Genomic DNA, 57671 nt, shown 5'->3' on the forward strand with positions numbered 1-57671 from the left:
ATGTTCGGAATGATAGGGCAGGTTCCACATGAAGAATCGCAGTAACCGGTTTGAAATCACCGTACGCGTGCGATTGAGAATGTTGCCCGTCATCTCGCAACCGGTGTGTTCGCTGGCCAAGTACAACGCCAAAAACGAATGGGCGACAAAGAGCGATATCAAGAGGTAGCCGAGTCGCGGCATCCAGTTGACGGCGCAGATGACGATCGCGATGTAGAGCACCAGAACAATACGCGATTCCCATGCGATTTGACGACGGGATCGGGGCCGAACGTGCGGTGCCAATCGTTGCCAAAGCGATTCGGGCAAACCGACCGCGGGAAGGCAAATCATCAACGTTCGCATTACCAGCAACAACAACCCGGATGCGAGGGCGAGGTATTCGTGAGTGCGGGCGGGCCAATTCGCGAACGACTCGCCACCCAGGGCGATTTCGGGATCGCGATTAGGATCGTGGGTATGGCGATGATGTTCAAAGTGAAATTCGCGGTAAGACGATGGTGTCCACAAGAGCGAAAATCCCGTCAACCAGGCGACGGCATGATTGAGCCGACGTGAACGAAACGCCGTCAAATGAATGCACTCGTGCAAAGGTCCAAACAAAGATGCCTGTACCAATCCGAGAACCACGGCCGCAACGATGTTCAGCCAATGCGTGTTGGGCTGTGAAAACAGGACGACAAACAGCAACGCGGCAATCAATGAAAACTGAACCGTCAACCGAACGATCGCGGGAACGTCAGTGCGCTCCTGGAGTTGTCTCAACGTTTCGCGAGAGACGCAATGTCGGTCGTCAAAGGAGGTTGTTTTCATGGCTGTTCGGTTTCAGCATGTTCGTCAAATGCGATCGTTTCTTGCGTCGTGACCGATATGCGAGGTTCACGCACGGTTGCGAGATCCCACGCTCAATGGGTTGTTTTGATGACGCCGCCCGTCACCGAAGGTTGCAAGGGTCTGTCTCAATATAGTTCCTGTTTTGCGGTAAAACGGCGATACTGCGAGGAATCAAGGCTGAGGCGCCGAACACAATCGTTTCAAACGCTGCAATCGGACGTGTTGTATTCTTGGGGGCGTGAGGTTACTACAATTCGGCGGGGCAACGGTTGAAACGTGAATGGTCACTGAGTTGCCTCGTCCGACGCGTGAGACAAACGCGTCGTCCTTGTGGTTCGATAGGAACGAGGCGTCTCGATGAGTTTGCAGATAAGGTGCCCCGGCTGTCAGTCGACGTTGCAGATCCCGGATTCGGCTCGTGGCAAACAAGTCCGATGCAGCAGTTGCCAGAAAGTTTTGAAGGTGCCGGCCGCGAACGCACCGGCAGCGTCACCGACAAGAGCGGCCGCGCCGCGTCCCGCGAGCCCAAGACCGAACGTTCCCAGTACGCCCGGGCCGAGTTCGGCTTCTTCGGGATCGTTGCAATTGAGATGTCCGGGGTGTCAATCGACGCTAAAAGTTCCGTCGTCCGCCGCGGGCAAAGTCGTGCGATGTAGTAGTTGCCAAACGCAACTGAAGGTGCCCACTGGAGGAGCGGTACGTCCTTCGGCGCCGGTTCCCGCGACGCCGCCGACTCAGCCCGCGTACGACCCGTTCGCCAATTTGCCATCGGCCGGTTCGATGCCGTCGCCTGGATCGGCGGGCGGCGGAATGCCGTTTGGATCACCCGGTGCCGGCGGTCCGGGACGTGCTCCTCAATCGGTCAATCCGTACAGCGTGCCGCGACGCTCGGCGGCCGCTCCGAGGGCTGGATCGGGGACGCTGCGGAGCGGCCGGTCCGCGGTGCTGTACAACATTCCGGCAATCATCATGATCATTTGGGGCTCGCTCGTCATTTGCATGGTGCTGTTTCAGCTAGGCTCGATCGTCCTGCTGATTGCGTCGGGAGCGGTGAAGATCCAGCAAATCGACATGCCCGTGTTGGCGGGGAAGGTCGCGGGGCAGTTGGTGATGTTGGCAATCCAAGGATCGGTTATTGCCGGAGGTGTCGCCATGGTTCAACGCACTCGGCTCCGTGCGGCACGCTCGGCGGCGGTGATTAGCACCATCCCTTGTTTCGGTTGCTTCATTTTCCCGATCGGAATATGGGCATGCGTGCTGTTGTTTAGCGAGCAAGCCGAGCGAGACTTCTCATGAGGAACACGCGTGTTTGGATGTCGGTGTAGGCTGCGGAGCTTGGTTTGATTCATTCGCCGTTGCTCGCGACAAGTGCATTTCCATTTTTGTGGTAGCGACCATCGCCCGATGGTGGACCACGTTCGGGCGAACGCAGCTACCTTTGGAAACGAACGTCATTTACGAAAACGCTCTAACTGTTTTCAGCGGGCTGTTGGACGGCGTTTTTGAATGGATTGCGTTGGGGAGGTTCCTCGTGGCTGACGTTTTTCAATAGTTGTTGAACGAACACGTTGACCAGCGGGACCCGGTGTCGGACCCAGATGTGTGTGTCGACGGGTTGGCAACCAATTCTCGATTTTGCGTCCAACGCGGTTCGGCCGAACGAAATGCGTTTGCAACGCCACGTGATTGCTTGCTCGACCACCGCGAGCAGGAGGCGGTGATAGATCGGCAGGTCACTGTTGGCGTCGTAGTCCAGTCCGAGATAATAGCCGATTGCAGTTTCGCCATCACGAACCACGATCACAAACCCGATGAGTTCGTTTTCGCAACGGATGCCAATTGCGATGAAGTCATCACCGAGAGCGCGGGCCATGCGGGGCAACGTTGATTTCTGCAGCGAAAACAGACAAACGTCGGCTCGTCGGGCGACGGATTGGTAGAGTTCGTAGATCCGATCGGATTCGGTGTCGAGGTCGTCGATCGGTCCAACGTGCAGGGTGTCGGCCGCGAAGGGCTTGAACACTTTGCGTGCGGCGGCGCGATAGCGTTTGGTTAAACTCGCGGTGTAGTCGTCGAAGGATTGCCAGTTCGGGTCTATCGAAAGAACCATGTTGGGTTCGGTTTCGAGCGAACGGTATCGGAACTCCGCCAATTCGGAGGCCGGTAATTTGTCGACGTCGAAAAGATCTTTGACGATTACGTAGTCGGTCTGACCATGCAGCCGATTGGCACGTCGGATCCGATAGAGACAATCGGCGACTCCCGGCCAGATCTTTTCGGGCGCGCGGCCGGGGGCGAACGCGACTCCATCGGGCCCCCAGGTATGAACGTTTCCGCACATGGTGACGCGGCGCTTAAGAAGTGCCAGGGATCGACGTCGCAGTTCGGCGGGCAATCGTGAAATCAGTTCGGTCTTGTTTCCCATCAACTGCTCGCCGCACACGTCGAATGACTGCGTGGCGACGGCGGCCAAAGGTGTGCCGGACTCGTAGACGATTGCAAAGTCGCGGACGATGCGGTCACCGAAATCGTCTTGGGCGTTTTGCAGGTACCGACGGCTCATGAAAATCGAACCGTCGCGGGTGACATGGTCCCAGTCGGCGGCGTTTAAAAAATCGATACGCCCAGCGATCGAAAACTGAAACTGGCTCGGACGCCGAGTGCAGCGTTCGGCGTTGATTCCGTTTGTCATGGAAAGACTTTCTCGGTGGGGGATGTGGCGTTAGGAAGATCTTACATGGTTGTGAGGGGGGAGGTTGCTAGATGCGAGAGTCAGGTTTGGGGGTTGGGGGGAAACGTTTTGGGGATCGGTGACGCACTTTAGGGGGCGCGGGCGTTATGATGAATGCTTGGTTGCGTGCGAACGGCGTCAGGATTCGGAGATGAAAATGGTATCGGAATCGACCGGGAGTGATGATGTGAGCGTGTCGGAAACTACCGGTTTGCAGTCGGCGGACTCAAATCGGGCTGCGTCGCGAGACGATGAGTTACCCCATCTGAATGCAACGAATCCATGCGGGAGTACGTTGCGACGCGTGGGAGACCTGGACATGACGCCGATGGTTGACGTCACGTTCCTGCTGTTGATCTTCTTTATGGTGACCGCGTCGTTCAGCATGCAGAAGTCGATTCAGATCCCACGGCAAACATCCGATGAGGCGAGTCACCGTCCCATTGACGATGTCCTGCCTGACTTACCGTCCGTCGAGGTTCAAATCAACAAAGACGGCGGCTTTCTCATTCTCGGGATGGCATGGCAGCGGGAAGTTCTAGGCAAGCAGAGTTTGCTCGCGACGCTCGGTGAGATCATGCAAAACGAATCGCAACCGATGAGATTGAATGTGAAGGTGCATGAAGCCGCAAAGCTTCAGTATCTCGTCGATTGTCTCGATGTCGGATCGATCGTCGGTTTTGCTGAAACGCAGATCACGGTTGAGGATGCGTTGGATTGAGCCACTCGCACGGTTTGGCTGGAGCGGATGATTGTAGATGACGCATGTCGCGATCGATCGGAATGCTGTGTTTGTGCGTGGACAGTGCGGTGCTTCTTCACCCTTCGTTGCATTTACGACGATTGGCGTTGCGGTAGACGTGGCGAGTGTTGTAGCGGGGGACAACACTAGGGGAATTTGAATGAAAAAGCTCGTTTACATTTTGATGCTGGCGTGTTTGGTCGCGGGCGGGTGTGCGGCCGTTCGCGACATGTTATCTGGCGGCAGCGACTTTGATCGTTCGCGCCAGTTTTGGGACCAAACGTCCGACAATCCGTTTCGGTAGCTCACTGAGCACGACGATTCGACGCGTTCGCGAGTCGTATTCGGCGTTCCCGACGTCCTGAGTTTTTGGCGTCTAGGGTGGATCGTATCCGCCGGGGTTCCAAGGGTGGCAGCGTGAGATGCGTTTGATCGCAGCCCAGGTGCCACGGATGGGGCCGTGTTTTCGGATCGCGCCGATTGCATAAGCACTGCACGTGGGCGTGAATCGGCAGTTAGGACCGAGCAGCGGGCTGATGAAAATTTGATAGCCGCGAATGACGCCGACGATCGCGAAAATGAACGCCGCGCTGATCCACCGCAGGGGTGCCCATCGGTGTGGTTTGTTATCATCTGGCTTTTCGTCACTATCCATCACGTAATCGTCTCATGAATCGATCCGAAATTGAACCCGAAGCGTCCGGAAATGCGGACGTCGCCGAAAAACGCGAACTCGTCATTGGCACAGAGACGGACACGTCCCTGGTCGACCCGTCCGCGTTTATCGCTCCCGGCGCGGTAGTCGTAGGCGAAGTCAAAATCGCGGCCGACGTGAGTATTTGGTACGGGGCGGTGATGCGTGGCGACGCGGAACGAATCGAAATCGGCCCGCGGACAAACGTTCAAGACCAATGTGTGCTGCACGGTGATCCTGGAATGCCTTGTGTCTTGGGAGCCGATGTGACGGTCGGGCATTCCGCAGTCGTGCACGGGGCGACGGTGGAAGATGGTGCGCTGATCGGAATCGGCGCCATCGTGCTCAACGGAGCCACGATCGGTCGGGGCGCGATTGTCGCGGCGGGAGCGTTGGTTACCGAAGGCACTGAGATTCCGGCCGGCATGTTGGCGGTCGGCAGTCCCGCGAAGCCGATCAAGCCGGTCTCCGAAGCATTCGCCAAACGGTGCCGCGATAACTGTCAGCACTACGTGCAGATGGCTGCGAAGTACAAAGTGAAATACGACGCAAAATAATGGGTGGCACGCTTTTGCGTTTTGCCGGACGGCTCGCGTCGTTGAGTTAAAAGAAGACAGGTCGGCTCGTTTAGCTCGCGTTTTCGGATCGGGGGAATGCGGCGGGTTGGCCGTACCAGGGTGGATGGTATCCGGAACGAACGGCCAGCAAGACCGCCTTGCCGTGTTGGTGCTCGGGGCCGTGGGTGTAGTCCCACTCGAGGCGTTCTTCGTAACGCAGGATTCTCAACTTTGCTTCGGCGGCGACAGCCATCGCGGCCAACTGGTTTGGGCGGAAGTAGTTGATAACGGCGCCCGCGGTTTCGCTGACCGGCGCCGAACTCGTGTTGCCGGGCGGGCAGCCGCTGCCGGGGTCTTCCGTCGTGTGGACTTGAACGTACAGAAAACCCGTTTCGCTGAGGCTATCGCACATCCGCTGCCAAACGGTCTCGGCGTCGTCCGATGGGATGTGGTCGAGCACCGTGGTGGCGATGACGGCATCGTAGGCACCGGCGGGGAAGTCGATTTTGCGGACGTCCGCGAGCCGCGTCGTGACGTGATCGGCGAGATCGCGATGGGCGGCCCGTTCGGCGATCCTGGTCAGCCCGCGTTCGCTCAGGTCGACCGATTCGACGTTGTATCCGGCCGCGGCGAGAGCAAGCGTGTCACGGCCCGCACCGGCTCCGAGGTCGATTGCGCGGCGTTTGGACGACCGCGGCAGTTTGACCTGCGAAAGATACGCAGCGAGGGCAGCGGACGGATCGAGCCCGTATGCGATATCATCACGGTTATAGGCGTCGTAAAAGAAGTCGGTTTCGGTCGAATCGGTTTGTGGGGAAGGACTCACGTCGGCTCACTCGGGTGATGAACGAAATTGCGATCGACTGTGAGTGCGACCACGAAAAAATTGGTTTGATTTGCAATATTGTTGGCAAGATACACGATCGGCGGTCGAATCACAGACATCGTTCACTGTTCTGAACCCGCTTGCACGAACGACGGTATGACCCGATGAACCACGACCAGGATCCGCCGACGACCGAAATCGACGCTGAACGTCCGCGGACGTTTCGTTCTCGGATGGCCGGTTTTGCTCGGTTCGGCTTCGCCGGATTCTGCTTGCTCAGTACGTTCGCGTTTCTGACGTCGGGGATGAGCACACCCCAGCCCGAACGGGAGGATTCCCGCGAGGAGTCGACGAGTGATTTTCCAGACTCGGCAAGTGTGTCTTTTTCGCGTGCCGAAAACGGGAAGGAGCGATTGGCCGTCCAGCAGACGATCGGGCGGTTGTGGCAAGAGCAGATCGATGCGGCATCGTTGCAGACCGCACCGCCCGCGGATTGGTTGACTGTATGTCGACGGCTATCGTTGGCGTTGGTGGGCACGGGGATGTCGCTCGAGGAGATTCGCGATCTCGAGTCGCATCCCGAGGACGAGCGGATTGAACGGCATCGTGAGGCATTGCTGATCGATCCGCGCTTTCATGATTACTGGGGTGAACGGTTTACCCGGTTTTACGTCGGCGCTGATGAAGGACCATTTCTGGTCTACCGCCGGCGGCGTTTTCGGACTTGGTTGTCCGATCAATTTGCCGCCCAGGTGCCCTATGATGTGCTGGTCCGGCGATTGATCACGGCCAAGGGACTATGGACGGATCGGCCGGAAGTCAACTTTTATACCGTGACGTTTGACAGCGGGAACGGGCAACCCGATCCCATCCGAATGGCCGCTCGCACGTGTCGTGCGTTTCTCGGGATTCGTATCGATTGTTTGCAATGCCATGATGATTTTCTCGGCAACGTGTCGATGGGGAATCCGGAATGGATGGGCGGCGATGGAGATTTCCGTGAAGGGACGCAAGAAGACTTTCATTCGTTGGCGGCGTTCTTTACCGCGGCAAAGAACGAAGGTTTGCAGGGACTTCGAAACCGCAAACCGAAGTACTTGTACCAGTACCTCGACGCGACGCAAGAGCAGGAAGTCGCACCGAACGTCCCGTTCCAACGCGAGTTGCTGGAGCCCGCGAGTGAACCAATTGATTCGGAAGAGACAAAGTCTGAACGGGATCAGGATGCGGCCGCCGCGACGTTGATATCAATCACAAACGAGGGAGATGGAAACGACGTTGCGGATGAGATGGAGGCCGCCGGTGCGTCGGAGCAGGAGCCGGTGACGGAACATTACGTTGATCAGCGGGCGAGGTTGGCTCGTTGGATCACGCATCCCGAAAACGTGCAGTTTTCACGTGCGTTCGTGACTCGCGTTTGGACGCTGATGTTCGGTAGCCCGCCGACGGGCGCAGTCGATGACTTGCCGCTCAACGAAGATCCGAATCCGATTCTATTAACGCTCTCGCACGCGTTCATCGAGTCGGGATATGACGTCAGGAATTTGATCCGGATGATCACGGACACGCCTGCTTTTCGTATCGATAGCCAGTCACCTGAAGGCGAGGGTGCGTTTGAAATTACCGCCCGGCACGAGCAAGCGATGGCGGTCTTTCCCATCGTTCGATTGCGGGCCGAACAGGTCGCGGGTGCGGCAATCCAGGCGAGTCGCGTGAAGACGCTCGATCGTGAGACGTCGATCCTGTTGCAGTTTCAACAGTATCAAGAAGGTCAGGATTTCTTGCGGCGGTACGGTGATCTCGGGGAAGACGAGTTTTCCAATGACACGGCAACGATTACTCAGCGTTTGGTGATGTTGAATGGAAAGTTGACGAGCGAGGTTTCGAAATGGAATCCAATTCTCAACACGTCATCGCACGTCGGGATGTTTGCGGCGGACAACACCAAATTGGTGGAATCACTGTACTTGGCGAATTTGAATCGCTATCCCTCACAGTCGGAGAGCGAACATTTCGTCAAACGGATCGAGGAAGGCAACAGCCGCAAAAATTCGATCGTTGATATCGTGTGGGTGCTGCTCAATAGCAGCGAATTTGCTTGGAACCATTGAAATGCTCAGGACTGACTTATTATGAAATTTTCATCGCCTACTGTGTGCAACCCGTTTGAGCATTTTTCACGGCGTCAGATTCTCGGTGCAGGCGGTGGTTTAATTTTGTCGGGGTTGGCCCGACGATTGGCGGTCGCCGCGGAACAGGCGACCGATCCTGGGAAACCTCCCATGAGCGTCATCCTGCTGTGGCTCGAAGGCGGCCCATCCCAGTTGGAAACGTTTGACCCGCATCCGGGCGTGGTGGCGGGTGGCGACGCGCAGGCGATTGCGACGAGCCTGAAGGGTTTGCAGATTGCGGACACGCTCGCTCAGACGGCCGAGCAAATGCACCTCGCGACGTTGGTGCGGAGTGTCGTTGGGAAAGAGGGCGATCACGAGCGAGCGGTCTACAACATCAAGACTGGATACCGGCCCGATCCGACGCTGATTCATCCATCGATCGGGGCGGTGTTGTGCGACGCGGATGATTCGGGTGCGGATATCCCACGGCACATTTCGATTCTTCCGGGCGGTTCGCCGGCGCGTGGCGGGTTTCTCGGTGCTCGGTTGGACGCGTTTAAAACGGGCGACCCGCGGTCACCAGTTCCGGACGTGAAGGCACGTGTCGAAGATGAACGGTACCATCGACGTCTCGCGGATTTGTCGGACGTGTTGGAGACTCAGTTTATGCGTCGTCGGTTGATCGACATGCAATCCAATCGCACGTTGCATATGGCCAGCACGGAGGCGGCTCGGCGGATGATGTCGAGCGACCAGTTGTCGGCTTTCGATGTAATGACGGAGCCGGCGGCGTCGTTGGTCGAGTTCGGCGACGACGCGTTCGGACGGGGATGCTTGGCCGCGGCACGATTGATCGAAGTCGGTGTGCGTTGTGTCGAGGTGACCTTGGGCGGATGGGACAGTCACGTGAATAACCATTCGTTGCAATCCTCAGCGGCCGGGCGGCTCGATCCGGCTCTCGCGTCGTTGATGAAGCGACTCGAAGAACGCGGTTTGCTCGAATCGACATTGGTCGTCTGCGGCGGGGAATTCGGACGCACGCCAAGAATCAATCCCGCCGGCGGCCGAGATCACTGGCCGCACGGGTTCAGCATGTTGTTGGCGGGGGGCAAGTTTCGCCGTGGCCATGTTCACGGAGCGACGTCGAAGTCGGTCGAGGCGAAAGACGCCGAAGGCCACGTCGGCGATCCCGTTACGATCGCCGATATCCACGCAACGATTCATGCCGCCTTGGGGCTCGATCCGAGCCACGAATACTCAACCCCAATCGGCCGCCCCATGGCCCGTTCGGAAGGACGTGTATTGAGCGAGTGCTTGCAGGGGTGAGTGGATGGGAACGCGAGGTTAGGGAGCGAGATATCCCGGAGGGATCGAAAGATAGTAGCCGGTGGCGAGCGAAGCGACTCCACCGGTCTTCAAACGAAACAAACACCCATCCCGAAGGGATTGAAGACTCTTCCGCAGCGAAGTCCAAAGGCATGTCCACCTTTCATAGCATCAATCTGCACGTCACCTTCTCCACAAAATACCGCAAGCCGTATATACGTGACGAATGGATCGAACGCTTGCACGGGTACCTTGGTGGCACCGTAAACCAATTCGGTGCGAAGCCAATCAAGATCGGTGGCGTTGCAGACCACGTGCATTTGTTACTCGGCGTGAAGCCCGTTCACCAACTCTCCGAGTTGATGCGTGAATTGAAAAAGTCATCGAGCAAGTGGGTTCATGAGTCGATAGGCTGCAAAGCGTTTGAGTGGCAGGAGGGATACGCTGGGTTTTCGGTCAGTCCACCCGCGTGTTCTTCGGTGTCGGCTTACATTGCCAATCAAAAGGAGCACCACCGCAAGCGATCGTTCCAGGACGAGTTGGTTTCGATGCTCGAGAACGCCAATATCGAATGTGATCCGAAGTATCTCAGGTGATTGTCTTTGAACCCATTCGGGGTCGATGATTGAGGGGGCCTGGTAACCGGAGGTGCGCTGCTTCGCCGCGACCTCCGGCTACTATCTGTAACCGCTTCGCGGTGTTTGGATTGACGTTAGCCGGCGGAGTCGAAGCGTCTTCGGGAATGATGTTGAGAATGATCGCGGGGGGATGCGCTGTTTACAGGTGTTGTATTTCGTTAGATTGGTTGCGTTGATTGGAATCTAGCTAGGCACGGAGTGCCGGTACAATCACTGCGGGGGTTGCCAAACCCCGGGACGATGTGACTACGAACTCAGGCGGGTTCGGTTGAGGTGGGTTTGTAGGAAGGTTTTGAGCTTGCTGCTCTGGGCGTGTTCGACTTCGGTGAGGCGTAGGGTAAGCGTGACTCGTTCGGCGTCGTTGAGGTTGACCGTGCCGCTGTCGTCTTGTGATTCGAGCCAATCGAGTGAGAGGAGCTGCTCGAGATCGATCGCGGTTTTGGGACCGTTGAGTTTGAGATGAACGCCGTCGGTTCGCTTGGTTTCGAGTTCCGCCCACAATGGCAGCGTGTCGTTTTCGTTGCCGGACTCGAGTTTGACGCCGACTCGATCGGGGGCGGGGTAGTCGAGTGATTTTTCGCCGGCGACTTTGGCGAGCAAATCCAACGCGGTATCGACGAGTTCGAGCGGCCAGGCGGGCGCCGAGTTGTCGGGGAACCCTTTGGCGAGCGTGTGCCAGCGGCGACCGAGTGCTTTCCACGGTTGGGCGATGGTGAATTCAGCAGGCGGTTGGGGCTGCAGTGGTTGGGCTGGTGTGGTTGGTGGGCTGGGAGCTGGCTTCGTTGGCGGTGTTGGTCGTGACGCCGTGGGGCGGGGCGGATTGTTGGGGGCAGACGCTTCGGTGGGAGACTTGGACGCCGGTGATGTTGTTGTTGCCGATGCGTGGGGCTGAGGTGTCGGACGCTCGGGGGGAGAGCCTGGTGGGATCGGTTTTGCGGTTCGTGTGCCGTGCAGTGAGTCGGCGAGGAACGCGGCGGTGACCGAAACGGGGCCAGTAATGTCTTTCGCGGTCGCGGTGGCGGCGAGCCCTTCGGGGGTGCCTTCGTACACGACACTGCCGCCATGGACGCCGGCACCCGGGCCCATGTCGATCACCCAATCGGCGCACTTGATCACATCGAGATTGTGTTCGATGACGATGACGGTGTTGCCGATTTCGACGAGTTGTTGCATCACGTGCAGCAGCTTTTCGATATCACCGAAATGCAAGCCGGTCGTCGGTTCGTCGAGCAGATAGAGGGTATGGCCGGTGGCGGGGCGGGCGAGTTCAGCGGCGAGTTTGACGCGTTGAGCTTCGCCACCGGAGAGCGTCGGCGCGGACTGGCCGAGGGTGACGTATTCGAGCCCGACGTCACACAGCGTTTGGATGACGCGGTGAATCCGAGGTTGGAACGCGAACATCTCCGCAGCTTCGCCGCACGGCATTTCGAGCACGTCGGCGATACTGCGGCCATGCAGTTTGACTTCGAGCACGTCTTCGTTGTATCGACGTGCGCCGCATTCTTCGCAGGGGATCCAAACGTCGGGAAGGAAGTGCATTTCGATCTTGCGTTGGCCGCTGCCCTCACACGTCTCGCACCGACCGCCGGACACGTTGAAACTGAATGTTCGCGGTGTGAAGCGTCGCTCGCGGGCGTCCGGCAGACTCGCGAATTCGCCACGGATGAGATCGAAGACGCCCGTGTAAGTCGCCGGGTTGCTGCTCGGTGAATTCCCGAGTGGTGATTGGTCGACCCGGATGACTTTGTTGATGTAGCGTAGGCCGCCGATCTCGTCGTGCCGGCCGGATTGAATTCGGGCACGATGAAGCCGTCGGGCCAAGACCGGGTAGACGATCCCGTTGATCAGCGAACTCTTGCCGCTGCCGCTGGGGCCCGTGATCGCGGTCATGACGCCCAGTGGGATGTCGATGTCGACGTTGTTGAGGTTGTTTTCCCGGGCTCCCTTTACGGAGAGGAAGTCGACCATCGGCTTGCCCGAATCCGCGAAAACAGGGCGGCGGACAGCAGGCAGTTCGATTTGTTTTTCGCCGGAGAGATACGGCGCGGTGACGGACGTTTCGCGAGGTTCGATCGCCAGGGGCGGGCCTTCGGCAACGATATTGCCGCCGTTCCGGCCAGCGCGGGGGCCGAAATCGCAGAGGTAATCGCTGCCCGCGATCACATCGTGGTCATGTTCCACGACTAGCAACGTGTTGCCCTGGTCCCGCAATCGATGAAGGGCCGAAAGCAGTCGTAGGTTGTCACGCGGGTGCAGCCCGATGGTGGGTTCGTCGAGCACGTAGAGGACACCACACAAACCGCTGCCGAGCTGCGCCGCGAGGCGAATCCGTTGGGCTTCACCACCAGATAATGTCGAGGCACCCCGGTGCAACGAAAGGTAATCCAACCCGACGTCCCGCAGGAAACTGACGCGGGATTCGATTTCACGAACCAGTTCGCCGGCGATCTTCTTTTCACGCTGATCGAGGTCCCAAGAGTCCACGTCACTGGCGAGGCGGTCGAGCGGCATGTGAACGAGGTCGCCGATCGTGTGCCCGCGGAATTTGACCGCGGCGGAGTCGTCTCGCAAACGCGAGCCGTTGCAGACGCTGCAGTCGATTTCGGCGACGAACGTTTCGAGTTTCGCACGCAGGCCGGGCGTGAGCCGTGAGGCTTCCTCGAGTGCCGGATAGAACCCTTTGAATTGATAGCGGAACAGGATGTCGCCGGGGTGACCTTTGGTGGCCGTTTCGCTCTCGCGGTCCGTTTCGGTCGCGTCACTCCGTCGGACTTCGATCCATCGCGGGCCGAGCCCGTGGAACAACATCCGTTTTTGAGAGAGGGTCAGCAATTCGATCGGTTGATCGATCGGGATGTTTGTCGAGCGCGAGAGGGCACGCAGCATCCACCGGCTGACCGCTTGATCGTTCTTCGGCCACAGCAACGCGCCGCCGTCGGCGAGTGTTTGTTGCGGGGTGCCCATCAGGGCCGCGGGGTTGGTACCCGTTTGAGTTCCGAGGCCTTGGCAACCCGGGCACCATCCGATCGTTGAGTTGAACGAGAAATGGTGTGGCGTGAGTTGGTTGAACGAGCGACCGCAGCATCCGCAGACGAGATGTTGGCTGTGCCGAATCGTTTCCCATTCGGGTTCGGGGCGGTCGGAGTCCGCGATCGCGATTTCGATCACGCCGACGCCGAGCGAGAGGGCTTGCTCGACACTGTCGCTGATCCGGGAGGCTTCTTCCGGGGTAATTTTGACTCGGTCGACAACCACCGCGACGCTCTGCACTCGGCGGGAGTCGAGCGGTTTCGCGTTGTCGAGGTCAACGGTTTCGCCATCGATTCGCACGCGTGCGTAGCCACTGGATTTCAGCGTTGCCCAGGTATCCATCGACGCTTCGCCGGCGGCGACTTCGATCGGCGCGAGTACCAAGGCACGCGTGCCTTCGGGCATTTGCAGGACCTTCTCGATGATTTGGTCCGACGTTTGGGTACCGATCGGCAGTTCACAATCGGGGCAGTGCATCGTCCCGAGTTTCGCGAATAGGATGCGCAGATAGTCGTAGACCTCGGTGACCGTGCCCACGGTGCTGCGAGGCGAGTGGCCGAGGTTCTTTTGTTCGAGAGCGACGGCCGGCGATAACCCCTCGATCCGTTCGGCTTTGGGTTTCTGGACCTGGCCGATGAATTGTCTCGCGTAACTGGACAGCGATTCGACGTATCGTCGTTGACCCTCGGCGTAGATCGTGTCCATCGCCAGTGAGCTTTTGCCGCTGCCGCTGGGACCGCAGAAAACGGTCATCGCGTCACGCGGCACCGCGACATTGACGTGCCGCAGGTTATGCTCGCACGCACCCTCGACGACGACGTGCGTGCGGGCTTTTGCGGGCGGTGCGACCACGTCGCGGATGGCTTTGGCGAGGCGATTGTGTTTGGTGCGTTTGACGCCGAGGACACCGGCGAGGGCTTCTCCGGTGTAACTGTCGGCAATCTTCGCGACGTCTTTGGGGCGTCCCTCCGCGACGATTTCACCGCCACCATGTCCGCCTTCGACGCCCATGTCGATGACCCAATCGGCGGTCTTGATCACGTCAAGATTGTGTTCGACGATCACGATCGAATTGCCGCGGTCGGCGAGTCGGTTGATCACACCGAGCAGCAGTTCGATGTCGGCGAAGTGCAGACCTGTGGTGGGTTCGTCGAGAACGTAGAGTGTGTTGCCGGTGTCGCGGCGGCTGAGTTCTTTGGCGAGTTTGATCCGTTGGGCTTCGCCTCCCGAGAGCGTTGGCGAGGGTTGGCCGAGTTTCAGGTATTCGAGGCCGACATCGACGAGTGTTTGCAGTTTCTCGGCGACCTTCGGGATGTTTTGGAACAGATCGAGGGCTTCGGAGATGTCCATATCGAGAACATCGGCGATCGATTTGCCTTTGAATTTCACCGCCAACGTTTCACGGTTGTAACGTTCACCGCCGCACACCGGGCAGGTCACCCAAATGTCGGCGAGGAAGTCCATCTCGAGTTTGTTGGCGCCGTTGCCGTCGCAGGCACTGCAACGCCCGCCTTCGACGTTAAAACTAAAGCGGCCGACGGTGTAGCCTCGCGTTTTCGCGTCAGGCAATTTGGCAAACAGGCTGCGAATCTCGTCGAAGACTTTGACGTACGTCGCCGGGTTACTCCGCGGGGTGCGTCCGATCGGCGATTGGTCGATCGCGATTGTTTTATCGAGGTGTTCGATGCCTTCGATCGAATCGTGATCACCGGGTTCGCATTCGGCGCCGTTGAGATCGCGGCGGAGTGCCGGTTCGAGAATGCCACCGATCAGCGAACTCTTTCCGCTGCCAGAAACACCGGTCACGCAAACGACGACACCGAGCGGGATGACCGCGTCGACGTTCTTCAGGTTGTGGAACGTCGCACCGCGGATCGTCAACGCTTTCGACTTGTCGATTTTGCGTGGTTCATCGGGCGGCAGGATCGAGCGGCGTCCCGAAAGGAACGCACCCGTGACGCTTTGTTCGGAACGGCAGACCTCGTCGATCGTTCCGCACGCGACGACGTGCCCGCCTTTGACTCCCGGGCCGGGACCGAAGTCGACGATCAAGTCCGACGCTCGCATCGTGTCTTCGTCGTGTTCGACGACAATCAGCGTGTTTCCAGCGTCACGCAACCGGGTCAGCGTTTCGATCAAACGGTCGTTGTCGCGTGAGTGCAACCCGATCGACGGTTCGTCGAGAATGTACAACACGCCAGCTAGGCCCGAGCCGATTTGACCGGCGAGGCGAATGCGTTGTGACTCACCTCCCGAAAGCGTCGGTGCGGTCCGCCCGAGTGTGAGGTAATCGAGACCGACGCCGAGTAGAAAGCCGATACGTCCGCGGATTTCCTTGAGAGCTTCCGACGCGATGCGTGCGTCGGTCGCCGACAGTTCGATGTCACGGAAGAAGTCCGCGAGTTGCTCGACCGACAGATCGCAGAGTTCCGGCAGAGTTTTGGAATCGGCCGGGATGTCTCCGGACGTTGTCGGCGTGTTGCCGTGAGCGGCGCCGTCGTTGTCTGTTTGCGGCGAAAATGATTTGCTGGTGATGCGGACCGCAGACGCCTGCGGGTTGAGCCGTCGGCCGTGGCAGTCAGGGCAATCAATCGTGCTCATGTGCTTTTCGAATTGCCGTAACTGCAATTTGTTGCGGCCGGCTCGATAGCGATCGAGTAGTTCGGGGATCAACCCTTCGAACTCGTGAACGTATTTCTTCGCCTTCTTGCCTGACACGAGCGAGGTGTCGAACGATTCGTCGACGCCCCACAACCAAACCTGTCTGGCTTTCTCGGGCAAGTCCGCCCAATTGCTCGAGAGCATCGTGCCGGATTCGAGTTCGAGTGCCTCGTCGATCGCGTCGGCGAAGCCCATGTAGATTTGTCGTCGATAACGGCCGACGTCGCCCCATTTGCCCAACAGCGTCACGGCCCCGCCGCGGACCGATTTCGACGTGTCCGGGATCAGCAAGTCGGGAACGAACGTGTACAAACGCCCGATGCCGTCGCACGACATGCACATCCCCTGCGGACTGTTGAAACTGAACAGTTGCGGGGTGGGGGCGCGGAAGCTCGTTCCACATTGGGGACAGGAATAACGTGACGAGAACAGATGATCGTGTTTGGCCGGTCCGACCTCATCGGTCAGCGTGTCCGTGACGGCGGCAATCAGCGTCGCGTCGCCGAGTTTCAACGCCAATTCGACCGCTTCGCTCGCGCGGGCTCGGTCGAGAGACGCGTCGATCGTCCGCGGCACGATGATCCGATCGACGACGACTTCCACGTCGTGCCGGACCGAACGATCCAGAGGTGGCGGGTCGGACAGCCGGATCGTGTCGCCGTCGACGCGGGCGCGGTTGAACCCCTGTTTGCGAAGGTCTTCAAACAGGTCTTTGAATTCGCCTTTTTGTCCGCGAACCAGCGGTGCCAGCACCCACAACGCGGCCTCGTTATCGTCGTCATTGAAGTCCGCATCTTCGACGCACCCGAGCATGCGGCTGAGGATTGCGTCGGCCGTTTGGGCTTGGATGGTCGTTTCGCAGTACGGGCAATAACCGGTACCGACACGCGCGAACAGCACGCGAAGGAAGTCATGAATTTCGGTGATCGTTCCGACGGTACTGCGCGGGTTGTTGCCCGTCGATTTCTGACTGATCGAGATCGAGGGGCTCAGGCCGGTGACGAGGTCGACGTCCGGTTTGGGCATCTGGCCCATGAACTGACGCGCCGAGTTGCTGAGACTCTCGACGTATCGCCGTTGGCCTTCGGCGTAGAGCGTGTCGAACGCCAGCGAGCTTTTCCCGCTGCCCGACACACCGGAGAAACAGATCAGTTGCCCGCGGGGCAGGGACAGGTCGATATCGCGAAGGTTATGTTCGCGGGCACCTTTGACGGTAATTTCACGCGAATTCGCATCGACGACACGCGGCGACACATCGCGACCGTTCGGCAATTCACCGTTGGTCGAAATAGCACAATCCTTTGGGGCACGGTCAGTCAAAGCAAGAAATCAAGCGAGTGAGGATCGACCACGAGGGCGGCGTTCCAGTTGCCGCGCGAAATTGTCCGGATGATCGGTGGGCAAGTTGATCGGTGAGCAATGCGGCATCAAACGGTTCAACGTGTCGATTATCTATTCTCCGACGTGCGAACACGTCCAGAGAGAGCAAACAGGCGAGACAATCGGGAATGGGAGTTCCCGACGGTGATGAGTTCGTTTTTAGTTGAGTTCGTCAGGAAGGGAACCGCTGTCACGAAGGTGTCGTTGCAGGTAGTTGGCACGTTCGATGTGCCGATCGCTGGTCGTCAGCATGCGTCCTTGCAATTTCTGTAAGTGAGCGGGTTGGGTGTGGATGAACAGTTTATTGATCGTGGCGACTTCGACGTCGTCGATCAGTCCCAGGTTCACGCCCATGCGGACTTTCGACAGGTAGTGCATCGTCTCTTCGCTGCTGATCTTCCTCGCCGTGCTGAGGATCCCGAGTGCGCGGCTGACATCGTCGAGCAAATCTTGCTCGCCTTTTTCCATCAGGAAGTCACGTGCTTTGCGTTCGTAATCGATGATCCGTGGTACCACCTCTTCGCCGACCATCGTCAACAGTTCGCGTTCGGTGTGTCCGAGCGTGACTTGGTTACTGACTTGGTAGAAATCGCCGGTGTACTGCGATCCTTCGCCGTAGAGTCCACGCACGGTCACGTTGATCCGCTGCATACTACGGAAGACTTTTTCGATCTGTTGTGTGATGACCAGACCCGGCAGATGCAACATCACGCTGACCCGGAGTCCGGTGCCGACGTTCGTCGGGCAGGCGGTCAAGTATCCGAATCGAGGATGGAACGCGTAGAGCAGTTCGCCTTCGATCGCATCGTCGAGTTTATCGATTTGTTCCCAGGCACTGACGAGGTCCAAACCGCTGTGCATGACCTGGATACGCAAATGATCTTCTTCGTTGATCATCACGGAGTATTGTTCGCAGGGGTCAATCGCGACGGCGCGGCTGCCTTCGGATTCAGCGATCTCGCGACTGATCAGTTGCCGTTCGACGAGGAATTGCCGGTCGACTTCGGACAACGAATCGATGTCGACGTATTGAATGTCGTCCCAGCCCGCGAGGGCCTCGAGACGCGTGCGAACTTGCCGCTCGATCTTTTTACGATCGTCTTCGCTGCATTTTTTAATGAACGGGAATCCCGCGAGATTGCGGGCCAAGCGGATCCGGCTGCTGATGACGATATCCGATTCGGGACCGGTACCCTTGAGCCATTCGCCGCTATTTTTCACCAGGACGGAGAGGTCGAAGGCTTGTTTCATTGCCCGCCTCCTTCCGATGCCGGCGTATCGCCGCCGGAACTTTGGCTGTCGGATTTCGGACCGTCATCGCCCGTGTCGTCATTCCCCGATTCACCATCATCCGCGGGAGGAACGTAGCCGGGGTGTTTGGGGTCGCCCTGGATTTCGTTGATCTTGTCGCGAATCTGGGAGGCCTTTTCGTAATCTTCGCTTTGGACGGCCGCTTCCATCGCTTTACGAAGGCCGATCAATTCTGCTTGTGCGTCCACGTTCGCTGCCGCCCGTGAGGGGCGTTTTCCGGTGTGTTCGAGTGAATCGTGGATGTTAATTAACAGGGGCGTGAGGTCGGATTCGAAATGGGTGTAATCCATCGGACAGCCGAGGCGACCCGAGTTGCGGAACTCGAAAAAAGTGATCCCACAGGAGGGGCATTCTTTCTTGTCGAGTTTTTGCAGCTCTTCTTTGGTTTGGCCGAGCTGCAATTGCTTGGCGAGCGCTCCGGTGATCGTTTTGATCGGGCTCGGTTCGTCTTTTTGCAGCACCGTGCGAGCGTGATGCTCACAAAGATGCAAAATCTGCGGGCCACCCGGTTGGGTCAGCTCGGTGATGTGAAAAGTGGCGGGTTTGTCGCAATACTGACATTTCATGGGGATCTCGATAGGTGGGTTGTCGGTATTACGTTCCGGGGCGTCGGCATGTTTTCTCAGTAGCGAAGAAACGTTCAGGGATTCTATCGCTGCCCCTAGGAGTGTCAACGCGAGCAGGAATGAACCGAAACGTGTTCCCGGTTGTCGTTTTGACTCAGTCTGCCCAAACTATTGCCGCTGCTTCGGTTCTCTCGCAAAAACTAACATGCACCACCCGTCCCCGAACGAATTCTCTGATCTCGCCCGCCGTTACGATTTCGTGCCGGTGTTCCGACGATTGCTCTCTGACGCGTTGACCCCCGTGACGGCGTTCACGCTGCTCGATGACGGAGGCCCCGCTTTTTTGATCGAAAGTGTGATCGGGGGCGAGAAAGTCGGCCGCTACAGTTTTCTCGGAGCCAAACCGCTGGCGAGATTTTCCGCCAAAGGAAAAACGATCTGGCAGACGGAATCGTCGACCGGGGAAGTCGTCGAGTCGACGAGCGACGATCCGTTGGACGAATTTCGCAAACATTTTCGTGATCGCACCGCGACTCTTGACGCGTTGCCGCCGTTTATCGGTGGGGCGATCGGTTACGCAGGATATGACGTCGTCCGATATGTCGAGGATTTACCCGACTCCACCGAAGATGATCGCAACCTGCCTGATCTGGATTTTGCGTTCTATCACACGTTGTGCGTGTTCGATCACGTCGACAAAACGATCACGATCGTGTCGCTCGCCGATTGTCGCGGAATCACCGAAGACGGGGGCGATATCGATGCGGCGTACGCTCAAGCGGCGGGCGAAGTCGATCGAACGATCGAACAACTCAACCAACCGCTGCCGCACCAGTGTGAAGAAATTCTCGAAGCCGACCAACGACATCGATTGCCGGTCGAGTCGAACTTCACGAGAGAGTCGTTTTGTGACGCCGTGCGACAATGTGTCGAGTACATTCGCGCCGGTGATATCTTTCAAGTCGTTCCGAGCCAGCGTTTGACGGTTCACAGTGATGTCGATCCGTTGGCGGTGTATCGATCGTTGCGGGTGGTAAACCCGTCGCCGTTTATGTTTTTTGTCCGCACGCCCGCCTGCGTGTTGGTCGGATGCAGTCCCGAGATCATGTGCCGCGTCAAAGACGGCATGGTGACGGTGCGTCCGCTCGCGGGAACCCGGCCTCGCGGTGCGACGGAAGCGGAAGACATCGCGTTGGAAAAGGAATTACTCGCTGATCCGAAAGAGCGTGCCGAGCACGTCATGTTGGTCGATCTCGGACGCAACGACATCGGACGGGTTGCCGAGTTCGGCACCGTTGAGTTGACGGAGATCATGGTGATCGAGCGTTACTCACACGTGATGCACATCAGCAGCGAGGTGCGTGGCAAACTGCGTGAGGGGCTCGATGCGTTCGACGCGTTGAAGGCGTGTTTGCCGGCAGGCACGGTTTCGGGTGCCCCCAAAGTTCGCGCGATGGAGGTGATTGACGAGATCGAACCTCACCGGCGCGGCCCCTACGGTGGTGCGGTCGGTTACATCGACTATCGCGGAAACATGGACACGTGTTTGGCCCTGCGAACGATCGTGTTCCAAGACAACACGTATCACGTCCAAGCCGGGTGCGGCGTCGTCGCGGACAGTGATCCTGATAAAGAATACGAGGAAACACTCAATAAAGCTCGGGCGTTGATCGCCGCGATCGAATGGACAATCGCCCGAACGGAGAACGGATCCTAGCCGGTCTCGCTCTCGGCGGGAGCGAACGGCGTGAAGGCGAACGCGTAAGCGAGTCTCGCCGAGACTCACACCTCCGGGCCGCCGCGTCTGAACCCGCCGAGCCTCCACGGCCGCGTCATCGATCTCTGCGTAAAACGATCTAGATGATCGCGTGGATCGGTTCGACTTCTTCGACGCCGACCAATTTCTGATCCAGACCGCTGTAGAAATACGAGAGGTGGTTGGGATCGAGTCCCATTTGATGCAGGATCGTTGCATGCAAATTTTTGACATGCAACGGGTTCTCAACCGCGACGCTGCCCAGTTCGTCCGTGGTCCCGTGACTGATTCCGCCTTTGATTCCGCCGCCGGCCATCCACATCGTGAACCCGAACGAGTTGTGGTCTCGGCCGCTGCCCTTGGCATATTCCGCGGTGGGTTGTCGTCCGAATTCCCCGCCCCAAACGACCAACGTTTCGTCGAGCAGTCCGGTGCGTTTGAGGTCCGTCAGCAGTGCGGCGATCGGTTGATCGGTCGCGCCGGCGTGTTTGTTGTGGTTGGTTTCCAGATCGCCGTGCGCGTCCCAGTTGTCATCATTGTGGGCACCGCCGCTGTAGAGCTGAATGAAACGAACACCACGCTGGACGAGTCGCCGGGCGAGCAGACAGCGTGTGCCGAAGTCCGCCGTCCGGGGTTGGTCGACTCCGTAGAGGGCACGCGTTTCAGCGGTTTCGCCTGACAAATCAACAGCTTCGGGGGCCGTTGACTGCATGTTGTACGCGAGTTCGTAACTGCTGATCCGCGACGCGAGCGACTCTTCGCCGGCGTTCTGAACCAGATGGCGATGGTTGGCGGCTTGGATCGAGTCGAGGATGCGTCGTTGGGCGATCGGTGTGAGGTCGCTCGGCGGTGCCAAATCTAAGATCGGTGCCCCTTTCGAGCGAAACACGGTGCCTTGATAAGTCGCGGGCATGTAACCGCTCGACCAGTTTTTCGCGCCGCTGATCGGGCCGCCGGTCGGATCGAGCATGACGACGAACCCGGGCAGGTTTTGGTTTTCGCTGCCCAGGCCGTACGTCAGCCAAGAGCCCAGCGACGGGTTGCCCGACAGGATCTTGCCGCTGTTCATCATCAGCATCGCCGAGCCGTGGATGGGCGAGTCGGCGGTCATCGAGTGCAGGAACGCGATGTCGTCGACGTGACGTGCGACGTTGGGGAACAGCGACGAGACCTGTTTGCCGCATTGTCCGTATGGTTTGAAATCCCAGCGAGGTTCGACGATCCGCCCGCCGCTTCGATGGCCACCCCGCCCGAAGGTTTTCACGTCGACCGTTTTGCCGTCCATCCCTTTCATCAACGGCTTGTGATCAAACGTGTCGATGTGGCTGGGCCCGCCGTACATGAAAAGGAAGATGACGGATTTGGCTTTGGGAGCAAAATGCGGCGGTTTGACGGCCATCGGGCCGGGCAAGGCTCCCGCCGTGTCATTACCGTTGGCAGATTGAAAAAAGTCGTCCGCCCCTAGCATTCCGCTCAGAGCCGCGGCCCCAAAACCGGCACCGGCCTCCCAAATGAATTCACGTCGAGTACGACCACAAAAAGATTTCTGGCTCATGGCAGCGGCGGGGCAGAAGGGCGGGGAGGGTGTGCGAGAGGCAATACGATTGAGAGCAACTCACAGTCTACAGGGAAAAGGACAGGAAAGCGGGAAAGCAGGGCCAACATCCACCCACCACCTACCAACCACCTCCCCTCCGTTTATGAAACGTCGCGTGACGGGTAGAATCAAAACAGTGACGTGCCCCACCTCGCACTTTTCCAGCTCGCATCCAGGGAAATCGATGACTGACCCAACTCCGAACGCTTCCGCTGCCGCTCCCAAAATGCCGGTGATGGCTGCTCAAACGCAGGAGGTCTCTGCTGGTGTTGAGTCGGAATCGCAGTTGCCTCTCGCTCCGTACAAAACGCTCAGCGAAGAGGTCTTGCGTGAGCGGATCGAAGCGGTCCGCAAAGAATTCGGCGAAGAGCTGCTGATCCTCGGTCACCACTATCAGCAGGACGACGTGATCGCGCACACCGATTTGCGTGGCGACAGTTATCAGTTGTCGGAAATGGCGGCGACGAGCGGTAAATGTCGAACGATCGTTTTTTGCGGTGTCCACTTCATGGCCGAAACCGCCGACATTTTGGCCAACCGGCCTGACCGGGTGGAAGCGCGTGACGGACGCCGCGTCGACGTATTGCTGCCCGACATGGCGGCCGGATGCTCGATGGCGGACATGGCGGGCATCCGTCAAGTCGAAGCCGCGTGGGCCGACATGGGGGAAATCATCGACACCGAACAAGTCATCCCGGTGACGTACATCAACAGTGCTGCCAGCCTGAAGGCGTTCTGTGGCCGAAACGGAGGCATCGTCTGCACCAGCAGCAACGCCCGCGCGGTGCTCGAATGGGCATTCGAACGTGGTCAGAAAGTGTTCTTCTTCCCCGATCAACACCTCGGTCGCAACACCGCCCTCGGTATGGGGATCACCGAAGAAGAAATGCCTGTGTGGGATCCTTACGCTTTGGAAATGGGCGGCAACACGGACGAGCAAATCGAACGCAGTCGCGTGATCTTGTGGAAGGGCCACTGCAGTGTTCACCAAATGTTCCGTCCCGAGCATGTCGCTAAATTCCGCGCCGATCATCCTGGGATCAAAATTCTGGTCCACCCGGAATGTCCGCGAGACGTCAATGACATCGCCGACATCAGCGGCAGTACTGGGAAGATCATCAAAACGGTTCAGGAAGCGGAGCCGGGAACCAAATGGGCGATCGGCACTGAACTGCACCTCGTCAACCGACTCAAAGCCGAACATCCCGAGCAAGAGATTTACTTCCTCAGCCCCGTCGTCTGCATGTGCGCGACGATGTACCGAATCGACCTGCCGCATCTTTGCTGGACGTTGGAAAATCTTCGCGACGGAAACCTCGTTAATCAAATCAGCGTCGACGAGGAAACCACTAAGTGGAGCCTGATCGCGTTGGAACGAATGTTGGCGGTCAAGTGAGCGGAAACGATTTGCCGGCCGCATGCGGCGCCGTTCCCTCGGACGACCGAACGCAAACCAGGATGCTGCGTATCGCGGCGATTGCGGGCATGTTGGCTGTGTTGATCGGTGCGTTCGGAGCCCACGGGTTGCCAGACCGATTGGCCGAATTTTCGATGGACGAGGAAACATTCGCACGTCGACTGGCCCAGTTCGATACCGGAGCCCGCTATCACCTCGCCCACGCGATTGTGTTGCTCGTCATGGTGGCGTTACCGGTGCAGCGGACGCGTTTGTTTCGCATCGCCTTCGGATTGATCCTCATCGGAATCGTGCTCTTCTCCGGCAGCCTGTATGTACTCGTGCTAACCAATACACCCTGGCTCGGCGCCATCACCCCAATCGGCGGTACATGCTGGATCATCGGCTGGTGCTCGCTCGCGTTCACGAAGTTTTCGAACCGAAACGCGTAGCCTCGAAAAAGGGGACAGGGGTGGGTTGCGCGTCTCCCGGAGGTTGGCACCTCCGGCATTGGTTGTGTCGACCCTCCGGGCCTGATCGATCGCTACGATTTACGGGGGCAGATTCGAGGCATCGGTTATGCCGACATGAAGTTTCCATTTGGTGAGCTTTGAGACTGAAACATGTTTGGTAGGCTGGATCGAGGAGCGGAGTGACGAAGCTCCCGCGACGGTTAACCTGATTCTGCCGGACCTGTGTTTTGCTTGGTGCGGGCTCAGTTGCAGTGGCGGGTTCATTGGTGTGGAGGCATTACAACATCGTTCGTAACGAGCCTTGGCCAGCGTCAAAACGCTGGCGGATTAACTTAAAGCCGCCCGCGCTAACAATATTCAACCATGCGAAAACATTCAATCACGTCCGGCAGCCAGCCTGCTGAACACGGTTGTGATCGTCCCGGATTGTTCGCTGTCGTGAATCGCCATTTCGAGTGTCACGCCCGGGCACTTCGTCGTTACGCTGCTCGGCTCGGAAAGTTTAAGCGGTTGGAGTCAGACAGTCGGACGTCAAGCCTGCTCAATTCCAAACTCAAATTCATGTAGCAACCTTTAGCAAGATGCTTTGAAAGTCGCTTGTGCGATTTTCCTGAATTGAGGAGATGCTGTTCGAGCTGGTTCCACGTGATTCCACTTGACGGCAGAAGGATCGATAATCGCTTGGACAGTATTCTCGTCGATCGTCTATGGATTAGAACCTTTCGCACCCAAAGGACGGCAAGTAGCGATGCGACCGAGGCAACCCATCCCGTTGCATCCGAAATGGCGAATGCCATCGCCACTGGGAAGGCCAGCAAGATCATTAGCAGTCCGAGCCAGCCAGTGATCCCTGACCTTGCGTCATCGAGTACTTGATTCGCGCGACAGGAGAAGTTTTCTAGCACGTGATAGGTGCGCTCTTTGGCTGAGAACGCAACGTCGATGGAGTCCGCGAGAGTTGGAAGTTGTTCGAGCAAATGAGGATTGGTTCGCGCGACGAGTTCCATCATTTCGGGACACCGAACGTTTTTGGGGACAAGTGACGACGCAGGCAACACTTCAGTGACGCGACCGCAAGCTTCGCACTCACCGATACGATGTTTTTCCTTGTAGAAACCGATTGGAATGTAGTACAGATGCCCTATCTGTTCGACGCCCGAAACGATTGTTTTCGAAACGAGTAAACATTCCTCGCAGAAATCTGCGCGACAGCCCTGTTCGCGCAAACGTACCTTTGTGCCCCACACTATTAACATCCCAATTCCTTGATTATTGAATTCTGTACTTTCAAAACTCGGCTCGCGCTGTTGGTACGACACGGTTAGAAGGAACGTTAAGGTGGATTGTGCGAATCCCCCCCGGCGGGTGCGCGCACGCTAATCGTCGAACTCAGCCGTGTGCTCTTTGTTGACGCCGAAGAGGCTTGGCAGCAGTGCGGCAAATGGATCGAGCTCTGTTGGCAGGGCGACGTCGCTGAAGTGATCGGGATGCTGCAAGCCGAGCAGACCGGTCGAGCAGAAGTGAGCCAAGAGGATCCACGTCGGCAGCTCAGCGAGACGATCGGCTACCTGCAAAAGAATGTTTCACGGATGGACTATCCGGCGTACCGCCAGGCCGGTCTGCCCACGACCAGCTGCCTGATCGAATCGCAAGTCAAAGAGATCAACCATCACGTCAAAGGGACTGAAAAGTTTTGGAACGACGGTCCCTCGGGCGATGCGATCTTGCACCTCCGGGCCGTCCTGATCAGCGTCGGAACGGAGCTGTCGGACCACTTCACGGCCCGTCCAGGCAGCCACTACACCCGGCAAACAAGGCGAAATAGATAGCCGGCAGTGACCTAACTCCCGATTAGCATGCCTGCCCCCCCCTGCCTCGAACCGCAGGCATCCAAGTCTGATCAGCCTAGCCCGATGGCTAAGTGAGGTAGGCCGGATCAAAGAGCGGAGCGACGATGCTCCGGCGGCTGCATGGCTGGGGACGTGGTGGCAAGGTTTGGATGCCGGAACTGCGCTTTGCTTGGTCCGGCCTACGAATGGTTGATTTCGGCAATCCTTGTTCATGGATTGCAAGTAGTGCCACCGGTCGAGGCGATTTGCAGCGTTGGGTGTCACTGGCATGAGAGCACGCTGTCGAGCCTGAAGGGGCGGCACAACTCTGCGCTAATGGCAGGCAGCATTCTTTTGTGTCGGCCCTCCGGGCCTCGCGGTTTGGTGCGGTGGGCGTGAACCGGAGGTTGACACCTCCGGCATTGGTTGTGTCGACCCTCCGGGCCTGGCGGTTTGGTGCGGCGGGCGTGTGCCGGAGGTTGACACCTCCGGCGTTGGTTGTGTCGGCCCTTCGGGCCTGGCGGTTTGGTGCGGTGGGCGTGAACCGGAGGTTGACACCTCCGGCATTGGTTGTGTCGACCCTCCGGGCCTGGCGGTTTGGTGCGGTGGGCGTGAATCGGAGGTTGGCACCTCCGGCATTGGTTGTGTCGGCCCTTCGGGCCTGGCGGTTTGGTGCGGTGGGCGTGTACCGGAGGTTGACATCTCCGGCGTTGGTTGTGTCGACCCTTCGGGCCTGGCGGTTTGGTGCGGTGGGCGTGTACCGGAGGTTGACATCTCCGGCGTTGGTTGTGTCGGCTCTCCGGGCCTGGCGGTTTGGTGCGGTGGGCGTGAACCGGAGGTTGGCACCTCCGGCATTGGTTGTGTCGGCCCTTCGGGCCTGGCGGTTTGGCGCGGTGGGCGTGTACCGGAGGTTGGCACCTCCGGCGTTGGTTGTGTCGGCCCTCCGGGCCTGGCGGTTTGGTGCGGTGGGCGTGTACCGGTGGTTGGCATCTCCGGCGTTGGTTGTGTCGGCCCTTCAGGCTTGGTCTATCGTTAGGCTGAAAGGGGGGCGACGGGGCGACGAATTTGGTTTTTCCGGTTGTCGTTTGTTGCAGCGATTGCGGTTTGACTTGGCTTGGGTGGATCAGGGTGATCGGGCGCGGGGGCTGGATTGTGGAGGGTTTTGGCTTTTTGGGGCCCGTGGACGTCGCTTCGATTGAGGCGGGGGAATTGGGCAGTCGACATTGGCGGGAAATTCCGGGCGTTCGAGCCTTGTGTCTGCTGACCCGTCGCGTAAAAAGTTTGCACCCCGACCGCTCGTCGAGATTGACTCGAGATCCTACAATCAGGTCCTATGGAAACGATGACCGAAGATCCACCGCTGACATTCCCGTCAATCTGGCGTCACAAACATTTGTTGGATCTCGAGCGACTGCGGTCGGACGAGTTGCACGCGATTTTGACGACGGCTCAAACGTTGAAAGAATTAACTGACGGTTGTCGGCGAAAACTGTCGCTGTTGTCGGGAAAAACGTGTGCAAACCTGTTTTTCGAAAACAGCACACGGACCCGTAATAGCTTCTCGTTGGCGGCCAAACGGCTCGGGGCGGACACGGTCGAATTCAGCAGTTCGGGCAGCAGCGTCGCGAAGGGCGAGACGTTCGTCGACACGGCCAAGACGATCGAAGCGATGGGCGTCGATTGGGTGGTCACGCGGCATCATACGCCCGGCACCCCGCACTTGCTCGCTCGCGAGTTGAAGTGCAGCGTTCTCAACGCGGGGGACGGGCCTCACGAGCATCCGACGCAGGGGCTGCTCGATATTCTCACGATTTTGCAGAATCGCGGTCCGTCGGATTGGATGGATCCGGGGACCAACGCGAGCGAATTGTTGTCGGGGATGACGGTCGCGATGGTCGGCGATATCGCGCACAGTCGCACCGCACGCAGCAACATTTGGGGGCTGAAGGCTCTCGGGGCTCACGTGATCATTTGCGGCCCGCCGACTCTCGTGAGCCATCGTTGGGAAGAGATCGGATTCGAAGTCGCTCATCGCCTCGACGACATCGTCCAACGCTGCGACGTGTTGAATCTGCTGCGGATCCAGTTCGAACGGCAGTACACGCGTCCGTTCCCGAGTGTTCGCGAGTACGCCGCGTTGTACGCAATGAACGGCGATCGCATGCGACGGGCCAAGGAAGACATCCTGATCATGGCCCCCGGACCGATTAACCGGGGCGTGGAGATCACACCGGAGGTCGCTGATGGGCCTCATTCGGTCATTTTGGAACAGGTCACCAACGGGATCGCGGTGCGAATGGCGGCGCTCTGGTTGCTGGCCGGTGCGAACGACGCAGCCGCCGGCTGATTGAAATTATTCCACACACGAACACGTAAACCCCGTCGACGTCCTGCCATGCCTTTTCATACTTCTTCGCCTATCCAACCGATCGTGATCGATGGCGGACGCGTGATCGATCCGGCTCACAGCATGGACCGCATCGCTCGATTGCTGATCGTGGACGGTCACATTGCGGCGATCGATCCGAGTAACGGGGACGTGCCCGGCGATGCCCACTGGATCGACGCCCGCGAACGTGTTGTCACGCCGGGGTTGGTTGATCTCGGTGCGGAACTGCGTCAACCCGGACGCGAGGAAGACGAAACAATCCAAACGGGCAGCGACGCGGCTCTCGCCGGCGGTTACACCTCGGTGCTCTGTTGCAGTAACACGAACCCGGTGATCGATTCCGCCGCCGCGGTAGAATTGGTAACGCAAATCGCTCAACGCGTCGGTGGCGTTCGGGTTTATCCGATTGCGTGTTTGAGTAAGTCACGTGAGGCCGAACAAATGGCCGAGCTCGCGATTCTCGCCGAAGCGGGCGCGATCGGTTTCAGCGATTCGCCACGTCCGATGCCCAACGACGCGTTGCTCAAACGGGCGTTGGATTATTGCCGCATGTTCGACTTGCCAATATTCGATCGGCCGGAGGTGCCCGGGTTGGCCGAAGGCGGCGTGATGCACGACGGTCAGGTCTCGTTGGTTCTCGGGTTGAAGGGGTTACCGACCGAGGCCGAAGATCTCGCGGTGGCACGGGATGTTCGCGTTGCCGAAGCGACGAAGGGGCGATTGCATATCGGCCCGGTCAGTACGATGGGGGCGATCGACATGATCGGCCGGGTGAAGAGTCGCGGGATCGCGGTTTCCGCTTCGGTGTGCCCGCATAACCTTCACGGCAGCGACGCGTTGTTGCGTTCGTTTGACGCCCGTTTCAAAGTGCACCCGCCGATGCGAAGTCCCGCGCACGTGGAATCGCTGCAACAAGCGGTCGCCGACGGCACGATCGACGCGATCCAATCGGGTCACATGCCTCGCGCGGGCGAGAAAAAGGGCAACGACCTCGATGAGTCGCCGTTCGGTGCCGCGACATTAGAGACGACGTTCGCTGCGGTTGTGACGGATATGATCCGGACGGACATTCTTTCGTGGACCCGTGCGATCGAATGTTTGTCGACGAACCCTGCCAAGATTGCAAAACTGCCAGCGGGAACGTTGGGCATTGGTGCCCCCGCGGACGTGGCGATCATCAATCCTGAATCCTCGTGGACGGTGCGGGCGAGCGAATTCATGTCCCGCTGCCAAAGCACGCCGATGGAGAACCGCGAACTCTTTGGGCGAGTCACGCACACGATCGTCGGCGGACGGTTGCTGTTTGTTTGTGTGGAAGAGTCGGCGATCGTCGCTTAATGGCCGGTAACGAATTCCCGAAATCGCTTCGGGTCGTCAAAGGCGATGACTTCACTCGCGCCCTTCGGCGCGGTGGCTGTGCTGCCGACGGCACACTTGTTGTGTTCGCGCTGCCGCGTGGTAGTGAACCGATCGAGAATCCGGCGGACGATCGATGCACCGCGCCGACACGTTTGGGGGTGACGATCCCGAAGAAGACCGGCAACGCGGTTGCGAGAAACCAATGGAAGCGTTTGATCCGTGAGTCGTTCCGCACGCAACGTGCGGGGATTCCGGACGGTTACGATCTCGTCGTGCGGCCCAAGAAAGACGCGCAGCTCCGATGGACGGAAATTCGCCGCGGGTTGCCACGGTTGGCCGTGAAGGCGATCAAGCGGATTAAGAAGTCGTCATGACGTTGGACGACGATGCGACGGTGTGCGGTTGTACCGCGGGCAATCGTGTCACGTGCGGGGCGGGCTGAGGCGTGACATGGCAATCGCTGGTCACGTCAGCGGCATGTTTCATCATCGACGGGCGTTTTTCCGCATAGATGCGGTGCATCAGGTTTTCGTAACCGTCGACCATCGACGTCAGAGATCCCGTCTCGATCACGAGTTCTCGGCCCTGTTCGCCCATCGATCGGCGAGTGCCGGGATCGTTGAGCAGTTGCGAAATCGCGTTGGCGAATCCTTCGACGTCTTCGCTTTCGACGAGCAACCCGGTGTGGTCGGGGATCACGGTTTCGGAGATCGATCCGACGTTGGTGGATACCACGGGGGTGGCACAGGCGAGTGCTTCCAAAATTGATACCGGGGAGGCTTCGTTGAGCGAACACAACGTGAAGACATCCATCGCGGCGAGCAGACGCGGCGTGTCGGATCGGTTACCCAACAAATGAACGCGGTCGACAACCCCGAGTTGTTCCCGAAGCGGCTCGATCGTCGCGCGTTCGGGGCCTTCGCCAATGATCAGCGTGTGCAGGTCAGGGTGCCACTCACGCAACCTCGCGGCCGCTTTCACTAGCATGGAGTGATTCTTTTCGTGACGCAGGGCCGCGACGAGTCCGATGACTTGGGCGTTTGCCGGGATTCCGAGTTCGTCGAAGACCGATTGACGGGCATCCGGATCAGGGCAGAACCGATCGCAATCGACTCCGTTACGAATGACGTTAACTTTCGAGGCAGGAAACTTTTCGAATTCTCGCAAGAAATTCCCGTGCGATTGCGCGACACCGATGAACGCGTCGGTGATGGGCGTGAGCAATCGATTGAGTTTGCCGACGCCGTCGGGCCATCCGGTCGAGTGCAATGCGGAAGCGATCACGGGGACACCCGCTAATTTAGCGGCCAGACGTCCCCAAAACATTTTGTCACCGGCGCCGACCGTGATCACCACGTCGGCTCCACGCTTTCGCAGCAGTTTCGCGATGCGTGAAACCACCGCCACGTCGTACTTGCCGCCGATTAATCCCGAGTGGACGGGGAATTCGGCCGCGATCTCTTCGCCGAGTGGTCCGGCCTCTTTGAGACAGATGACTTCGGGGCGTACGCGATCGGGATCCATGCGACGCATTAGATTGACGAGCAGAGTTTCAGCGCCACCGACGGGCATCGACGTGATAACGAAACAGCAGGTAAGTGGATGGCTCAATCGAGTCATATAGAACAGAACAGTTAGGCTTGAAGAGGTGTTTTTGGAAGGAGCGACGAACCACCGAGGAGTGATGCGTTCTCGAGCAAATCGGCCGCGGTCACGATCGCGGTGCGATTGTTCACGGGGCACGCCGAAGACGGTGATCGCAATTCGCGTTCGGCGATCACATCTTCGGTCGGCAGTTTTGGGGTTTGACGTAGTTTGCGTTCATCAAAGCTGAGCCAATTCCGGAGACGGATGAAATCGGGGTCGCCATGGATGCGTCGAATGTGAAACGGATCGTCGCCGACCATGTTGTAACCGCCGTACGCGCTGCAGATCCCACGCAGGCCACAATCACGAGCGGTTTGCATCACGGCGGGACGCATTTGTTGCGGCAGTCCGTAGGGGACGGCGAAGTAGTTGACGCGTTCGCCGATCATGATTTCGAGATCCATCTTAGCGTCAACGATTTCGGTCTCGAGTTCGCTGCGCGTCGTAATGCGACTGAAGTCAGCGTGGTTGGCCGTATGCAGTCCGATTTCGATACCGCAATGGGATGCCGCACGCAGTTGCTCGATCGTGTTGACGTCGAGCGGGCATCGATTCTCAACGTCATGTGCGAACGGTCGTCCGCTACGTACGTGTTCGGTCGCGACGAAGTACGTGCACGGGATACGGTTGCAAATCAGCCACGGGATGGCGAAACGCATGTTTTCTGCGTAGCCGTCGTCGAACGTGATGGCGATCGCCGGGCGAGGCGAACGTTTTTGTTGTAGTCGCGTTTGCGCTTCACCGAGCGAGATGATTTCAAAATGTTCGCGGCAGTATTCGATGTGCCGGACGAATTGGTCTCTCGAAATGGTCCACTCGTTCGGGTGAGTGTCCGCGACCCGGTGATAGAACAACACCGAAATCGGAGCACGGTTTTCCTCGGTGAGTTCGCGCATTCGTATCGCCCGTCGATGACGACTCAACGAATATCGAGTGCTCAAGGCGAGGGAACGAAAGAGATTCACGAGAGGGGCAATCGGCGAGCGGAAGAGGCCAGACACGAAATGAGCGGGGGGTTGGCCGAGGCCGATCACCGTCGCTATCTATTTTGTAAGTCACGCCTGCCCCCCGAGCGGTATCCCTGTCAAACTGTCTCCATGCTCAATGTGAAATGATGTCTGATTGTGTAGGTTAAGCCTGTTCTATCGATTGCGCGATCCGGTCGCGTATCGTTTCGTTCTTCTCATCCTCGAAAATGACCGTGTCTCCTACCTCGCGTGCTCCTCGGATTGTCGTCATTGGTGCCGGTGCGGCTGGGATGATGGCCGCGGCGGTGGCGTCGAGACGACAGTGTGATGTTACTCTTCTGGAGAAGAATCGAAAGACGGGAGTGAAAATCCTGATGTCGGGCGGAACCCGGTGCAATCTCACGCACGACACCGATGCACGCGGGATCACGGAAGCGTTCGGGCACGCAAAACGGTTTCTGCAACCGAGTGTGGGTAAGTTCACTCCGACCGAAGTGATCGAGCACTTCACACGCCTCGGGGTTGCGACGAAACGGGAGGCAACCGGCAAAATTTTTCCTCTCAGCAACCGAGCCCTCGATGTGCGTGATGCGTTGCACCGGGACATGATCAATGCGGGCGTGCGGTTGGAAATGGAATCGCCGGTGCAGAGTATCCGGCGTACCGACGCGGGCGAGTGGATCGTGGCGACGCGTTCCCCCAAAGGGGAACACGAATTGGTTGCGGATCGTGTCATCGTCACCGCCGGCGGACGCAGTTGGCCTGGATGTGGAACGACGGGGGACGCCTACGAATGGCTCGAGGGGCTCGGGCACACGATCGTCCGCACCCGACCCGCGTTGGTGCCGCTGGTCGGTGGTACCGATGCGACGCGTGGTTTGTCAGGTTTGACGCTGGACGATGTCGTTGCCGAGGTGCACGACAATGCGACCGCGTCGTCGAAACGTCCGCTCGTTCGTCGCCGCGCGTCGTGGTTGTTCACGCATTTTGGTTTTTCAGGACCGGCGGCGATGGACGTCAGTGGCACGATGACCGCCGCGGAATCGATCCGAGATCGACGTTTGCAATTGGATCTGGTTCCCGAGGTTGCCGAGTCCGAATTGCGAGAAATGTTTTCTCGTCGGAGCGGTTCGTCGGCGAAACAAACGGTCGCGTCCATGATCTCCTCGTGGCTGCCTTCTCGATTGGTAAACGAAGTCGCTGTTGCGTGTGGTGCGAGGACCGAGGTCGGTGACAAACCCCTGGCGGAATTCTCAGCCGCGTCGCTGAATCAGCTGATCGAACATCTCAAACGGTGGAAACTGCCCGTCCATGACACTCGCGGGTTTGCCAAGGCGGAAGTCACCGCGGGCGGCGTGTCCTTGAAGGATGTCGATCCCCGGACCATGCACAGTCGCCGTGTCGACGGGTTGTACATCGCCGGCGAGGTTCTCGATGTTGACGGATGGATCGGCGGATACAACTTTCAAGCCGCGTTCAGCACCGGGCGGGCGGCGGCAATCGCGGCATCCGAACCGATTTCTGAGTTGCCGGAATCCAAATAGACGCGTGAGGCGAAAAGGGCACGCCCGAATTTACGGCGGTCTCCAGCCTCCTCGATAGAATCGGTATACTTAAACGAAAGCAATGCGATTCATCCCCTCTCACTCTCGCGAGATCAACACATGAGCGTCGCCGCCACCACTCAATTGCTGCCCGGAGTCGAAGCGTTCTTGAGCCAGAGTCCGTTTCCGAGCTTTGTTGCCGGCAAGAATTTTCCCGCCGCCAGTGGCCAGATGGTGAAGACGATGGATCCGGGGTCGGGTGAGACGATCGCGGAGATTCACGACCTCAGTGCCGAAGAAGTCGATCGCGCCGTGCAACTCGCGTCGGACGCCTTTCCCGCTTGGTCCGGACTGTCGAAGTCGGATCGCCGTGCGATCCTGTTGCGGCTCGCCGACGCGGTGGAAGAACACAAACCGGTCATCGCCCAAATCGAAGCCCTCGATGCGGGAAAGATCGAAGCCCAGGCTCAGGGGGACGTGCAGAACTTTGTCGACACGCTGCGATACTTCGTCGGTTTGGCAGACAAAGTCGAGACGCGTGAAAAGATCGACGCTCCCGGTTTCGACGCGTGGAAGTATCGGCAACCGTGGGGCGCCTGTGCGTTTATCTTTCCTTGGAACTTTCCGTTTCTGTTGATCGGTTGGGGGATCTCGCCGGCGCTGGCGGCCGGAAATACGGTGGTCATCAAGCCCGCCGAAGACACGTCGCTGTCCGCAATTTATTTGGCCCGTTTGGCGAAAGAAGTCGGTGTGCCCGACGGCGTGATCAACGTCATCACTGGTCGCGGGGCGACATCGGGCGCGGCGCTTTCGAATAACACGCAAATCAAACGCATGTCGTTCACGGGGTCGCCGGAAGTCGGTCGCTTGGTCGGCGAAGCGTGCGGCCGGAATCTTGTGCCAGTCAAACTCGAGCTCGGCGGCAAAGGTGCAGCGGTTGTGTTCGATGACGTCGATGTTGCCGAGACCGCCGAGAAATTGGTCGGTGCGATCACGTTCCATTCCGGACAGGTCTGTTGTGACGCAACGCGTTGGCTGGTTCATCGCGACATTTACGACGAGTTCACCAAGGAATGCGTCAAGCGAATGGCAACCATTCGTGTCGGACACCCGCTCGACCCGAACAGCGACATGGGACCGGTCGTCAACGCGAACCAGCGTTCTCGCGTGCTCGGGTATCTCGAAAAAGGTAAGGCCGGTGGCGCCTCTTGTTTGTGCGGCGGTGGAGAAGCCCCAGTGGACGGTTTCAAAGGAAACTACATCCAGCCGGCGTTGCTCTCCGGATCACTCGACAACGTTGCCGCCCGTGAAGAAATTTTCGGCCCGGTCGCCTACATCGCGACGTTCGAGAACGAAGAGGAGGCGATCGAGATGGTCAACGACACCGACTACGGGCTCGCCAACAGTGTTTGGACGAACGACAAAGACCGTGCCAACCGGGTCGCCGAGGCCATGGTTGCCGGGAACAGTTGGATCAACGCTCACAACGTTTTCGCTCAAGGCGTGCCTTACGGTGGCGTGAATAAGAGCGGCATGGGCGGAGGTGTCCTTTCGCCGGAGACGCTGATGGATTATTACCGTAGCACTTCGGTCGTTCGACCGCTGAGCTGAGGTTCGACCACGGCTATTCCTAACTCCTCCACTCGAAAGTCAAAATGCTCGCCAAAGATGTAAAAACGGGAACCGTCGTGGTTCATGAGGGCAACCCTTGTGTGATCAAGGGCATTACCGTGAACTCCCCGTCGGCTCGAGGAGCCGCGACACTCTACAAGTTCCAAGCCCGCAATCTGCTGACTCGGAACAAAGTCGACATCACGATGAAGGGGACCGACGTGATGAACGAAGCGGACTTCTCACGCCGTGAAGTCCAAATGCTTTACACGGACCCGACTCACCTGTTCTTGATGGACAAAGAGGATTTTCAACAGTACGAGGTTCCGGTCGAAGACGTCGAGGAAGAACTGCCGTACATCACCGAAGGGTTGGAGGGCATCCGTGCGATGATCTACAACGACGCCTGCGTGGGATTGGAATTGCCCACCGCCGTCGAGCTGACCATCACGCAGTGCGACCCTGGCGTCAAAGGCAACTCGGCGACCTCGCGTACCAAACCGGCGACCCTGGAAACGGGATTGATCGTCCAGGTCCCCGAGTACATCAAAGAAGGCGAGCGTTTGAAAATTGACACCCGCACGGGCGATTTCCTAGCCCGCGCGTAGTGCAGCCTAACTTGGTGCCGCCGGCGCGCGTGTCACGCGGTCGTTGAGAGCAACATCTGATGCGCTCCCGTGAATGCAAACGCCGTGTTGTGAAACGATCGGCGTCGTAACAAATGCGAAAATCGGTTACACGCCACCTTCCGCTTGAAAGCGGACCGTGGCGTCGGCCGGTTTGAACTCGACTCGGATTCCCTGCGGGTGTTCGCTCGGTCGCAGTCGCAGTGTGACGGCATGACGTCCGACGTCGAGGCGGACCGGCGATGCGGGGTCAGACAACTTTTGGTCGTCGATCCAGAACTCGAGTGAGCCGCCGGATTCGATCGCCAGTTCGACTTGGCCTGCCACCAACACATTGACGAAACCACGGGCGATCACGGACTCGTTCGCGGGCATGTCTTCGCGCGGCAACACGCCGTCGACTTTGCTGTACGCGGTCATCCATGCCGCGTCATCGTCAGCAGGCAGTGTTTTCGCGTCGAAGGCCGTTCTCTTTTCAGACGCCTCGAGCAACCGCCATTTGCGGAAAACGGGCGTCTCGTTGTTGGCGTACGGTCCGGGTGTACCGAGTACGGATAAGAATTTGGCGAGGTCCAAAAACTCGGGTCGGTCGTTGAGTTGATCGGCCAATCCGGCGGGCATCGCGGACGGTTGCGGACGCTCGAATTCGACTTCGTCCGCATCGATTCGAATTTCTTTGCCCCCTGCCGCGGCGTCCCGCACGACGATCTCTTTGTCGTTTTGAAAGGTCACGATCCCTGTCTGCACGGACCCATCGGCGAGCAGGAAGAGTTTGTTCTCGTAATGCTCCGCGATGGCGGCGTTCGGATGAAGGATCGACTCGATCAAGTATCCCGGCTTCGCGGCGGCCCCGACGGCGACAAGGTTCGGTCCGATCTCGGCTCCGGCCGAACCGATCGCATGACAATTGGTGCACGCGAGCGTTTTGCGGCGATAGATCAGTTCACCTCGCGCGGCGTCACCATGTTCGGCAACGTCTTTGGCCAGTATCGCTGGATCTTCCGCGAGCAGTGATGCACTCAGCGACGCGTTCGTCGCTGCGGGCAACTGATCGATGATTGCGTTGGGCAGGGAACCGGTTTCGCGATGAAACTCGCGCAGCCGTGAGACGACGGCGGGATGAATGTTTGCATTGGTGAGTGCTTTGCTTAACGCTTCGGTGCCTTCACGCTGGCGAACGATTGCTTCGATGAGTGGAACGACGTCCGCGTCGCCGGGATCTTCGGCCAGCAGTTCTGTGCTCAATGAGACGCTGAGGTCAAGGTTGCAATGGGCGAGTCCCGCGATTGCCGCGAGTTTTCCGGCGAGGTCACCGTCGCCGGCGAGTTGCACCAGATTCGATTCGTAACGTGGGTTCGTTTTCGCGAGAGCAACGGCCAGAGCCCTCCGGACCACCGTTCGTTGACCACTGTCACGCAGACCGGCCAACTCGGCACGGCCGGCCACACGCCATGCTCCCAGGTTTTGCACCGCGGCAACCGCAACGGCTTCGTTCGGATGAGTCGTCAGCGTGGACAATTTGCGGAGCGATCGAGTGGTCGATCTCGGCCATTTCGAATCAGACAACTCCTGTAGCGTCGCCAACAACGCGAGCGAGGTTTCCGTCGACAACCGCGATTGGCCTTTCGTCAACGCATCGACCAAGGTGCGGATGTCCGCATCGCTCGCGGATTTGCGAATCTGCGATTGGATCTCCGCGATTTCTTTTTCGGTGGGAGAGTCGTTGTCGAGGAAAGCGGTAAGACGTTTTTCCAGACCGACGCCGACACCTCGTTCGACATATTCCTGGTGCGAGGGTTTTGCAAACTGCAACCGTCCCGCGTCCAATGCTGGGCGCCAATAGGGTTCCAGTGCCGACATCGTTTGCGGCAAAGCATGGTCGAGGAACGAATCGCCAGGATGGTTTAGCGAGTTCAGTGCCGCCACGAACGCCTCGGCTTGTGGGATGAAGCCCGCCGACAACACCGCTTCCATGCGTGTTCGAGGAAACGGATCGTCGCTGGCCTTAGCGATCATTGCAATCGGATCGGACAGGTCTGCATGCCAGTACCGAATCACGCGTGCGCCGGCGGAACGTGCGTGTCCGTCCTCTGCATTGAGGACGCGGGTGAGCACATTCTCGCTGGATCGCTCGACGTTTTGTATCGCCCACATCGCCTCGACAATGTTCTGGTCGTAGCTCGGTTTTTCCGAATCGAGCGAATCGACCCATGCTTCGACTGCGGTGACGACCTCGTCTGGATCACGCAGACTGAGTTCGTAACGTGTTTGATGACGAACGAAATCCTCAGGGCTTTGCAAATGTTCGACCAATTCGTTGAGCGGCAAATCGGTGAGCTGAGTCGGTGTGACGAGCGGTCGTTCCTTGTGCGTGATTCGCCAAATGCGACCATGTTCGTGATCACGGCGAGGGTCACGGAAATCGTGCTGCGCGTGGTTGATGATCGAGTTGTACCAATCGGCGACATAGATCGCTCCGTCGGGGCCGATCTTCACATCGACGGGACGAAAGTTCGGGTGTTTGGACGTCATCAGTGGTTGCAATACGTTAGCGCTAAACCCGGCGCCGTTTTCGATCAACTCATACCGAATGACCGCTCGACTTTTGAACCGGCACGTTAACAGTTGTCCTTGCAAATCGTCACCGATGTGCGAGCCCGTTGCGAGGTCGCCGCCGCATTGCTTCTCTGTGCTGATCAGAGGTTTGATTTGCAGTTTGTCGCCGCTGTTGCCCGTCCATGGCGAGAGGTACATGATTCTCGGGTTGTTGACCATGAACGACTGCCCCCATCGATCGAAGACATGTCCCCAGGGATTGCCGCCGGTTCCGGTGCAGAAGACGCGGAGTTCTTGCGTCTTTGGATTGAATTGATAAACGCCACCGTTGAAATTGCGTACGACGCCGTACTGCGTTTCGACCTGAGCGTGCAGGAAGATGCCTTCCTGAAAATAGATCCATCCGCCAGGACCCCGCCGCCACGCGCTGATGGAGTGGTGGCTGTCTTCGATACCGAACCCCGTGAGCACCAGTTCTTTCACGTCGGCGACGTCATCACCGTCGGTATCTTTGAGAAAGAAAACGTCGGGTGATTGAGCGACGTAGCAACCGCCGTTGGCGAATTCGATTCCCGTTGGTAAGTACAACCCGTCGGCGAACACGGTTGATTTGTCTGCCGCGCCGTCGCCATCGGTGTCCTCGAGAATAATGATTTTGTCGTTGGCGACTTCGCCCGGTTTGAGTTGCGGGTATGCCCACGAACAGGCGACCCAAAGTCGACCGCGTGAATCCCAATGCATGTGGATGGGGTTAGCCAGCATCGGGTCGGATGCGAACAAGTTGACTTCGTATCCCGGCAGCAATTCGAAGTTTTCGCGTTCGGAGGCGGGATCGTGATTGTTCATCAGATCCAGGTCGGCTCCCCGTTGATTGGCAGTTTTGATCTTTGGCAATTCTTTCGCAGCCGCATCACCGGGAAACGAAACGGAGGCAACGAGAAACGCAATCAAAGCGAAGAATCGATGCGGCATAACGTGATGACTAAACATGGATTTGATTCGAAGGGGAATGAGTGCGGTGGTGGGGCAGTTTCGACGTGGAGCTTCATGGTCGTGACCGACAACGAGGTGCCCGTTACTGAGTGACACGGCTCAATCGCCATTGACGGGTCGCGAGTCGAATGCGTTTGGCGAGGTTCGCGTCACGCTCTTTGGCGAGTTCGCTGAACTGAATTACTTCGCCGGGCAAGGCACGTCCGCTCGGCGACGATCGGCGTTCGCCAACAATGTGGACTTGGTTGAGTGCTTTCCAGCTATACGTGAACTGCAGGTTCTTGTCGTTGACGGCCGCACGCACCGATTCGGCTTCGGCGTGAGCGGGCGAGGCATCGATGGCGACACCTTTCGTCCATTGATCGGCGGAGGCGGTCGCGACGTGTTCGCCGTCGACGGAGAGTGCGTAAGTTCCCGGTGGCAGGTTTTCAACGGCGAGCGTGTCTCGTAGGAACTCCAGTTGCGGTGGCAGCGGATTGTCGACGGGTGGTGGCAGGTGCGGCGGTGTCGTTTCCGTGACACGAAACTGGAGCCCTGTTTCGTCGGACACGATGTCGGCGAGCTCGACGCCGATGGCGGTGCCTGTTTTTGCGTTCGCATCCATTCGCATTTGCCACGGTGGCGTTTCGTCGTGTTCGGGAAACAGCTGATTAAAGAACGTGCGGCTGATCGCCCAGTATCCGTATTGGTTCAGGTGGATGCCGTTGGTGGTCAGGTTGGGGCCTTGTTGTTCGTCCATTAGGTACCGCGATGGTTCGAACAAATCAATGAACGCGATGTCCGCTGACTCAGCGACTTCACGCATCGCCCGCGTGTACGACTGCAAGTCGCGATTGCGTCCGTCGAGATCGGGTGTCAGGTGGCCGAGATCCTCGCAGGCGATCGGAGAAACGAGAACCAACCGCACTTCCGTTTTTTCGTTGTATTTCTTGCCGCGATGTGACTCGATCCACGCTTCGAGATCAGCCTTGAACTTCTCGATGCCACGTTCACCGGCGAATGATTCGCCCATCCCGAAGCACGCGACGATCACATCGGTTTGATGATCGCGTAGCGTGGTCTCCTCGGTCGGAAAGTTTGTCGGCCTGTCTCTCGCGGTCAACATGTCACCGCCCCAACCCAGGTTACGGATCGAGATCGGTGTGTCGGACGTCTTTTGCAACAAAAGCGTTTCCAAGTATCCGTGAATACGCAGTTGATCAGCGAACGTATTGCCCACGATGGCAACATGGTCACCGGGACGAATTGGCGGATCGGCGGACGCGGCCCCGTTTCCGATCAGGCAACCGAAAACCGCGAGAATCGGGATGATGAATTTCATGCGTTGAATCTTCCGGTCAATGACTGGGTGCGGTTTTGCATTGTGTGGAGTATGCGACGATGACGAACGAGGGCGGATTACTTGTCCACTCGTTTGACTTGCCATGTCGAGATGGACGCATCGGCCGCGGGGAGTGGTTGGTCGGTGGACCAGCAGCACGCGTTGAGCAGCATTCGGACGACGGACTCTTCCGCGAAGTCACCGGGATGCCCAAATGAGGTGTAGAACGATTTGCCATCCCACTCGTTTTCCCATGCCCATGCAACGATGTCGGTTTCGTCTTTCTTGACTTCGATGGTTCCGAACGCCTTTTTGAGCACGCGTGCGCGGCCTTGGCCTCGACCGCGAACCAATGGGATGCAACCGTCTTCGAGGCGTGTGAGGTACAGCGTTCCGGGAGAAACCCATTTGGACTGAGTGACGTTGGTCATGATGGGATGCGTTTCGGCGCCCTCGATCACACTTACGTCCGTCGTACCGGACTGGTGAACAATGTAAGGCGTGCCGAAAACTCGCCGTCCGAAGTCATCGTTCCATGCAAATCGCGGATGCCCTTTCGGATACTTGAAACTGTGGTTTGCGGTCCGCAGTCCGATGACTGGTTTCCCTGAACGGAAATAGTCCTCGATCGGTTGCCACTCGTTGTCGGGCAGTTTGAGGAACCGCATGAAAAAGATCGCTAGTTCGGCATCGGCGAGAGATTCGATGCCGGGCAGAACGTTTTCGGTTTTCTTTTCCGGGTCGCCACTGCCTTGAACGATTGTGACACGAAAGCCGAATCGCTCGAGCTCTTTCGCGAACAACGGCATCGTCAATTCTGGCGAGTAGTGCAGTGTGCCGAGGACGATCACGGCATGAGGCTTGTCGGCGTCAGAATGCTGGGCCGGGACGCTCTCGGATTCGTTCGCGTGGGAACACACGCTCGACATGAGAAACGCGACACCAAGAGCGAAGACGGCAAACACGCGGAGGGGAACGCGCATGGTTGGATTCCTTGTAGAGGGATGAAATACCATCTCGACAAACGACTATTGAGCCTCGTCCTGACCGAGATAGCCGAGAGAGGCTAAGAAATGGTCGGTGGCCTTCATCGCCCGCTCATAATGCGACAGGTCTTTGGTCTTAGGTCGGAAGCTCTTGCTGTTAAAGAATCCGTGTCCCTGTTTTGCGAAGGATACGAGTTCGCAGCGGTTTCCCGATTCATTCATCAGTCGAGTGAACCGGGTGGCGTTCTCGTAAGGTACCGTTGTGTCGTCGGTGCCGTGCAGAATCAACGTCGGAGGGATTCCTGCGCCGACGTGATGGCAGGGTGAGATGTCGGTTTGGCGTTCTTCGCCAACGCTCTTGAGCCCATACCCGTCGGCGGTCGTGTCGATGACCGGGTTATAGAGCACCATCGCGTTAGGAACGGAGCTGATCGTAAGGTCTTCGCCTTTTTCGTCGTAGCCTTCGATGACGCCGGTGCACGCGGCAACGTGACCTCCCGCCGATCCACCCGAGGCAACGATTTTGTTCGGATCGATTCCCAATTCCTCGGCGTGTTGTCGAACCCAGCGGATTGCGGATTTGCCGTCCGCGACACATTCGAACGGCGTTGTTTTGTTTCGGCTGCGGACGCGGTAATTCGCCGAGAACGCCATCATGCCCAGGTCGGCGAAGTGACGTGCCTGTTCGTGGAACTGCGACGTCGAACCGCCGTTCCAACCGCCACCGAAGAAAAATACGATCGCGGGCACACGGTCGGTGGACTCGTGTTCGGACGGACGGAACACGTCCAATTTCAACTCCACCTCGCCGACGGTTTTGTACGTGACCTGTTCGTCAGGTTCAATCGCGAGGCATGGGGTGAGGGGAATGAGACTTCCCATCGCCAGCATCGCACCGATCGTGATCGTGCGAACCGGTGGAGACAGGGCAGGTGATGTTGTGACGGTGAGATTCATGGCAGGAGCGATGCAAAGATTGGTTAACGAGTGGTGTCAGAATGCGAAGCCGGCAGCGTCTCCGTATTCGTTACTGAGCGTTCACCAGTTCCTCAAATTGTTCGGGAGTCATCCATGCAAGATCATCCCAATATCCTGAATCGTTTTTCTGTGTCGGTCCCGGTGTTGTTCGCCCGGATGTGATGATTTGGTTGATGCGTTTGGTCAGACGCTCGACTTCTTCGGGATGTGTCGAGACAACGTCTTTGGATTCCGACGGATCGGATCCGAGGTGATACAGTTCCGTGGTGTGTTTGGTGCTCGCGAGGATCAACTTCCAATCGCCCTCGGTGATCGAATAGCGGTAGTTGGAGCCGCCGTTGCCGTGGTTGATCAGCGGCAGGCGCGAGTAGTCATGGTTTGGATCGGTTAACACGGACGCGAAACTCTGGCTGTCTTCGCCAGCGTCTGCGGGCAAGTTGCCGCCCGTGATTTCGGCCAACGTCGCGATCACGTCGACTTGCCCGACGAGGTTGTCCCACGTCCTTCCGGGCTGTTTGATTCCCGCGGGCCAGCGCACCATGAACGGCACACGATGCCCGCCTTCGTAAACCGAGCGTTTGCCCTCTCGAAAACCGCCTCGGCTGTCGTGGCCGAATTGCTCGATACGTCCCGTCCACGATTTCTCGGGTCCGTTGTCGCTGGTAAAAACAATCAATGTGTTTTCATCGAGTTCGTTGTCTGCGAGGAATTGAAGAATTTGACCGACGTGATGGTCGGTTTCGATCACGAATTCGCCGTACGCGCCCGCGTCGCCTTTGCCATGGAATTCAGGCAGCGGGCAAACCGGATAGTGAGGCGAAGTGAACGGCAAGTAAAGAAAGAATGGCTGGCCCGCTTTCGCCGATTCGACTTTCGTGCTCATCCACTCGATGGCTTTATCGGTGAAACGCGTCAAGCATTCGTTGTCGATAAAATCGGGAGCGACTTCGAGACCACGCACGCGTGACTTCTTCCCGTCGGTCGGTTCCGGCATGGGGTTGTAGGGCGGCATGATGCGATAATCGACGTGGCGAGGATTCTTCTTCTTGCTCGTCAACATCGTGGGTGGCACTTTTGCGTAACGCCCTTCGAACCACGCCAATACGCCGTAGTTCAATGACGCGGGGACGCCGAAGTAGTAGTCGAACCCTTTGTCGAGCGGCATGTTCACGGTCGGTTGCGACCAATCGCGATTCCCTGCGACGCCCGGGAAATCCATTCCCAAGTGCCATTTACCGACCATGGCGGTATCGTAGCCTTGTTCCTTCAGCATCGACGGGATCGTGACACGTCCGTCCGCGATTAGGCATTCCGCCTCCGCGCCCAATACATTGCGTTTCATTTTCGTACGCCATGGGTAGCGTCCCGTGAGGAGTCCGTATCGCGAGGGCGTGCAAACGGAGTCGGCACTGTGTGCGTTGGTAAACGCGATGCCTTCGTTCGCCAATCGATCCAAGTTCGGTGTTTCGAATTTGGCATCGGGGTTCAACGCACTGACGTCGCCATAGCCCTGGTCATCGGTGTAGATGACAATCACATTGGGTTTGACCGTGTTCTGCGATGCGGCGTCGGCGGCTTGGAGACTGGTGTTCGATCGCAGCGGAGTCGTGCACGTGAATACGACGAGGACAAGGAAAAGCTTGACAGGGTGCAGTAAACTCACGTGACTCATCGACAGGCGGGAGGGCATGGGCATCTTACCGAGCGTGCGGAGGTTAGGCGTAGGCGGGGACGTTTACTGTGATCGGCCGATCTTGCCGACTCAACAACCAATTGCGACGCTGTGATGTGAATATGCGACATCAGACTCTCGCGCAGACGAGTCGGCGTGGCAGACGGCACATCAGAGCGTGTCCAAAGACGACGTTTACGTTGACGGAAATTGGAATCGCGAGGCGTCATTCCCCAAGGTCTTCGCGGCGTCGGCTACGTCGAATTAGAAACGCATCCAGATACGGTGCGTCGGCGAAACCGTTTTATCACAACCGGCGTGCCGCGATTTGCGACGAACCGAATTTTTGAGTGTTCGGTGCTCCGCACGCTCGATTAACGCTGCCCGCGGCATCGGGGAATGCGGATTTGGTCGTCTGACATGCGGGGATGTGCGCGACTGCATTCTCACGTTGACGCTACGCGCATGGTGGATTGCTTCGAGGAGAATAGCGATCCAAACGTTTGCAGCCTCGGAACCGACGTGTCTGCGTTAGATAAGGATAAGAGGCATCGTGTCGCTGGTTCAATTGCTGTGGTGAATCTTGATTACGAGTTTCTTGAACAGCTCGGTTTGCTTGTCATCCAAATTCGACCGGGTGACCTTACCGAGTGCCTCATTCGCTTTGTCCGTTTGCCGAAGCCCCAATAACCATATCTGTGCGAGTTGCAGTTGGCGTTGATCGGGGGCGTTGGGATGCGCCTGCAGCCATTTCTGCAACGCAACGACACTCGCGGGCCATTGCTTGTTGCGCGATGCTTCTCGGAACAGTAGCGAGTACTGTTCTGAGGGGATTGTTCTGAGCACGTCAGTCGAACTTTGTGCATGCAGTTGCTCAGCGGCAGCCATCACGTTGCGTCGTTGGATCGATGCGAGAATCGGTTTGGCTAGACTCGCGTTTCGGATTTCGTCGACCTGTTTGGCATCGCGAGATGCGGTCGTCTGAGTATTCGTGTGCTCGAGGTGAGTAGGCGATGGAGATCGACTGGTGGTACTCGGCGGCGCGGATTTTGAATCAGTTGCTTTGCGTTTTCGTTTGGCATCTGCATTTTGCTTGGCACGTTCGAGCGGAGATAGCTTGGGAGCTCTCGATTTCGTGGAAGACGATGACAACGATTCCTTGGCGATCGATTTGCTAAATAGATGACTGAACAGATCTTCGTTGTCGCATTGCGGAATGCCCATTCTCAAGAATGCAATGCCGACGACCGCGCCGCTGACGAGACCCAAGAGATGCAGTGCTGCGCTGCTGATCCCGAGACCACCGACGTGCCACTGATAGAACTCGAGTAACACGTAAAAAGCCCCAACGAGTAGCACGGGGGCATCGAATGATCCGAAACGCCACCAAACGTGAAAGTCACTAACCGGAGCAAAGAGAATGCAAACCGCTAACAATCCGAAGATAACCGCCGAAGCACCGAGCGACCTTCGGACCTCGGTGTTGAGACTCGCCTGCAACATGGTTTGTAAGAACTCACGCTCGTCTGCGGGCATCTCCGCAAAATCGGGATCGTCTGCGAGCGAGTCAATGAACTGCGACGCGTCGACGGTGCTGCTCGCACCCAACATGATCGTTTGTTCCAACGCGTTCTGACCGATTGCGATGACCAGATACAAGATGAGAAACTTCCACCATCCGAGTTTGCCTTCGACCAGCAATCCGAATGGCCATAGGAACAACATGTTTCCTAGAAGGTGACCGAAATTGGCGTGCATGAAGCCACTGGTCACCCATTGCACCGGGTGATAACCGCTGCCGTACCAAAGACAGTAGTCGGATACCGTGTTGGGATCCGTCGACGCGGTGACACCGAACACGAGCACGTTAAAAACGATCAAAATCACCGTCATCACCGGAGGATGATACAGCGTACTCGTGCAGTTATAAATAAACATCTGTGCCCCGGTTCGATGCCTCAACAAAACCCTCGTCCGGGTGGCGATCATAGTCACGTGATCACTGTCGGGCAACATCGATCGGCGAACGAACGACGAGCAAAATTTCGCTTGAATAAACGCTCAAACCGCGACGTCGCGATTGTGTTTGCCGTCATGAAATAAGAAAGGCACAGGCACCAAATTAATGATGCCTGTGCCTGTTTCGCGTGGTCACGTGGGCTGCAAGAGTAAGGCAGCAATTCGGGTGACGGCGTTCGTTCCGTTTTTTACTGTGTTCCGAGAGCGTTGAGTACTAGGAGTAGTCGTCCATCGGCGGGCAACTGCAGACGAGGTTGCGGTCGCCGTAGGTGTTGTCGATACGGCCCACCGTCGGCCAGAATTTTGCATCACGCAACCACGCCTTCGGCCAAGCGGCCTGCTCACGTGTGTAGGGATGAGACCAATTGTCGCTGCCGATCGCTCCGACGGTATGCGGTGCGTTCTTGAGCGGGTTGTCTTTCGCGTCGAGCGTGCCGTCTTGGATGCTTTGGATTTCCGCCCGGATCGAGATCATTGCGTCGCAGAAACGATCCAACTCATCTTTGCTTTCGCTCTCGGTCGGCTCGATCATCAACGTACCGGGGACGGGCCAGGACATCGTCGGGCCGTGGAATCCATAGTCCATCAATCGTTTGGCGACATCTTCAATTTGCACGCCTGCAGACTTTTCAAAGCCCCGACAATCAACGATGAATTCGTGAGCGACATAACCGTTGGTGTCAGTGTATAGAATGTCGTAGTGATCGCTGAGTCGTTTGGCCATGTAGTTCGCGTTGAGGATGGCAACCTGCGTCGCTTTCTTCAGTCCTGAGGCACCCATCATCGCGATATAGACGTAGCTGATCGCCAGGATACTGGCACTGCCGTATGGGGCCGCGGAAACCGGTCCGATTGAAAACTCGCCTGCCGTGTCAGGACGCTGCACCGGGTGTTCGGGCAAGAATGGCGCGAGTTGAGGTGCGACACCGATCGGGCCCATGCCCGGCCCACCGCCACCATGCGGGATGCAGAACGTCTTGTGCAGGTTCAGGTGGCACACATCGGCGCCGCATTTGCCGGGGCTCGTCAGGCCGACCTGCGCGTTCATGTTCGCACCGTCCATGTAGACTTGGCCGCCGTGCTCATGGATCAAATCGCAAACGGATCGAATCGTCGTTTCGAAAACGCCGTGTGTCGACGGGTAGGTGATCATCAAGCACGACAGCTTTTCGCTGTGTTGTTCCGCTTTCGCTTTCAAGTCGTCGATGTCGATGTCGCCGCGCGAATTGCATTTGACCGGCACGACTTGCATGCCCGCCATCACGGCCGATGCCGGGTTGGTTCCGTGTGCCGAAGTTGGGATGAGGCATACGGTACGGTCGTTCGTTTTACCGGCCTTCGCGGCTTCGTGTTCATGGTAGGCGCGAATCACCAACAAGCCCGCGTACTCGCCTTGAGCTCCCGCGTTGGGTTGCAGGCTGACTGCGGCGAACCCCGTGACGCTGCACAACCAGGCTTCGAGTTCGCGGAACATGTACGTATAACCGCGCCACTGGATGTCCGGTGCAAACGGATGGATGTCGGAGAATTCTGGCCACGTGACGGGGATCATCTCACTGGTCCCGTTCAGTTTCATTGTACAGGACCCGAGTGGAATCATCGTGTGAGCGAGCGAGAGGTCACGGCTCATTAGTTTGAAAATGTATCGCAACAATTTCGTTTCGCTGCGGTACTCATGAAACACCGAGTGGGTCAAGAATTCACTCTCGCGAGCAAACCCGGTCAAATCACAGAGCCCATCGGCTTGAGCTTCCGACAACAGTTCGTCGATGTCGAAGCCGGTGTAGTGTCCGAAGTTAAACGCCGCGAGGAGGTCCGCCACGAGTCCACGGTCGGTGGTCTCATCGAGCGTCACGCCGAGCGAGCCGTCGTCGTACTCACGCAAGTTAATTTGTCGCTCGCGGGCAGCGTCGGCGACTTGTCGAGCCGCATGGGTTCGTCCTTTGCCCAACTGAATCCGGATCGTGTCAAAGACCGGACCGTCGTGAGTCGCTTTGTGACCAAGGCGTTCGAGTCCCTTGGCGAGAGCGGCGGTGAATCCTTGGACGCGGCGGGCGATGTTGATCAGTCCATCGGCGCCGTGATAGACCGCGTAAAACGAATTGATGATCGCGAGCAGCGCCTGCGCGGTGCAGATGTTGCTGGTCGCTTTGTCGCGGCGAATGTGTTGCTCGCGAGTTTGCATCGCCATCCTCAGTGCCGGGTTACCGTGACTGTCTTTGGAAACGCCGATGATGCGTCCGGGCAGTTTGCGAGCGTGAACGTCGTGCGTTGAGATGAACGCGGCGTGGGGGCCGCCGAGGCCCATGGGAACGCCGAATCGTTGCGCACTGCCCACACAAATGTCCGCGCCCCATTCACCTGGAGGTGTGATCAGTGTCAATGACAACAGGTCCGCCGCCGCCACGGTCAAGCACTGGTTTGCTTTCGCGGTCGATGCTAACTCGCGATAGTGATTGATTCGTCCATCGGTCGTCGGGTATTGAACGAGGACGCCGCACAGGCCGCCTTTGCCGTAGTTGAAATCGATTTCGCTGATCGGACCGATTTTTAAATCCACGCCCAAACCGGCAGCGCGAGTTTGCAGGAGAGCGAGCGTTTGAGGATGGCAGTCGTCCGATGCCCAGAACCCGGTCTTTTGGTGTTTGGCGATCGAGATGCACATTCCCATCGCTTCGGCCGCCGCGGTCGCTTCGTCCAAAAGGCTTGCTCCGGCAAGAGGCAGTCCCGTCAGGTCAGCGATCATCGTTTGGAAATTCAGCAACGCTTCGAGGCGTCCCTGAGCGATCTCGGCTTGGTATGGCGTGTACTGTGTGTACCAGCCTGGATTTTCCAACACGTTGCGAAGGATTACCGGTGGCGTCACGGTGCCGGTGTAACCCATTCCGATGCAGGAGCGATAAACTTTGTTTTTGCCCGCAATCGTTCTCAGCCCTTGCAATGTTTCTCGCTCGCCACGCGGCTCGGGGATGTCGAGCGGCTGGTCGAGACGGATGTCCGCCGGCACGGTCGCGTCGGATAAGGCGTCTAGCGAATCGAAACCGATGGTCGAGAGCATCTCCGAGAGTTCGGTCGGCGACGGTCCAATATGGCGGCGGGAAAATCCGTCGACGAAATCGATGGCGTTGGTGGCTGCCGAGGAGGTTTCGGTCGAACGCGTGGCGGGGGACGTCGTGCTAATGGTCATACTTTGCTCGGGGCAAAAATGGGTATTCCGGGAACGGTAGCTGCGGCGGAGCATTTGCCGATTTCGATGCTGAACACGCCGAAACCACAATCTAATTGTGTTTGGCGACCTCCGAAATCCCTCGTGTAGATTACCAACGTCGCATTGGACGCCATTACTGCGGTGCGTCCGGTGCTGCCAATCGGTACCGACCGGGTTGGTTTAGCCGCCGCAGGCGAATTGGCATGCGAATGCTTGTCTTTGCGATACTGTACGGCGGCGCGATTTCGGCCGAACAAATCGATTAACCGGTTTGGTATGGAAATCGCAACAGTGGCGGATCGGGAAGCTGTCCGATCTGGCCTCGCACTGGGCCGCTGCTTGCCTCACTCAAAAATCACACCCAAACGAATCAGGGAATTGAAAGTTATGAAATTTCGTCCGCTCGGAAAATCGGATATCGACGCCTCCGTAGTTGCCTTCGGAGCGTGGGCCATTGGCGGTTGGACGTGGGGAGGGACGGACGAACAGCAATCTACCAAAGCCATTCACGCATTCCTCGACGCGGGAGGAAACCTGATCGACACCGCGCCGATCTATGGCTTCGGTCGCAGCGAAGAGATCGTCGGCAAAGCGATTGCGGACCGCCGCGACAAAGTTGTTTTAGCGACGAAGTGTTCCATGCGATGGGACCTTAACGACGAGCAAAAACGACGGGCCCGAAAGAAGTTCTCGACCAGCGAAGAGATGTTCGATCAGCCCGGTAACCGATCCGACGATAGCTTCGACGTTTTCATCTACGCGGGTGCCGATGGTATCCGTGAAGAGGTCGAACAAAGCCTCAAGCGTTTGAAGACCGACGTGATCGATTTGTATCAGACGCACTGGCAAAGTGATGACGTCGCGATCGAGGAAAAGATGTCGACGCTCGAGGAACTCAAACGGGAAGGAAAGATTCGGGCCATCGGAGTCTCGAACGCTTCGGTCGAGCAGATCGAGGAGTATCAAAAGTTTGGGCAAGTCGACACTGATCAAGAGAAGTATTCGATGTTGGATCGCGCGATGGAACCGTCCAACTTATCGAAGTGCGAGAGCGATCAAATCGGTTTCTTGGCATACAGTCCGCTCAGCCAAGGTTTGCTGACGGGAAAGATTGATCCGGATCGTGAGTATCCCGAAGGCGATCAACGCAAGTTCAAGGAACGCTTTCAGGCGGAAAACGTTCGCAAGGTGCAAGCGATGCTCAAGCCGATGGAGCCTATCGCTGATAAACACGGGATCAGTTTGGCACAGCTAACAATCGCATGGACGCTCGCACAACCGGGGTGCTCACATGTGCTCGCCGGTGCGCGGAATCCCAAGCAGGCGACTGACAACGCGGGGGCCGGTTCGGTCGAGCTGTCCGCTGATGAATTGACGACGATCACGAAGGCCGTTCACGGTTACGACGGCGTCTAACATCCGGAGTGAATGGTCGAGTCGCTCGTCGTTTATGGTAGGTAGGGCCAGTACGTGAGCTTGTCGTTTTGATGAGCGACGAAACGAGCATCGCCGTCTTGCGATACCACCACCGCGATTGCTTGGTTGAGTCCATTGACCAGTCGATACGCGGATCGGTGTCGTGTGCCGGCGGAATCTGCTCGTTCGACGACCGATTGAAACGCTTCGATATCCATCGCGCGGTGGATCTCTTGGACCGGCGTATCGCCGAGGATCTCGCCGCCGAATCCGATCATGCGAAAACTGTGATCGAGCACCAACGCGCCGTCGACGCTCATCATGTCGGCGAGCAGATGGCCAAACTCGATCAAGTAATCATCGAAACGTCTGAGCTCGGCGTCGCGAATCTGTTGGTAGTCGTTCCACGTCAATTCTTGCAGATTCAGCGGGCGGCCGACATCGAGTGCCCGAGAGACCAAACGCAGGATCAAATTGCGATAAACCATCGTCAATTCGTTCGGTTGGAACTTCACGCGAAATCGCAGCCAATCCTCCGTCGTGCCGTCCTCATGTGAGCCGTCGGGCAGGAAAACCAGCATGCCACCGCGACGGCGATTCCGCATCAATCGAAGGACCCGTCGGACGACTCCCTGCGCAACGTCTTGAACGAACGACTCACAAACGCGAGTGGCGAGTGGATCGGTTTGGGATTCATGCAGGCTGGCTAGCAACGACTCGCGAACGTTCACGAATCGATCGGCAATCCATGCCGACCGGAACGGGTCGAAGCCGTCGGTGAGCAGTTGACCTTGCATCGTCTCCAGGACGCGGGAATATCCGGACGCGGCAACCAAATGACCAGGCCGAACCGCCTGGACGACCAAGTTTTCGGGCAGTTGTACGCCTTCGTAACGGTTGCCCTCCACTCGGTTGACCCATTCGGTACCGGTAACCGCCATTCCCCAGATCACCAACCGTCCTCCGGCATCGTGATCAACCGCCAGAAGTGACCGATAGAAATCAGCGGCACCGGCTAATTTGCGAAGGTTGTGAGCGGATAGAGCGGTCGGCTCGGCGAAGGCAAGAACGTGCGGCCGCGTTTGATCAGTCAGGCACGTCTGCAGATGCGCTGGCGTAGCATAGATAATCCGACATCGAACCGGATCATCCTCCTCCCGCAGCAAGCTCGCTTGATAGCAAACGTCCAGAATTGTTGTCAGAGACGCTTGGTCGGGAAGATATTCGGTGGCAACGCCCTTTTTTTTCCACTGATTCGCAAGGACTCTCGCCATCTCAGCGGGGTAGGAAGACTGGGTGGAAAACTGATAGGGAGGGATGTTGGTCAAGGCGACAATTCCAGCACGGTCACAGAGTTGTCCGTCGAGACAACGTTTTCCATCGAGGCGTTTGGATGAATTATGACAACTTAGGAAGCCGGCAAGAGTGAAGCCAGATCAGTCGAAACCTGAAATAGATCGGGGATTCGGCTTTTGAAATCGTATTTCCCGGAAAATGCCCCGTCTGCGTGAGTGAAACGTCGGAGAATGATGCGACCGGATTTGGGTGTCAGCAGTAGTAGATGGCCGATCCGTTCAGGAGATGCGATTTGCCATCCGGCAGCAAACCCGATTGCGGCGCCGATGTGCCATCGAAAAGCGTCGATGAGCTCTTCTGGATTAGCAAGCAGGAGCATGAAGAAAATAGGAACAGTGACCATCTCATGGAATGGCGGGTAAGGGTTTCCAACACGATCGGCGATGTGAACAACACCCCAGCAGACCGACGCGGTGAAGGCCAGTCGTATACACGTAACGACACGTTTCGAGGGGAGGTTCAGATGCACCAGAGGGATTCTTCCGCACGAACGTTAGCTTTGTCAGCGGTTGGCTGTCGTGTCGTCTCAGTATACCGCGCAGTCATCGACGCGAAGTGCCACTTCATTGGGGCAGCATTACGGGCGGAGCATTTGCGCAGGCAGCCCGTTGTTACTCACGCTCAACCACCTGCCTCGATACAAGCCATCTATCGCGATACCTTGGACCGCGTTCTGGTGGAGGCAGATTCGTTGCAGACGCTGTCGGGGGGGCTTGTGCCCGAGTGCGGGGAGATACGATGAGCGGAGCGGCGCAATCGTTTGCTACGCCGCGAGCTAGTGTGTGAACAGCATGCTCGTGAACCGCTAGGTCATTGTGAGGACGATGGTGTCTGCGGCGAGTTCGATTGTGGCCACGTCGTGGGCAGCGGGGAGGAGGACGGAGGTTCCTGGAGTGAGTGGCAATCGCTCAGATTCGGTGACCAGGGTCGCTTCGCCTTGCGGGATTGTAATGATGTGGAAGCGATTATCGCCTCCGACGGTCCCGGTTCCGTTGCTGATCGCTCGCAAGCGGAATTTGTCGCACTCGACGAGAGTTTGCCATCCCTCGGTTTCGGGATCGGCGCGAAGCGGTGCGACGGGGCCCCGTTCGAAATCCGTCACTTCGATGCTTTGTTCGATATGCAGTTCGCGGCCGTTCCCATTTGCGTCGACGCGATTCCAGTCATAGAGACGAAATGTCGTGTCGCTCGATTGTTGAATTTCGGCAACGAGCAGTCCTGCGCCGATCGCGTGGACCGTCCCTGCGGGGATGAAAACGCAATCACCCGGTTGGGCTTCGAATTGATGAAGGACTTCTTCGGCGCGTCCCTCTTCGACGGCAGATCGGAGTTCTTCAGCATCGACGCCGCTTTTTAGTCCAGCGTAAATGACCGATCCGGGTTTGGCGTCGACGATGTACCACGCTTCCGTCTTGCCGAGATCGGGGACAGGCATGGTTGCTCCGTACTCGTCCGTCGGGTGAACCTGCACGCTCAGAACGCGATTGCAGTCGAGGTATTTCAGCAGCAGCGGGAAATGGTCTTGAGCTGCCTCGCCCATCAACCACTCATTGTGATCGGTGAGCAACTCTTTCAGCGTTTTGCCCTCGAGGTGACCGGACGTGACGACGCTCTGGTCGATCCCGTGATCGACGACTTCCCAACTCTCGGCGTAATCTGATTCCTCGCCGATTGGTTTGCGGAGTCGTTCACCGAGCAGGCGACCGCCCCAAATGGTTTGTTTGAGAACGGGTTTGAACTGCAGAGGGTAGGCTTTCATAACAACCATATTGCGTCATTGATGGGCTGGCGCCGGCCAGCGGGGGATCGTGTTAGGCAGGAAGCAATTGGGCAGCGGTCTGGCAAACAGGATTGGTGGCCGTCGCTACTGCGCGACGCTCGTGACTCGATTCGCAGTCGTACTGTTGTTGGTATTCTGCGATATCAATGAACCTACGAGGTCTCGTCGCAACATCCTCTCGCGTGAAGTGAAATTTGTCAAAGCACCTGAGCCTGGAACCGTGTCGCGAGAGCCTTTGCGGCCGCGTTAGCGCTAGGATTGAAGGCATAAGCCGCAGGGTTTATGCGGCGGGGTTGACCGGCTGTGGTGCGGTCAAAGCATTCGTTGGTCGGCGGCACCGGCCGGAAGTTTTGGCTAGCGAGGTGATTGAGTGCGCCGAAGGCGTTTCAGACAGTAGCCGGCAGTCGAGCGAAGCGAACACTGCCGGATCCATGGAACAGACGGTCAATCGACCCCGAAGGTGGTCGCACCGGCGCCACGCTGGTTTCTGCAACCCTGTTCGGGGTCGACGCGATTTCGTTTTTAGGTGTCCGTAGGTGCGCTGCGCGACCTACGGCTACTTTCTAGAACGCCTTCGGCGTGAACGGGCTCGTGAGGACTCAATCGCTCGTGGCGAGTTTGAGCTCGTGACAACAAGCCCTGACGCCGTTTGGGCGCTGGATTCACCAGTGACTCTGGCAGCGTCCTTATCGAAAACGTGTTAGCGTGCGTTGAGCTGTTGTGCTCGCGCCATCGCGTCTTCGGCTTTGCGGATGTACTCCTGGTCTTGGGTGCCGGCCCAGGCTTTTTGGTACGTGACGCTCATCGCGGTGAAGTTGAAGGCGTCCTCGGGTTCGAGTTCGCAGACTCGTTCGCCGTGCTTGACGGCTTTTTCGTGGTCACCGGTTTTGGTGTAGACGCGTGCGAGTGCGAGGTGCGCGAGCACGAACGTGTCGTCTTCGCCGAGGATCTTTTCGAGTGCCGCGGCGGCTTCGTCGAACTTTTCGTCGTCGATCAGTTTTTCAACGTCGTTGTATTGAGCGTGAATGTCAGACATGGAAGAAAGTTTTGCGGGAGTATAGGAAGGGGCGATCAGGGCCGAAACGAGAATTGCGTTGGAAAGGTCAACGCAACACCCTCCCCGGGCGAATGCTCGGGGAGGGTGCGATGTGAATTCATCGAACGCCTCTTAGGAGGCGATCAGAGAAACTACTTTTGGCTCAGAGCAGCTTGGGCAGCGGCGAGGCGAGCGATTGGCACGCGGAACGGGCTGCACGAAACGTAGTCGAGGCCGACCTTGTTGCAGAAACCGACCGAAGCAGGATCACCACCGTGTTCGCCACAGATACCGATCTTGAGTTTGGTCTTCTTGCTGCGTCCCTTGGTGACACCCATTTCGACGAGTTGGCCGACACCGCTTTGGTCGAGCGATTGGAACGGGTCGACAGGAACGATCTTGTGCTCGATGTAATCGGGCAGGAACCCACCGACGTCGTCACGGCTGTAGCCGAACGTCATTTGGGTCAAGTCATTCGTGCCGAAGCTGAAGAAGTCGGCGTACTCGGCAACTTCGTCTGCGGTCAAGCAAGCACGTGGGATTTCGATCATCGTGCCGATGAGGATGTTCAGTTTGCCTTCGAACTTCTTCGCGGCAACTGTTTTCTCGATCGTTGCTTCGACCTTCTCACGCAGGATCTGGAGCTCAGCGGAGGTGCCGACGAGCGGGATCATGATTTCAGGTTGTGCGTCGATCTTCTTCTTGGCACACGAGATCGCTGCTTCGACGATCGCTTGAACTTGCATCTCGAGAATTTCGGGATACGTGATGCTCAAACGGCAACCGCGGTGACCGAGCATCGGGTTGGATTCGTGAAGAGCGGAGCTGCGTTTCTTGATCTCGGCAGGTTTGACATCGAGTTCTTCAGCCATTTGCTTTTGAGCGGCTGCTTCGTGAGGCAGGAACTCGTGCAATGGTGGATCGAGCAAACGAACGGTTACGGGGCAACCGGCCATTGCTTTGAAGATACCTTCGAAGTCTTTGCGTTGGAAAGGAAGCAATTTCTTCAGTGCCGCACGACGATCTGCTTCGGTGTCTGCGAGGATCATCGAACGCATGTGGATGATGCGATCGGCTTCGAAGAACATGTGCTCGGTACGGCAAAGGCCGATGCCTTCGGCGCCGAAGTCACGTGCTCGCTTGCTGTCGGCAGGCGAATCCGCGTTGGTGCGAATCTTCAGGGTGCGATACTTATCGGCCCACTGCATCAGTTTGGCAAAGTCGCCCGAGAGCTTCGGTTCTTGGGTTTCGACTTCGCCCGCCATGACTTCGCCCGTGGTTCCATCGAGGCTGATGGTGTCCTTGGCGGTGAAGGTGCGAGTTTTGCCTTCCGCATCGGTGACGGTGATCTTCTTGGCTTTTTCATTGATGTGAACGTCGCCAGCACCCGCGACGCAGCACTTGCCCCAACCACGAGCAACCACAGCGGCGTGGCTCGTCGCACCACCGGTGCTGGTCAGAATTCCGCACGCCGCGGACATGCCTTCGACGTCCTCAGGGCTGGTTTCGCGGCGAACCAAGATGACTTCTTCGCCGGCTTCGTGACGCTCGCGAGCTTCGGTTGCGGTGAAAGCGAGTTTACCAACGGCTGCACCTGGGGACGCGTTGAGTCCGCGGCACAAGACGTCAGCAGCGTTGCGTGCGGTCGGTTTGAACGATGGCAACAGGCAGTGCGTCAGGTCCGAGGCGGGGACGCGAAGGACGGCTTCCTTCTCGGTGATCAGGCCTTCTTTGACCATGTCGCA

40 protein-coding genes and 1 pseudogene (2 of these 41 only partly in view) are annotated in these 57671 nt (G+C 57.9%); 19 read left to right on the top strand and 22 right to left on the bottom strand.

Annotated elements, in window-relative coordinates:
• Nucleotides 1-813, bottom strand: the 5' portion of a protein-coding gene (locus FHS27_RS15060) for a fatty acid desaturase (protein WP_184305732.1). 168 nt of this gene lie to the left of the window's left edge; 813 of the gene's 981 nt are visible here — the first part of the coding sequence; the start codon lies at nucleotides 811-813; the stop codon falls past the left edge of the window.
• A 378-nt stretch (nucleotides 814-1191) separates the two neighbouring features.
• On the opposite strand from FHS27_RS15060, the pseudogene FHS27_RS31130 reads away from it, so the two are divergent.
• Together FHS27_RS31130 and FHS27_RS15065 are read left to right on the top strand one after the other, a co-directional pair.
• Nucleotides 1192-1479, top strand: a pseudogene (locus tag FHS27_RS31130) (zinc finger domain-containing protein); the annotation flags it as partial.
• A gap of 33 nt (nucleotides 1480-1512) precedes the next feature.
• Entirely contained in the window at nucleotides 1513-2130 is a 618-nt protein-coding gene (locus FHS27_RS15065) for a hypothetical protein (protein ID WP_246419825.1), read from the top strand.
• 172 nt (nucleotides 2131-2302) lie between these two features.
• On the opposite strand, the gene FHS27_RS15070 is transcribed toward FHS27_RS15065, so the two are convergent.
• Nucleotides 2303-3526 (bottom strand): GNAT family N-acetyltransferase, encoded by a 1224-nt coding sequence (locus tag FHS27_RS15070; RefSeq protein WP_184305734.1) that lies wholly within the window; start codon nucleotides 3524-3526, stop codon nucleotides 2303-2305.
• A gap of 190 nt (nucleotides 3527-3716) precedes the next feature.
• On the opposite strand from FHS27_RS15070, the gene FHS27_RS15075 reads away from it, so the two are divergent.
• Nucleotides 3717-4286, top strand: a complete 570-nt coding sequence (locus tag FHS27_RS15075; RefSeq protein ID WP_184305735.1) for an ExbD/TolR family protein — start codon at nucleotides 3717-3719, stop codon at nucleotides 4284-4286.
• Nucleotides 4287-4467: 181 nt separating this feature from the next.
• On the top strand, nucleotides 4468-4611 hold the full coding sequence (locus FHS27_RS15080; RefSeq protein WP_184305736.1) for a membrane or secreted protein: 144 nt from the start codon (nucleotides 4468-4470) through the stop codon (nucleotides 4609-4611).
• Nucleotides 4612-4683: 72 nt separating this feature from the next.
• Here FHS27_RS15080 and yidD read toward each other — a convergent pair whose 3' ends face one another.
• Nucleotides 4684-4962 (bottom strand): membrane protein insertion efficiency factor YidD, encoded by a 279-nt coding sequence (gene yidD / locus FHS27_RS15085; RefSeq protein ID WP_184305737.1) that lies wholly within the window; start codon nucleotides 4960-4962, stop codon nucleotides 4684-4686.
• Nucleotides 4963-4976: 14 nt separating this feature from the next.
• On the opposite strand from yidD, the gene FHS27_RS15090 reads away from it, so the two are divergent.
• On the top strand, nucleotides 4977-5558 hold the full coding sequence (locus tag FHS27_RS15090; protein WP_184305738.1) for a gamma carbonic anhydrase family protein: 582 nt from the start codon (nucleotides 4977-4979) through the stop codon (nucleotides 5556-5558).
• 70 nt (nucleotides 5559-5628) lie between these two features.
• Here FHS27_RS15090 and FHS27_RS15095 read toward each other — a convergent pair whose 3' ends face one another.
• Entirely contained in the window at nucleotides 5629-6384 is a 756-nt protein-coding gene (locus FHS27_RS15095; protein ID WP_184305739.1) for a class I SAM-dependent methyltransferase, read from the bottom strand.
• Nucleotides 6385-6548: 164 nt separating this feature from the next.
• Here FHS27_RS15095 and FHS27_RS15100 point away from each other — a divergent pair, with 164 nt between their 5' ends.
• From FHS27_RS15100 to tnpA, 3 genes are all read left to right on the top strand, one after another.
• A complete protein-coding gene (locus FHS27_RS15100) occupies nucleotides 6549-8495 on the top strand; it encodes a DUF1549 domain-containing protein (protein WP_246419826.1) in 1947 nt (648 codons plus the stop codon).
• A 21-nt stretch (nucleotides 8496-8516) separates the two neighbouring features.
• A complete protein-coding gene (locus tag FHS27_RS15105; RefSeq protein WP_184305741.1) occupies nucleotides 8517-9824 on the top strand; it encodes a DUF1501 domain-containing protein in 1308 nt (435 codons plus the stop codon).
• 152 nt (nucleotides 9825-9976) lie between these two features.
• Nucleotides 9977-10420 carry an IS200/IS605 family transposase gene (tnpA, locus tag FHS27_RS15110; RefSeq protein ID WP_184305742.1) on the top strand — a complete coding sequence of 148 codons (444 nt, stop codon included), beginning with the start codon at nucleotides 9977-9979 and terminating at the stop codon, nucleotides 10418-10420.
• Nucleotides 10421-10708: 288 nt separating this feature from the next.
• Here tnpA and uvrA read toward each other — a convergent pair whose 3' ends face one another.
• The 3 genes from uvrA to FHS27_RS15125 form a co-directional block, all read right to left on the bottom strand.
• Nucleotides 10709-17407: an excinuclease ABC subunit UvrA gene (gene uvrA / locus FHS27_RS15115; RefSeq protein ID WP_315854581.1), complete on the bottom strand. Its 6699-nt coding sequence runs from the start codon at nucleotides 17405-17407 to the stop codon at nucleotides 10709-10711.
• Between the two features lie 285 nt (nucleotides 17408-17692).
• Nucleotides 17693-18784, bottom strand: coding sequence for a protein arginine kinase (locus tag FHS27_RS15120; protein ID WP_184305743.1), 1092 nt, complete (start codon nucleotides 18782-18784; stop codon nucleotides 17693-17695).
• Nucleotides 18781-19410, bottom strand: coding sequence for a UvrB/UvrC motif-containing protein (locus tag FHS27_RS15125; protein WP_184305744.1), 630 nt, complete (start codon nucleotides 19408-19410; stop codon nucleotides 18781-18783). Before FHS27_RS15125 ends, FHS27_RS15120 begins: the two co-directional genes overlap by 4 nt.
• 205 nt (nucleotides 19411-19615) lie before the next feature.
• On the opposite strand from FHS27_RS15125, the gene trpE reads away from it, so the two are divergent.
• On the top strand, nucleotides 19616-21127 hold the full coding sequence (gene trpE / locus FHS27_RS15130) for an anthranilate synthase component I (protein WP_184305745.1): 1512 nt from the start codon (nucleotides 19616-19618) through the stop codon (nucleotides 21125-21127).
• Between the two features lie 139 nt (nucleotides 21128-21266).
• Here the strand turns inward: trpE and FHS27_RS15135 are convergent, their stop codons facing one another.
• Entirely contained in the window at nucleotides 21267-22721 is a 1455-nt protein-coding gene (locus FHS27_RS15135) for a DUF1501 domain-containing protein (protein ID WP_184305746.1), read from the bottom strand.
• 277 nt (nucleotides 22722-22998) lie between these two features.
• Here FHS27_RS15135 and nadA point away from each other — a divergent pair, with 277 nt between their 5' ends.
• From nadA to rnpA, 6 genes are all read left to right on the top strand, one after another.
• Nucleotides 22999-24159: a quinolinate synthase NadA gene (gene nadA, locus FHS27_RS15140; RefSeq protein ID WP_184305814.1), complete on the top strand. Its 1161-nt coding sequence runs from the start codon at nucleotides 22999-23001 to the stop codon at nucleotides 24157-24159.
• Between the two features lie 62 nt (nucleotides 24160-24221).
• Nucleotides 24222-24611 carry a DUF423 domain-containing protein gene (locus tag FHS27_RS15145; protein WP_390853638.1) on the top strand — a complete coding sequence of 130 codons (390 nt, stop codon included), beginning with the start codon at nucleotides 24222-24224 and terminating at the stop codon, nucleotides 24609-24611.
• A 1364-nt stretch (nucleotides 24612-25975) separates the two neighbouring features.
• Complete coding sequence (locus tag FHS27_RS15150; protein ID WP_221225127.1) at nucleotides 25976-26461, top strand: hypothetical protein; 486 nt, start codon at nucleotides 25976-25978, stop codon at nucleotides 26459-26461.
• 1333 nt (nucleotides 26462-27794) lie between these two features.
• Complete coding sequence (locus tag FHS27_RS15155) at nucleotides 27795-28808, top strand: aspartate carbamoyltransferase catalytic subunit (protein ID WP_184305749.1); 1014 nt, start codon at nucleotides 27795-27797, stop codon at nucleotides 28806-28808.
• A 48-nt stretch (nucleotides 28809-28856) separates the two neighbouring features.
• Nucleotides 28857-30188 (top strand): dihydroorotase, encoded by a 1332-nt coding sequence (gene pyrC / locus FHS27_RS15160; RefSeq protein ID WP_184305750.1) that lies wholly within the window; start codon nucleotides 28857-28859, stop codon nucleotides 30186-30188.
• Nucleotides 30188-30583 (top strand): ribonuclease P protein component, encoded by a 396-nt coding sequence (gene rnpA / locus FHS27_RS15165; protein ID WP_184305751.1) that lies wholly within the window; start codon nucleotides 30188-30190, stop codon nucleotides 30581-30583. The genes pyrC and rnpA overlap by 1 nt, the downstream gene beginning before the upstream one ends.
• Here the strand turns inward: rnpA and FHS27_RS15170 are convergent.
• Both FHS27_RS15170 and FHS27_RS15175 read right to left on the bottom strand, forming a co-directional pair.
• Nucleotides 30567-31829, bottom strand: coding sequence for a glycosyltransferase family 4 protein (locus FHS27_RS15170; protein ID WP_184305752.1), 1263 nt, complete (start codon nucleotides 31827-31829; stop codon nucleotides 30567-30569). The two genes, rnpA and FHS27_RS15170, sit on opposite strands and share 17 nt — an antisense overlap.
• A 14-nt stretch (nucleotides 31830-31843) precedes the next feature.
• On the bottom strand, nucleotides 31844-32752 hold the full coding sequence (locus FHS27_RS15175; protein ID WP_184305753.1) for a polysaccharide deacetylase family protein: 909 nt from the start codon (nucleotides 32750-32752) through the stop codon (nucleotides 31844-31846).
• 305 nt (nucleotides 32753-33057) lie between these two features.
• Between FHS27_RS15175 and FHS27_RS15180 the strand changes: the two genes are divergently transcribed.
• The 3 genes from FHS27_RS15180 (at nucleotide 33058) to FHS27_RS15190 (ending at nucleotide 36587) form a co-directional block, all read left to right on the top strand.
• On the top strand, nucleotides 33058-34368 hold the full coding sequence (locus tag FHS27_RS15180; RefSeq protein ID WP_390853603.1) for a BaiN/RdsA family NAD(P)/FAD-dependent oxidoreductase: 1311 nt from the start codon (nucleotides 33058-33060) through the stop codon (nucleotides 34366-34368).
• A gap of 120 nt (nucleotides 34369-34488) precedes the next feature.
• Nucleotides 34489-35979 (top strand): aldehyde dehydrogenase family protein, encoded by a 1491-nt coding sequence (locus tag FHS27_RS15185; protein WP_184305755.1) that lies wholly within the window; start codon nucleotides 34489-34491, stop codon nucleotides 35977-35979.
• 44 nt (nucleotides 35980-36023) lie between these two features.
• Nucleotides 36024-36587: an elongation factor P gene (locus tag FHS27_RS15190; RefSeq protein ID WP_184305756.1), complete on the top strand. Its 564-nt coding sequence runs from the start codon at nucleotides 36024-36026 to the stop codon at nucleotides 36585-36587.
• Between the two features lie 126 nt (nucleotides 36588-36713).
• On the opposite strand, the gene FHS27_RS15195 is transcribed toward FHS27_RS15190, so the two are convergent.
• From FHS27_RS15195 to gcvP, 7 genes are all read right to left on the bottom strand, one after another.
• On the bottom strand, nucleotides 36714-40151 hold the full coding sequence (locus FHS27_RS15195; RefSeq protein ID WP_246419833.1) for a PVC-type heme-binding CxxCH protein: 3438 nt from the start codon (nucleotides 40149-40151) through the stop codon (nucleotides 36714-36716).
• Nucleotides 40152-40236: 85 nt separating this feature from the next.
• Nucleotides 40237-41475 (bottom strand): SGNH/GDSL hydrolase family protein, encoded by a 1239-nt coding sequence (locus tag FHS27_RS15200; protein WP_184305757.1) that lies wholly within the window; start codon nucleotides 41473-41475, stop codon nucleotides 40237-40239.
• A 77-nt stretch (nucleotides 41476-41552) separates the two neighbouring features.
• A complete protein-coding gene (locus FHS27_RS15205) occupies nucleotides 41553-42458 on the bottom strand; it encodes a ThuA domain-containing protein (protein WP_246419835.1) in 906 nt (301 codons plus the stop codon).
• 45 nt (nucleotides 42459-42503) lie between these two features.
• Nucleotides 42504-43418 (bottom strand): alpha/beta hydrolase, encoded by a 915-nt coding sequence (locus FHS27_RS15210; protein WP_184305758.1) that lies wholly within the window; start codon nucleotides 43416-43418, stop codon nucleotides 42504-42506.
• A gap of 70 nt (nucleotides 43419-43488) precedes the next feature.
• Nucleotides 43489-45111: a sulfatase family protein gene (locus tag FHS27_RS15215; protein WP_390853608.1), complete on the bottom strand. Its 1623-nt coding sequence runs from the start codon at nucleotides 45109-45111 to the stop codon at nucleotides 43489-43491.
• A 564-nt stretch (nucleotides 45112-45675) separates the two neighbouring features.
• Entirely contained in the window at nucleotides 45676-47049 is a 1374-nt protein-coding gene (locus tag FHS27_RS15220) for a rhomboid family intramembrane serine protease (RefSeq protein ID WP_184305759.1), read from the bottom strand.
• Nucleotides 47050-47344: 295 nt separating this feature from the next.
• The gene (gene gcvP, locus FHS27_RS15225; RefSeq protein WP_184305760.1) at nucleotides 47345-50317 is read right to left on the bottom strand and encodes an aminomethyl-transferring glycine dehydrogenase; all 2973 of its coding nucleotides are present in this window, start codon (nucleotides 50315-50317) and stop codon (nucleotides 47345-47347) included.
• 408 nt (nucleotides 50318-50725) lie between these two features.
• On the opposite strand from gcvP, the gene FHS27_RS15230 reads away from it, so the two are divergent.
• On the top strand, nucleotides 50726-51754 hold the full coding sequence (locus tag FHS27_RS15230; RefSeq protein ID WP_184305761.1) for an aldo/keto reductase: 1029 nt from the start codon (nucleotides 50726-50728) through the stop codon (nucleotides 51752-51754).
• Between the two features lie 32 nt (nucleotides 51755-51786).
• On the opposite strand, the gene FHS27_RS15235 is transcribed toward FHS27_RS15230, so the two are convergent.
• From FHS27_RS15235 to ppdK, 5 genes are all read right to left on the bottom strand, one after another.
• Entirely contained in the window at nucleotides 51787-53082 is a 1296-nt protein-coding gene (locus tag FHS27_RS15235) for a putative sensor domain DACNV-containing protein (RefSeq protein ID WP_246419837.1), read from the bottom strand.
• 80 nt (nucleotides 53083-53162) lie between these two features.
• Complete coding sequence (locus FHS27_RS15240) at nucleotides 53163-53579, bottom strand: hypothetical protein (RefSeq protein ID WP_184305762.1); 417 nt, start codon at nucleotides 53577-53579, stop codon at nucleotides 53163-53165.
• Nucleotides 53580-53915: 336 nt separating this feature from the next.
• Nucleotides 53916-54869, bottom strand: a complete 954-nt coding sequence (locus FHS27_RS15245; protein ID WP_184305763.1) for a type I phosphomannose isomerase catalytic subunit — start codon at nucleotides 54867-54869, stop codon at nucleotides 53916-53918.
• A gap of 721 nt (nucleotides 54870-55590) precedes the next feature.
• Nucleotides 55591-55926 carry a tetratricopeptide repeat protein gene (locus tag FHS27_RS15250; RefSeq protein ID WP_184305764.1) on the bottom strand — a complete coding sequence of 112 codons (336 nt, stop codon included), beginning with the start codon at nucleotides 55924-55926 and terminating at the stop codon, nucleotides 55591-55593.
• Nucleotides 55927-56078: 152 nt separating this feature from the next.
• Nucleotides 56079-57671 carry the 3' portion of a pyruvate, phosphate dikinase gene (ppdK, locus tag FHS27_RS15255; protein WP_184305765.1) on the bottom strand. The gene runs 1095 nt beyond the window's last position, so the window shows 1593 of its 2688 coding nt (coding positions 1096-2688); its start codon lies beyond the right edge, outside the window; it ends in the stop codon at nucleotides 56079-56081.

Source organism: Aporhodopirellula rubra (genome assembly GCF_014192335.1).
Taxonomy (GTDB): Bacteria; Planctomycetota; Planctomycetia; order Pirellulales; family Pirellulaceae; genus Rhodopirellula; species Rhodopirellula rubra.

Bases quoted from the DNA above. Each gene is read 5' to 3' on its own strand.
- FHS27_RS15245 (WP_184305763.1), bottom strand. From the start codon at position 54,869: ATGAAAGCCTACCCTCTGCAGTTCAAACCCGTTCTCAAACAAACCATT.
- FHS27_RS15215 (WP_390853608.1), bottom strand. From the start codon at position 45,111: ATGAGTCACGTGAGTTTACTGCACCCTGTCAAGCTTTTCCTTGTCCTC.
- FHS27_RS15080 (WP_184305736.1), top strand. From the start codon at position 4,468: ATGAAAAAGCTCGTTTACATTTTGATGCTGGCGTGTTTGGTCGCGGGC.
- FHS27_RS15210 (WP_184305758.1), bottom strand. From the start codon at position 43,418: ATGAATCTCACCGTCACAACATCACCTGCCCTGTCTCCACCGGTTCGC.
- FHS27_RS15195 (WP_246419833.1), bottom strand. From the start codon at position 40,151: ATGTTTAGTCATCACGTTATGCCGCATCGATTCTTCGCTTTGATTGCG.
- tnpA (WP_184305742.1), top strand. From the start codon at position 9,977: ATGTCCACCTTTCATAGCATCAATCTGCACGTCACCTTCTCCACAAAA.
- FHS27_RS15105 (WP_184305741.1), top strand. From the start codon at position 8,517: ATGAAATTTTCATCGCCTACTGTGTGCAACCCGTTTGAGCATTTTTCA.
- trpE (WP_184305745.1), top strand. From the start codon at position 19,616: ATGCACCACCCGTCCCCGAACGAATTCTCTGATCTCGCCCGCCGTTAC.
- FHS27_RS15125 (WP_184305744.1), bottom strand. From the start codon at position 19,410: ATGAAATGTCAGTATTGCGACAAACCCGCCACTTTTCACATCACCGAG.
- FHS27_RS15075 (WP_184305735.1), top strand. From the start codon at position 3,717: ATGAAAATGGTATCGGAATCGACCGGGAGTGATGATGTGAGCGTGTCG.
- FHS27_RS15185 (WP_184305755.1), top strand. From the start codon at position 34,489: ATGAGCGTCGCCGCCACCACTCAATTGCTGCCCGGAGTCGAAGCGTTC.
- FHS27_RS15220 (WP_184305759.1), bottom strand. From the start codon at position 47,049: ATGTTTATTTATAACTGCACGAGTACGCTGTATCATCCTCCGGTGATG.
- FHS27_RS15175 (WP_184305753.1), bottom strand. From the start codon at position 32,752: ATGCGCGAACTCACCGAGGAAAACCGTGCTCCGATTTCGGTGTTGTTC.
- yidD (WP_184305737.1), bottom strand. From the start codon at position 4,962: ATGGATAGTGACGAAAAGCCAGATGATAACAAACCACACCGATGGGCA.
- rnpA (WP_184305751.1), top strand. From the start codon at position 30,188: ATGGCCGGTAACGAATTCCCGAAATCGCTTCGGGTCGTCAAAGGCGAT.
- nadA (WP_184305814.1), top strand. From the start codon at position 22,999: ATGGCTGCTCAAACGCAGGAGGTCTCTGCTGGTGTTGAGTCGGAATCG.
- FHS27_RS15190 (WP_184305756.1), top strand. From the start codon at position 36,024: ATGCTCGCCAAAGATGTAAAAACGGGAACCGTCGTGGTTCATGAGGGC.
- pyrC (WP_184305750.1), top strand. From the start codon at position 28,857: ATGCCTTTTCATACTTCTTCGCCTATCCAACCGATCGTGATCGATGGC.
- FHS27_RS15145 (WP_390853638.1), top strand. From the start codon at position 24,222: ATGCTGCGTATCGCGGCGATTGCGGGCATGTTGGCTGTGTTGATCGGT.
- FHS27_RS15170 (WP_184305752.1), bottom strand. From the start codon at position 31,829: ATGACTCGATTGAGCCATCCACTTACCTGCTGTTTCGTTATCACGTCG.
- FHS27_RS15135 (WP_184305746.1), bottom strand. From the start codon at position 22,721: ATGAGCCAGAAATCTTTTTGTGGTCGTACTCGACGTGAATTCATTTGG.
- FHS27_RS15205 (WP_246419835.1), bottom strand. From the start codon at position 42,458: ATGCGCGTTCCCCTCCGCGTGTTTGCCGTCTTCGCTCTTGGTGTCGCG.
- FHS27_RS15120 (WP_184305743.1), bottom strand. From the start codon at position 18,784: ATGAAACAAGCCTTCGACCTCTCCGTCCTGGTGAAAAATAGCGGCGAA.
- FHS27_RS15200 (WP_184305757.1), bottom strand. From the start codon at position 41,475: ATGAAATTCATCATCCCGATTCTCGCGGTTTTCGGTTGCCTGATCGGA.
- gcvP (WP_184305760.1), bottom strand. From the start codon at position 50,317: ATGACCATTAGCACGACGTCCCCCGCCACGCGTTCGACCGAAACCTCC.
- FHS27_RS15155 (WP_184305749.1), top strand. From the start codon at position 27,795: ATGGAAACGATGACCGAAGATCCACCGCTGACATTCCCGTCAATCTGG.
- FHS27_RS15230 (WP_184305761.1), top strand. From the start codon at position 50,726: ATGAAATTTCGTCCGCTCGGAAAATCGGATATCGACGCCTCCGTAGTT.
- FHS27_RS15090 (WP_184305738.1), top strand. From the start codon at position 4,977: ATGAATCGATCCGAAATTGAACCCGAAGCGTCCGGAAATGCGGACGTC.
- FHS27_RS15070 (WP_184305734.1), bottom strand. From the start codon at position 3,526: ATGACAAACGGAATCAACGCCGAACGCTGCACTCGGCGTCCGAGCCAG.
- FHS27_RS15250 (WP_184305764.1), bottom strand. From the start codon at position 55,926: ATGTCTGACATTCACGCTCAATACAACGACGTTGAAAAACTGATCGAC.
- FHS27_RS15100 (WP_246419826.1), top strand. From the start codon at position 6,549: ATGAACCACGACCAGGATCCGCCGACGACCGAAATCGACGCTGAACGT.